The organism is Streptomyces daqingensis, from assembly GCF_014645895.1.
Taxonomy (GTDB): Bacteria; Actinomycetota; Actinomycetes; order Streptomycetales; family Streptomycetaceae; genus Streptomyces; species Streptomyces daqingensis.
Genome location: NZ_BMMP01000004.1, coordinates 1 through 57,671, shown reverse-complemented (window position 1 = coordinate 57,671; position 57,671 = coordinate 1). Strand labels below are relative to the sequence as shown.

Annotated in this window: 45 protein-coding genes and 2 pseudogenes (1 of these 47 running past the window's edge); 22 read left to right on the top strand and 25 right to left on the bottom strand. The window is 71.9% G+C overall.

All coding sequences use genetic code 11. The features are described 5' to 3' along the window. From IEY56_RS07360 to IEY56_RS07345, 4 genes are all read right to left on the bottom strand, one after another. A protein-coding gene (locus IEY56_RS07360) for an effector-associated constant component EACC1 (protein ID WP_229711693.1) crosses the window boundary here: on the bottom strand, positions 1–173 show its beginning. It extends 235 nt beyond the left edge of the window; the window shows 173 of its 408 coding nt (coding positions 1–173); it begins with the start codon at positions 171–173; the stop codon falls past the left edge of the window. 525 nt (positions 174–698) lie between these two features. Next, on the bottom strand, positions 699–902 hold the full coding sequence (locus IEY56_RS07355; protein ID WP_189036301.1) for a DUF397 domain-containing protein: 204 nt from the start codon (positions 900–902) through the stop codon (positions 699–701). Between the two features lie 136 nt (positions 903–1,038). Continuing rightward, complete coding sequence (locus IEY56_RS07350; RefSeq protein ID WP_189036300.1) at positions 1,039–1,899, bottom strand: helix-turn-helix domain-containing protein; 861 nt, start codon at positions 1,897–1,899, stop codon at positions 1,039–1,041. Positions 1,900–2,398: 499 nt separating this feature from the next. Beyond that, positions 2,399–3,193, bottom strand: coding sequence for a GOLPH3/VPS74 family protein (locus IEY56_RS07345; protein ID WP_189036299.1), 795 nt, complete (start codon positions 3,191–3,193; stop codon positions 2,399–2,401). Positions 3,194–3,422: 229 nt separating this feature from the next. Here IEY56_RS07345 and IEY56_RS07340 point away from each other — a divergent pair, with 229 nt between their 5' ends. Beyond that, positions 3,423–6,659, top strand: a complete 3,237-nt coding sequence (locus tag IEY56_RS07340) for a D-alanyl-D-alanine carboxypeptidase (RefSeq protein WP_229711692.1) — start codon at positions 3,423–3,425, stop codon at positions 6,657–6,659. A 107-nt stretch (positions 6,660–6,766) separates the two neighbouring features. Further along, the gene (locus IEY56_RS07335; RefSeq protein WP_373292052.1) at positions 6,767–8,857 is read left to right on the top strand and encodes a DUF8823 domain-containing protein; all 2,091 of its coding nucleotides are present in this window, start codon (positions 6,767–6,769) and stop codon (positions 8,855–8,857) included. 48 nt (positions 8,858–8,905) lie between these two features. Here IEY56_RS07335 and IEY56_RS07330 read toward each other — a convergent pair whose 3' ends face one another. The 5 genes from IEY56_RS07330 to IEY56_RS07310 form a co-directional block, all read right to left on the bottom strand. Continuing rightward, the gene (locus tag IEY56_RS07330; RefSeq protein WP_189036297.1) at positions 8,906–9,292 is read right to left on the bottom strand and encodes a VOC family protein; all 387 of its coding nucleotides are present in this window, start codon (positions 9,290–9,292) and stop codon (positions 8,906–8,908) included. A 67-nt stretch (positions 9,293–9,359) separates the two neighbouring features. Beyond that, positions 9,360–10,520, bottom strand: a complete 1,161-nt coding sequence (locus IEY56_RS07325; RefSeq protein ID WP_229711691.1) for a phosphotransferase family protein — start codon at positions 10,518–10,520, stop codon at positions 9,360–9,362. 318 nt (positions 10,521–10,838) lie between these two features. Next, positions 10,839–11,288 carry an SSI family serine proteinase inhibitor gene (locus IEY56_RS07320; protein WP_189036296.1) on the bottom strand — a complete coding sequence of 150 codons (450 nt, stop codon included), beginning with the start codon at positions 11,286–11,288 and terminating at the stop codon, positions 10,839–10,841. A 313-nt stretch (positions 11,289–11,601) separates the two neighbouring features. After that, positions 11,602–12,039 carry a hypothetical protein gene (locus tag IEY56_RS07315; RefSeq protein WP_189036295.1) on the bottom strand — a complete coding sequence of 146 codons (438 nt, stop codon included), beginning with the start codon at positions 12,037–12,039 and terminating at the stop codon, positions 11,602–11,604. A gap of 183 nt (positions 12,040–12,222) precedes the next feature. Continuing rightward, positions 12,223–12,801, bottom strand: a complete 579-nt coding sequence (locus tag IEY56_RS07310; protein WP_189036294.1) for a TetR/AcrR family transcriptional regulator — start codon at positions 12,799–12,801, stop codon at positions 12,223–12,225. A gap of 195 nt (positions 12,802–12,996) precedes the next feature. Between IEY56_RS07310 and IEY56_RS07305 the strand changes: the two genes are divergently transcribed. Then, positions 12,997–13,578, top strand: coding sequence for a dihydrofolate reductase family protein (locus tag IEY56_RS07305; protein WP_189036293.1), 582 nt, complete (start codon positions 12,997–12,999; stop codon positions 13,576–13,578). 34 nt (positions 13,579–13,612) lie between these two features. Here IEY56_RS07305 and IEY56_RS07300 read toward each other — a convergent pair whose 3' ends face one another. The 4 genes from IEY56_RS07300 to IEY56_RS07285 all read right to left on the bottom strand — a co-directional run bounded on the left by IEY56_RS07300 (position 13,613) and on the right by IEY56_RS07285 (position 20,471). Next, on the bottom strand, positions 13,613–16,795 hold the full coding sequence (locus IEY56_RS07300; RefSeq protein ID WP_229711690.1) for an NHLP bacteriocin export ABC transporter permease/ATPase subunit: 3,183 nt from the start codon (positions 16,793–16,795) through the stop codon (positions 13,613–13,615). 1 nt (position 16,796) lies between these two features. Beyond that, complete coding sequence (locus IEY56_RS07295; RefSeq protein ID WP_229711719.1) at positions 16,797–18,914, bottom strand: NHLP family bacteriocin export ABC transporter peptidase/permease/ATPase subunit; 2,118 nt, start codon at positions 18,912–18,914, stop codon at positions 16,797–16,799. A 179-nt stretch (positions 18,915–19,093) separates the two neighbouring features. After that, a complete protein-coding gene (locus IEY56_RS07290) occupies positions 19,094–19,900 on the bottom strand; it encodes an HlyD family efflux transporter periplasmic adaptor subunit (RefSeq protein ID WP_189036291.1) in 807 nt (268 codons plus the stop codon). 358 nt (positions 19,901–20,258) lie between these two features. Further along, entirely contained in the window at positions 20,259–20,471 is a 213-nt protein-coding gene (locus IEY56_RS07285; protein WP_189036290.1) for a type A2 lantipeptide, read from the bottom strand. A gap of 1,183 nt (positions 20,472–21,654) precedes the next feature. Between IEY56_RS07285 and IEY56_RS07280 the strand changes: the two genes are divergently transcribed. Together IEY56_RS07280 and IEY56_RS07275 are read left to right on the top strand one after the other, a co-directional pair. Next, the gene (locus IEY56_RS07280) at positions 21,655–22,131 is read left to right on the top strand and encodes a phospholipase (RefSeq protein ID WP_189036289.1); all 477 of its coding nucleotides are present in this window, start codon (positions 21,655–21,657) and stop codon (positions 22,129–22,131) included. Positions 22,132–22,555: 424 nt separating this feature from the next. Then, on the top strand, positions 22,556–23,869 hold the full coding sequence (locus tag IEY56_RS07275; RefSeq protein ID WP_189036288.1) for an MFS transporter: 1,314 nt from the start codon (positions 22,556–22,558) through the stop codon (positions 23,867–23,869). A gap of 63 nt (positions 23,870–23,932) precedes the next feature. On the opposite strand, the gene IEY56_RS07270 is transcribed toward IEY56_RS07275, so the two are convergent. From IEY56_RS07270 to IEY56_RS07260, 3 genes are all read right to left on the bottom strand, one after another. Next, positions 23,933–24,166 (bottom strand): metallothionein, encoded by a 234-nt coding sequence (locus IEY56_RS07270; protein WP_189036287.1) that lies wholly within the window; start codon positions 24,164–24,166, stop codon positions 23,933–23,935. A 156-nt stretch (positions 24,167–24,322) separates the two neighbouring features. Continuing rightward, positions 24,323–24,742 (bottom strand): CBS domain-containing protein, encoded by a 420-nt coding sequence (locus IEY56_RS07265; RefSeq protein WP_189036286.1) that lies wholly within the window; start codon positions 24,740–24,742, stop codon positions 24,323–24,325. 290 nt (positions 24,743–25,032) lie between these two features. After that, the gene (locus tag IEY56_RS07260) at positions 25,033–26,835 is read right to left on the bottom strand and encodes a bifunctional metallophosphatase/5'-nucleotidase (protein ID WP_189036285.1); all 1,803 of its coding nucleotides are present in this window, start codon (positions 26,833–26,835) and stop codon (positions 25,033–25,035) included. 268 nt (positions 26,836–27,103) lie between these two features. Here IEY56_RS07260 and IEY56_RS07255 point away from each other — a divergent pair, with 268 nt between their 5' ends. The 5 genes from IEY56_RS07255 (at position 27,104) to IEY56_RS07235 (ending at position 32,880) form a co-directional block, all read left to right on the top strand. Beyond that, the gene (locus tag IEY56_RS07255; protein WP_229711689.1) at positions 27,104–27,934 is read left to right on the top strand and encodes an SAM-dependent methyltransferase; all 831 of its coding nucleotides are present in this window, start codon (positions 27,104–27,106) and stop codon (positions 27,932–27,934) included. Positions 27,935–28,067: 133 nt separating this feature from the next. Beyond that, on the top strand, positions 28,068–28,976 hold the full coding sequence (locus IEY56_RS07250; RefSeq protein WP_189036521.1) for a phosphotransferase family protein: 909 nt from the start codon (positions 28,068–28,070) through the stop codon (positions 28,974–28,976). A gap of 268 nt (positions 28,977–29,244) precedes the next feature. Continuing rightward, positions 29,245–30,546, top strand: a complete 1,302-nt coding sequence (locus tag IEY56_RS07245; protein ID WP_189036283.1) for a CapA family protein — start codon at positions 29,245–29,247, stop codon at positions 30,544–30,546. A gap of 712 nt (positions 30,547–31,258) precedes the next feature. Further along, positions 31,259–31,633 (top strand): cytochrome P450 family protein, encoded by a 375-nt coding sequence (locus IEY56_RS07240; protein ID WP_189036282.1) that lies wholly within the window; start codon positions 31,259–31,261, stop codon positions 31,631–31,633. Next, positions 31,630–32,880, top strand: a complete 1,251-nt coding sequence (locus IEY56_RS07235) for a cytochrome P450 family protein (protein WP_189036281.1) — start codon at positions 31,630–31,632, stop codon at positions 32,878–32,880. Before IEY56_RS07240 ends, IEY56_RS07235 begins: the two co-directional genes overlap by 4 nt. Before the next feature lie 65 nt (positions 32,881–32,945). On the opposite strand, the gene IEY56_RS07230 is transcribed toward IEY56_RS07235, so the two are convergent. Beyond that, positions 32,946–33,344 carry a hypothetical protein gene (locus IEY56_RS07230; RefSeq protein WP_189036280.1) on the bottom strand — a complete coding sequence of 133 codons (399 nt, stop codon included), beginning with the start codon at positions 33,342–33,344 and terminating at the stop codon, positions 32,946–32,948. A gap of 162 nt (positions 33,345–33,506) precedes the next feature. Here IEY56_RS07230 and IEY56_RS07225 point away from each other — a divergent pair, with 162 nt between their 5' ends. Next, the gene (locus IEY56_RS07225) at positions 33,507–35,027 is read left to right on the top strand and encodes a 3' terminal RNA ribose 2'-O-methyltransferase Hen1 (RefSeq protein ID WP_189036279.1); all 1,521 of its coding nucleotides are present in this window, start codon (positions 33,507–33,509) and stop codon (positions 35,025–35,027) included. Beyond that, a complete protein-coding gene (locus IEY56_RS07220) occupies positions 35,024–37,609 on the top strand; it encodes a polynucleotide kinase-phosphatase (protein ID WP_189036278.1) in 2,586 nt (861 codons plus the stop codon). The genes IEY56_RS07225 and IEY56_RS07220 overlap by 4 nt, the downstream gene beginning before the upstream one ends. Positions 37,610–38,004: 395 nt before the next feature. Here the strand turns inward: IEY56_RS07220 and IEY56_RS07215 are convergent, their stop codons facing one another. After that, entirely contained in the window at positions 38,005–38,388 is a 384-nt protein-coding gene (locus IEY56_RS07215; protein WP_189036277.1) for a PadR family transcriptional regulator, read from the bottom strand. Positions 38,389–38,552: 164 nt separating this feature from the next. On the opposite strand from IEY56_RS07215, the gene IEY56_RS07210 reads away from it, so the two are divergent. Together IEY56_RS07210 and IEY56_RS28315 are read left to right on the top strand one after the other, a co-directional pair. Beyond that, positions 38,553–38,924 carry a DUF3140 domain-containing protein gene (locus tag IEY56_RS07210; RefSeq protein WP_189036276.1) on the top strand — a complete coding sequence of 124 codons (372 nt, stop codon included), beginning with the start codon at positions 38,553–38,555 and terminating at the stop codon, positions 38,922–38,924. Between the two features lie 240 nt (positions 38,925–39,164). Continuing rightward, the gene (locus tag IEY56_RS28315) at positions 39,165–39,758 is read left to right on the top strand and encodes a nucleotide disphospho-sugar-binding domain-containing protein (RefSeq protein WP_373292051.1); all 594 of its coding nucleotides are present in this window, start codon (positions 39,165–39,167) and stop codon (positions 39,756–39,758) included. Positions 39,759–40,020: 262 nt separating this feature from the next. Here the strand turns inward: IEY56_RS28315 and IEY56_RS07205 are convergent, their stop codons facing one another. After that, complete coding sequence (locus IEY56_RS07205; protein ID WP_189036275.1) at positions 40,021–40,860, bottom strand: endonuclease/exonuclease/phosphatase family protein; 840 nt, start codon at positions 40,858–40,860, stop codon at positions 40,021–40,023. A 516-nt stretch (positions 40,861–41,376) separates the two neighbouring features. Between IEY56_RS07205 and IEY56_RS07200 the strand changes: the two genes are divergently transcribed. After that, a complete protein-coding gene (locus tag IEY56_RS07200; RefSeq protein WP_189036274.1) occupies positions 41,377–42,546 on the top strand; it encodes a cellulose binding domain-containing protein in 1,170 nt (389 codons plus the stop codon). 24 nt (positions 42,547–42,570) lie between these two features. On the opposite strand, the gene IEY56_RS07195 is transcribed toward IEY56_RS07200, so the two are convergent. Together IEY56_RS07195 and IEY56_RS07190 are read right to left on the bottom strand one after the other, a co-directional pair. Next, a complete protein-coding gene (locus tag IEY56_RS07195; RefSeq protein ID WP_189036273.1) occupies positions 42,571–44,178 on the bottom strand; it encodes a transporter in 1,608 nt (535 codons plus the stop codon). Beyond that, positions 44,175–45,023, bottom strand: coding sequence for an ABC transporter ATP-binding protein (locus IEY56_RS07190; RefSeq protein ID WP_189036272.1), 849 nt, complete (start codon positions 45,021–45,023; stop codon positions 44,175–44,177). Before IEY56_RS07190 ends, IEY56_RS07195 begins: the two co-directional genes overlap by 4 nt. A 454-nt stretch (positions 45,024–45,477) precedes the next feature. Between IEY56_RS07190 and IEY56_RS07185 the strand changes: the two genes are divergently transcribed. After that, complete coding sequence (locus IEY56_RS07185) at positions 45,478–46,593, top strand: hypothetical protein (protein ID WP_189036271.1); 1,116 nt, start codon at positions 45,478–45,480, stop codon at positions 46,591–46,593. Positions 46,594–46,669: 76 nt separating this feature from the next. Here IEY56_RS07185 and IEY56_RS07180 read toward each other — a convergent pair. Then, positions 46,670–47,275 (bottom strand): annotated as a pseudogene (locus IEY56_RS07180) (LURP-one-related/scramblase family protein); the annotation flags it as partial. A 250-nt stretch (positions 47,276–47,525) separates the two neighbouring features. Further along, the gene (locus IEY56_RS07175; protein ID WP_189036269.1) at positions 47,526–48,203 is read right to left on the bottom strand and encodes a DUF899 family protein; all 678 of its coding nucleotides are present in this window, start codon (positions 48,201–48,203) and stop codon (positions 47,526–47,528) included. A 588-nt stretch (positions 48,204–48,791) separates the two neighbouring features. Between IEY56_RS07175 and IEY56_RS07170 the strand changes: the two genes are divergently transcribed. Together IEY56_RS07170 and IEY56_RS07165 are read left to right on the top strand one after the other, a co-directional pair. Further along, on the top strand, positions 48,792–51,275 hold the full coding sequence (locus IEY56_RS07170) for a SpoIIE family protein phosphatase (protein ID WP_189036520.1): 2,484 nt from the start codon (positions 48,792–48,794) through the stop codon (positions 51,273–51,275). 151 nt (positions 51,276–51,426) lie between these two features. Further along, positions 51,427–52,038 carry an HAD family hydrolase gene (locus IEY56_RS07165; protein WP_189036268.1) on the top strand — a complete coding sequence of 204 codons (612 nt, stop codon included), beginning with the start codon at positions 51,427–51,429 and terminating at the stop codon, positions 52,036–52,038. 97 nt (positions 52,039–52,135) lie between these two features. Here the strand turns inward: IEY56_RS07165 and IEY56_RS07160 are convergent, their stop codons facing one another. Then, positions 52,136–53,110, bottom strand: a complete 975-nt coding sequence (locus IEY56_RS07160) for an aldo/keto reductase (RefSeq protein ID WP_189036267.1) — start codon at positions 53,108–53,110, stop codon at positions 52,136–52,138. A 531-nt stretch (positions 53,111–53,641) separates the two neighbouring features. Here IEY56_RS07160 and IEY56_RS07155 point away from each other — a divergent pair. Further along, positions 53,642–54,679: a LacI family DNA-binding transcriptional regulator gene (locus IEY56_RS07155; protein WP_189036266.1), complete on the top strand. Its 1,038-nt coding sequence runs from the start codon at positions 53,642–53,644 to the stop codon at positions 54,677–54,679. Between the two features lie 559 nt (positions 54,680–55,238). Here IEY56_RS07155 and IEY56_RS07150 read toward each other — a convergent pair. Continuing rightward, positions 55,239–55,649, bottom strand: coding sequence for an ATP-binding protein (locus tag IEY56_RS07150; protein ID WP_189036265.1), 411 nt, complete (start codon positions 55,647–55,649; stop codon positions 55,239–55,241). A gap of 185 nt (positions 55,650–55,834) precedes the next feature. On the opposite strand from IEY56_RS07150, the pseudogene IEY56_RS29240 reads away from it, so the two are divergent. The 3 genes and pseudogenes from IEY56_RS29240 to IEY56_RS07140 form a co-directional block, all read left to right on the top strand. After that, positions 55,835–56,209 (top strand): annotated as a pseudogene (locus IEY56_RS29240) (helix-turn-helix transcriptional regulator); the annotation flags it as partial. Between the two features lie 65 nt (positions 56,210–56,274). Next, the gene (locus tag IEY56_RS07145) at positions 56,275–57,102 is read left to right on the top strand and encodes an NsdA family TPR-like regulatory protein (protein WP_308424121.1); all 828 of its coding nucleotides are present in this window, start codon (positions 56,275–56,277) and stop codon (positions 57,100–57,102) included. Further along, positions 57,087–57,626, top strand: a complete 540-nt coding sequence (locus tag IEY56_RS07140; RefSeq protein ID WP_189036264.1) for a GNAT family N-acetyltransferase — start codon at positions 57,087–57,089, stop codon at positions 57,624–57,626. Before IEY56_RS07145 ends, IEY56_RS07140 begins: the two co-directional genes overlap by 16 nt. Positions 57,627–57,671: the final 45 nt, after the last annotated feature.

Here is a 57,671-nt window from a genome sequence, read left to right as displayed (position 1 = left end):
GAGGTGACGGTCATCTCCGTCAGGCCCCGGAGTTCGGCATCCGCAACCAGCCAGCGGTACAGCGAACTCGCATTGCCGGCGTGGTCGAGTTCCGCTCCCTGCTGCTCGTCCTCACCGTCCGCGAACGTTAAGCGAACCTCCACCTGTCCCCCGACCCCACTGATCCACGTCACAAGTAGGGCCATCGTAGCCACTGTTCCATTCGGCACTACGGCAACACAGGAGCCGGGGCTCCGTGACAGTGACTGCCCCCGAGGCGGTCACGCCAGGCGTCGCACAGGCCTGCTGCGGCCGCAACGCTCCTTCGCGGAACCGCTGGTTCGCGGTGACGTGGTGAACGCCGACGTCCGTCAGCGGGGAGTTCAGGGAGTACCGGAGCGGGTAGCGCGGACGGCTGCCGACGTCGGACGTGGACCGGCCGAAAGCGACAGTCCGCGCGGCTGTCGCGGCGGTCGTGCGACCGCACCGCGGGGAGGCGGGAGCGGCATGGGAGAGCCCCCTCGGCAGGGACGGCGGACCGGTCGAGAGGGCTCAGTTCCAGGTGGCGCCGTGTCAGGACGGCGACGAGCCGGCGGCGTTAGCGAGCGGGCGTTCCGGGCGCCTCCCCGCTGGATCGGATCCGGTCCGACGACCGGTTCCGGTGCGTGTGAACCCGGGCCCGCCGGCGGGCCCGCACGCACGGTTCGTGCTCCGGCGGTTCAGCTGGGACGGCCGGAACCGCGTACCTGGGTGACGAATCCGGCCCACGGTCCCGGAGGGAAGCTCAGCGCCGGCCCTTCCGGAGCCTTCGAGTCGCGCACCGCCACCGCGCCCGGCGTCGGCGACTTCACTTCGACGCACGCACCGTTGGCCGAGTAGCTCGATTTGATCCATCGCGTGGTGTTTCCCTGCTGAATTGCCATGTCTGCTCCGGTTGTTCGACTCGTGTCTCGACCGTACGCCTCGATTTCCCGAAGCGAAGAAACCGTTCACTCGACCGGATGGCATATTCCAGACTGGCCTACACGCGTCTATGCCTGACGTGTACTCTCTCCGCGCTCAGCCTCGGGCATAGTCCTTTGCCACATTCTCGATGAACTCGCGTGTCTGGTCCGGGTTGAGGGCCTCGGCGCGCAAATGCTCGTACATGACGCTGTAGCTCTGCACATCGTGCGGCTTCTCCAGATAAAGGTCGCTCGTGACCCCCTCCAGGTAGACGACCGAGGAGTCGGACGCCTCCGGGAACTCGAGGATCGCGTACTGCCCGTTGACGCCCGGATGCGCGCCCATCGAGAACGGCATCACCTGCACGGTGACGTGGGGCAGTTGGGACACCTCGTTCAGCCGCTCCAGCTGCTCCACCATCGTCTGCGCCCCTCCGACGGCCCGGCGCAGTGCCGACTCGTCGAGCACGGCCCACAGGCGCAGCGGATGACGCACGTCGTTGATGCGGTCCTGGCGCCGCATCCGCACCTGCACGCGCTTCTCGATCTCGGCCGGCGTCGCCTCGGGCGAAGCCCCCTCGCAGACGGCCTGCGCGTACGCCTGGGTCTGCAACAGGCCCGGCACGACCTGCGGTTCGTAGACCCGCAAGGACGCGGCGTCCGTCTCCAGGCCGATGTACACGCTGTAGGGGATGTCGCCGAACGCATGCCACCAGCCCTGCTGGCGCGACTCCTTGGCCATCTGCATCAGCGAGTCGACTATGCGGTTGTCCTCCACCTCGTACACCCCGCACAGATCGCGCACGTCGCGCTGGCTGATGCTGCGCCGGCCGTTCTCCAGCCGGCTGATCTTCGACTGGGAGACCAGCAGCCGCTCGGCGACCTCCTCGGCCGTGAGCCCTTTGACTTCGCGGAGGCGACGCAACTCCTGGCCCAGTCGGCGGCGTCGGACGGTGGGATTGACGTTGGACGCCACGGGTACTGCACCTCCGCGTAAAGTACGACTACTTGTCAAGCAGGTTGCCACCACCGTGAGCGATCTCGCTGGAGAATGGCAACAGAGGGTGCAGGGGCGAGCACGGAGGCGGGACGATTACGGCCACGCGCTCGCGCCCGCAACGCAGTTGAGCGCCCCCGGTGGGCGGGGCGCCGCCGCTCAGCCCTCGCCGCCTCTCGCGGCCCCTCCGTGCACCGGCAGGTGGAAGCGGCCGAACTCCCCGGCGCAGTCCCGGGCTTCGGCCGTTCTGACGGCTGCTCGCTCTTCCCTGCTCGCCGCTGGTGCTGCACACCGGCCCTGTCCGCTGGCCCTGCGCGCCCGCTGACCGGTTGCGTGCGGACATGCGCACGGGGTGGTGGTCCGGCCGCGACTCGCCGTCACGGCCGGACCACCACCCCGCACGACCGTGCTTTCCGTGGTGTCTCGTTTGTTCTGTTGTGCCGTTGCTCTTGTGCTGTGCGGTGGCTGCCCTTCTTGCTCAGCCCGCCCGGACCATCCCGCCCACCGTGTGGCGTGCCTGATCCGCCAGCTGCCGCGACGGGCCGCCCGCGGGCACGCTCGCGCGTGCCGCCGCCGGCCGTCCGCCCGCACCGGAAGATGCCGGCTGACCGCTCGGAGCGCCGTTGCCCGCCGCACGCCGGGGCTGCGCCCCCGCGCCGTTCTGCACGTCCATCACGGCGTGCGCCACGAGACCGCCCATCGGGTCGTGCCTGATGAGGTCCCGTAGCCGGGAGCGGCTCGAGCGCCCCTCGTTGCCGGGATAGAGGTGCTTGCCGAGGCCGACCGCGTGGGCCAGCGCGGCGAGCGCCGCTGTCCGGGGGTCCGGCGGCACGCCGGTACGGATCGCCGCGTCCAGCCGGGTTCTGATCTCCCTGCTGATCGCCGTCTCCGTAGCCTGGTACCGCGTCGTCGGCAACACCCCGCACATCTGGCTTGATACGGCATGCACCATGCCGCAGCGCTCCAGGTGCGTGAGATAAGTTTGGCGGAGCCCCAATCGGGGTCCACCGATCCAATGGACAGCACGCACCGGGCTGCCGCGCCTGCGCAGCAACTCGAGTGCGGAGTCCAGTGTCGGATCTCCGGTCGGCCGTGGCAGCACCACGGCGATGCGGTCCCCGTCTGGGGCTATACGTCCTGCGAGAGCCAGCTCGACGAGCTGGGCCCCGGCCAGGCCGAGGTCAAGCGACTGCGGCTGTGCCGTGGTGCCCGTGGCCGGGTCCAAGGCCAGCAGCAGAAGCTCCTCCGGAATAGTTCTGCGGCTCCTGCCCATCCATGCCTCCCCGCGTGGATGTCAGACAGGGTGACTCCTCTCACAATGGTCTGTCGAGAGTGCGTGGGTGTTATGTACGGGAACCAGTAGGTATGTCGTTCTCGTCTCCGCGATGGAAAGACCGATCCAAGCCCCTGTCGGTCCGCCCCAGCGGAATGTGGCGGCGGGGGGCCCAGGACACTGTTAACTGGTACGGCGAGCGGCGAGCACTCAGCATCAGGAGGCATCGGTGGCGGGCGAGTCCCCCGACAAGGTGGAGCGCGGGAAGTCGTCGGGGGAGACGACGGACGAGGGGCGCCCGGTTGCGTCCTCGCGCGGAAAGAAGTCCGGCTCCAAGTCGCCCCGCCAGAGCGGGAACGAGGCCAGGACCGGGACCGCTCCGTCGAAGAGCGCGAAGTCCTCGAAGCCCAGGCCGGCGAAGGGTGGGGCCACCGCGAAGCCGGCGAAGTCCCGGAAGGGCGGCAAGCCCGGCGGCGGCACGAAGTCGGCTGCCGCGCCCAAGAGTTCGAAGCCCGCGAAGAGCACGGACACCGCACCCGGCGAGGGTGCCCCTGACGCCGCTTCGCCGCCCGCCGAGGGCAGTTCCCCAGAGCCGGCGGACGCCTCGTCCGCTGCTCCCGAGGCCGCTCCGGCAGCGGACGGGGCGGCAGTCGCGGCCACGTCTGCGGGGGCGGACGAGCAGGCGTCGTCCGCTGCACCCGCCCCCGGCGACGAGGCGGACGCCGGAGCCTCCGGCGAGGGCGGTGACTCCGCTGGAGCCGGCGACGAGGCAGGTCAGCCCGCGGGTCACGGGCACAACGACGAAAGGCTGAAAGCAGCCGTCGCGGCGTGGGTCGCGGGTTCGGGTGACGAGCCGGACGGACAGTCGCGGCGTGAGCGCGGAGATTCGGCTGCCGGGGAGGGGAAAACAAGCCAATCCGCGGAGGGGGTCGACAACCCGACGGCCATGTTCCGCACCGTGGACGCCGATTCTGTGCGTTCGGAGGAGGAGGACAGCGAGGCGGCCGCCAGGCGCGCGGAGCGCATGACGTCCGCCTTCTTCGGGCCGGGCAGGTCGGCCAAGCAGCAGGGCTCGGGTGACGCGGACGCCGCTGCCGAGCCCTCTTCCGCCCCCGCGACCGCCGATGGCGCCGTGACGGACGGCGAGGCCGCGGACTCCGAGGAGCCGGAGTCCGCGTCGCCCGGCCGCCGGGAACCCGGCGCGGCAGAACCCGTCGCCGAGGAAGCCGAACAGGCCGGCGCCGAGAAAGCCGGAGAGGCCGTAGCCGGAGAGGCCGTCGACGCGGAGTCCGGTGCCGAGACCCCGGACGGGGCTGCACCGGGCGAGGAAGCCTCGAATGTTCGCAGTCGTGAAGACGCCGAGGGGACGGCCGCGCCGGCCGCGGGACCCTCCGGCGGAACGGAGGCGGAGCCGCCTGCCCCCGCCGGGCCCGGAGCTCCCCGCGTGGACGAGCCGACGGCGGTCTTCCGTACGCCGGCGGCGCAGGAGCCCGCCGGTGCGGCGGCGCGCGGGGACCAGCCCACGGCGGTCTTCCGCACCGTCGAGCCCGGCAAGGCGGACGAGGCTCCGGACGCGGAGAAGGCGGACGCGGAGAAGTCTGAAGCGGCGAAGCCCGGAGAGGCCGAGCCCGAGGCGGGGAAGTCCGAAGCAGGGAAGTCCGAAGCAGGGAAGTCCGGAGCGGGGAAGTCCCGCGAGGACGAGCCGGGAAGCGGTGACTCCGGTGCCGGGCTCAAGGGCGACGCGAAGACGGAGACGCTGCCCGAGCCCCGCGACAAGGACGCCACCACGCAGCTCGTGCGGCCCGTCGATCCGCGGCTCGCGGTCGCGGCCGACGCCGGGACCGGCAAGCTCCCCGCGCAGAAGAAGGAGCCGGAGACCGGCGCGGACGGCGAGTCGAAGGGGGCCCCGGCCGGGGAACGAGCCGGCGCCCCGGAGAAGGCCCCGGAGAAGACCTCGGCGAAGGCTCCGGCCAAGAGCTCCGAGGAGGAGTCCGACTCGGAGCGCACGAGCCAGTTCGTCCCCCTCCGGTCCGCGGACGCCCCGCCCCGCCCCACCCGTAAGCCCGACCCGGCCGCGCCGCCGAAGCCGCTGGGCCGGCCCGCCGCCCCGGCGGCGGGCGAGCTCCCGGCCGAGGCGCCGGCGGCCGGCCTGAGCGAGGCCGAGCGGACGCGGCAGGAGGTGCGGCCCGACCAGGCGCCGCTGGACCTGCTGGCGCAGCTCACGAACACCCCGCCGCCGCCCGAGACTCCGCTGCGGACAGCGGTGCGACGGGTCAAGATCTGGACGCCGCTGGTGGTGCTGCTGGTCGTCCTCTTCGCCGTCGCGCAGGCCGTGCGCCCGCTGCCGGAGGCGGAGCTGGCGCTCACCGCGTCGCCGACCCACACCTTCCAGGGGCCGAAGCCGTCCGTGCCGTGGCCCTCCGAGGGCCAGGCCCGGCTCGACGTGCAGGGCCTGGGCTCGTTCGGCTCGTCCGGCAAGCAGAAGCCGGTGCCGATCGCGAGCGTGGCCAAGGTGATGACGGCGTACGTCATCCTCCGCGAACACCCGGTCAAGAAGGGGACGGACGGCGCGTCCATCCCCGTCGACAGGAAGGCCGAGGAAGAGGCGGGGCTCAGCGCGCAGAACGAGTCGACCGTCGAGGTCGAGGAGGGCGACAAGATCTCGCAGCGGGAGGCCGTCCAGGCGCTCATGATTGCTTCCGCGAACAACGTTGCGCGTTTGCTGGCCCGTTGGGACGCCGGCTCGGAGAAGGCGTTCGCGAAGAAGATGAACGCCGCCGCCGACGACCTGGGGATGAAGAACACCCACTACACCGACCCCAGCGGGCTCACCGCCACGACCGTGAGCACCGCCGAGGACCAGGTCAAGCTGGCGAAGAAGGCGATGGGCATCGACCTGTTCCGCGAGATCGTCCGGCTTCCCGGCTACCGCGACGCCAAGGGGGAGGAACACGGCAACTGGAACAAGCTCGTGCCGGTCGACGGCGTCGTCGGCATCAAGACGGGCACCACCACGAAGGCGGGCGGCAACCTGCTCTTCGCCGCGGAGGAGGAGATCGGCGGCACGAAGCAGCTCATCGTCGGCGCCGTGCTCGGCCAGTACCGCCCGTCGATACTCGACACCGTCCTCCAGGAGAGCAAGAAGCTCATCGACACCGCCCAGGACGCGCTGCGCGCCCAGAAGGTGGTCCGCAAGGGCGAGGTCGTCGGCTACGTCGACGACCAGCTCGGCGGCAGGACGCCCGTCGTGGCGACGAGGGACGTGACAGCCGTCGGCTGGTCCGGCCTGAAGGTGAAGCTCGCGATGACGGACGGCGGGAAGCCGCTGCCGCACGAGGGCAGCCGGGGCGACAGGGCCGGCACCCTGACCGTGGGCGACGGGCCCGGCCAGGTGCGGGTGCCGCTGGCCCTCAAGGAGGACATGGCGGAGCCCGGCTTCGGGGCGAAGTTGACCAGGATCCTGTGAAGCGGGTGCCATGAGCCCGGACGCAGGTAGTGCCCGGCCCGCACGTGGCGGAACCGGGGCCGAGCAGCACGGGGGAGAGCGCGGTGGCCGCATCGCGGGAGTCGCAGATGCCGGACGGTGAGGGCGAGACGCCCCCCGGGGACGTGACCGTGCCCAGGGGCGGTGCCGTTGCGCGAACGGCTTCCGGCACCGGCTCCGTCCCCCGCCCCAGGAAGGGCGGCGACACGGCGGGCGGCGGCCGTCCCGGAGGTGGGCGCCCGGGCGGCGCGGGCCCCGGGCACGCGGCCGGCGGCTCCGGCTCCGGTCCGTCGGATCCGGGTTCCTCGGACACCGGCCCGCAGGCGCGGTCTGCCGGTCGCCCCGCGTACCGCCGTCTCGTGGACGCGGCGGCGGGCCTCGTCCGTCACCCGGTGCTCTCGCCCGTGCTGCTCGCCACCGTCCTGCACCTGATATGGCTGTGGCTGCTGGCGAGCGGCGGCGGGGACCTCGCCGCGCAGGACGCCTGGGCCGAGTTCGTGCAGCGGCATCCCGACTCGGCGTACAACCTCGCCTGGTACGGGGGCCTCCACCCCTTCTCGTACAGCGTGCTCTCGCCGTACCTGATGGCGGCGATAGGGGTACGCAGCACCCTGATGCTGGCGGGGATCCTCTCCTCCGGCCTGCTCGCGCTGATACTCCGCCGCGTCCTCGCCAGGCCGCTGGTGCCGGCACTGTGGGGCGCGTTCTCCTTCACCTGCAACGCCGCGTCCGGCCGCGTCACCTTCGGCCTCGGCATCCTCTTCGCGCTGGGCGCGGTGGCCGTCGTGTGGGCGTGGCCGCGCCGCTGGTGGCGGAGCAGGGGCAAGGGGCGGTTCGCCAGGGGGGCCGTGGCGGCGCTGCTGGCCGCGCTGGCGACGACGGGAAGCCCGGTCGCCGGCCTGTTCCTGGAAGTGGTCGCCGCCGCGCTGTTCCTGGACCGCCGCAGGCAGGCCGGGTACGCGATAGCGGTGACGCCGCCCGTCGTGGTCGCCGTCTCGGCGGTCTTCTTCCCCTTCGAGGGCCTGCAGCCCATCCCGTGGTGGTCGGCGCTCTTCCCGCTGTTGGGCGCCGTGCCGGTGCTGCTGCTCGCGCCGCGTACATGGCGCACGGTGCGGCTGGGCGCGCTGGTGTACTCGGTCGGCGTCGTCCTCACCTGGCTGATCCCGTCGCAGGTCGGCTCGAACGTCGAGCGCCTCAGCCTGCTCTTCGGTGTCGTGGTGCTGCTGGCCGCGGCGCCGCTGGTGGTCACCGACTGGCGTTCGCGGCGCGGCGCTGTCATGGCGGTCACGCTGGTCGTGGCTGTGGGCTGGCAGCTGGCGAAACCCGTGTACGACGTGTTCGCGACCACCCCCGACAAGGCGTGGAGCCGCGAACTCACACCGCTGGTACAGCAGTTGAGGCAAGTGGGCGCCGAGCGGGGCAGAGTCGAGGTGGTCCCCGTACGCAGCCACCGGGAGGCGTCCGCCCTCGCCCCGCACGTCAACCTGGCCCGGGGCTGGAACAGGCAGGCGGACACCGACCGCAATCCGCTCTTCTACGAGAACGGCGGTCTGACGCCGGACAGCTACCACGAGTGGCTGCGGCGCTGGGCGGTGCACTTCGTGGTGCTTCCCACCTCGTCGCCTCCGGACGGCGCGGCCATAGAGGAGGCCGAGATCGTCCGTGCGGGGCAGCCCTACCTGCGGGAGGTCTGGAGCGACGAGAACTGGCGGCTGTTCCGCGTCACCGATCCGCTGCCGCTCGCCGAGAAGCCCGCGACGGTCGAGCACGCGGGGGCGGGCCAGGTCGAGGTCCGCGTGCGGGAGAGCGGCGCCGTGCTGGTGCGTATCCCGTGGTCGCCGTGGCTGGGCCTGGTCGACGCGTCGGGCTCCCGCGTCGACGCTCCGGAGGAGGGCGCCCCGAATCGCTACGGCTGCCTGCGCAAGGCCCGGCCGACCGTCGGCGGGGCACCCGCGCCGGGAGACGAGGAGCCCGTCATGGACACCTGGACGCTGCTGGAGGCGCCCCGCCCCGGTACGTACCGCCTGGCGGCCCCCTACCGGCTGCCGCGCGGCACTACGTGCCCGGACAGCCTGCCCCCGGGACCGCGCGTCGGCGGGGAGGACGGCGAGCGCGGAGCCTCGGCGGGGGCGGACGCCCCCGCCGGAGACCGGAGGGGACGGGACTCCGCCCCGGAGTGACGCCTGAAGCGGACGGGTGCGGCGCGCCTCCCGCCACGGTGGGGCTGCTCAGCCGCCGCTGCCGTACGGACGGGTGATGATCTCCATGAAGTGCCCGTCGGGATCGGCCCAGTAGACCCCTCGTCCGCCGTCGTTGCGGTTGATCTCGTTGACGCGCTGTCGCCGGGGGTCCGCGTAGTAGGTGAGTCCGGCCTCCTTGATCCGGCCGAAGATGGCGTCGAACTCCTCCTCCGAGACGAGGAACGCGTAGTGCTGCGGCGTGACGGGCTCGTCGCCGGCGTCCATGTAGTCGAGGGCCACGCCGTTCGCGGTGACGACGGGCAGGAACGGCCCGTACTGCGGCTGCACCTCGAGTCCGAGCAGTGAGGCGGTGAAGTCCGCCGAGGCCCTCTTGTCGGTGGCGGCGACGATGGTGTGGTTGAGCTGTACGGCCATTGCTGTCTCCTCCGGGCGGGCCGCGGCCGCTGCCCGGGCGGCAGCGGTGCGGTGCCCCTCGCGCACGTCAACGGGCCCGATGCGGGCCCGGATTCCCCGGCTGCCCCCCGTATTCGGGCGTAGGTCCGGGGGCGGAGGAGGGGTATGGGACCGCAGGCTGAGGCCCCGGCGTGCCGGTGGCGGGACCGGTGCCGGGACGGAGCGCGTCGAGGGCTTCCAGCAGCGCCGGCCCGGCGTGTGCGTGGGTCCGCCGCACGGCCTCCTCCCCGGGGGCGCGCGGCACCGTCTCCACGAGCATGATCAGGTAGAGGTAGCAGCGGTAGAGGGCGAGCCGGGTGCGTACGGCCTCGTCGCCGAGGTCGGGTCCGCCGCCGGGAGAGCCGGCACGGTAGCCGGCCATCAGGTCCGGGTCGTCCTCCGCCCGGCCGAAGAGCTGGAGGGACGGGAAGTCGGCCAGCGGATCTCCCCAGAACATCCGCTCGCCGTCGACTATCCCGCTCACGTACCGGCTGCCGGGTGGGCCGTCGAGCAGGACGTTGCCCTCCCACAGGTCGAAGTGCACCGGCACCGGGCGGTGCACGTGGTCGAGCGCGGGCAGGGCCCGGGCGAGGCGCGTGTGCAGTGCCGGGACGGGCAGGGGGAGCGGGGCCGCGTACCGTTCGGCGTCCTCCAGCAGCGCCCGGAGCATCGCCGCGAACACCTCCCGCCAGCCGGCCGGGGGGACGCCCGCCGACGGCGGCTGCGCCGGATATCCGAACCGCGGCCCCTGGACGGTGTGGACGCGGGCGATCATCCCACCGAGGGACCGGCGCAGCGCCGAGCGTTCCCCGCCGGTCAGACCGCTGGAGACGTCGCTCCACGCGGTTCCCGGGCACCGCGTCATCAGCAGGGCCGCGTGGGCCGTTCCGTCCGGGCCCGTCGGGTGCGTCCCGGCGTGCACGACACGGGGCACGGGCACGCCGCCGCAGCGGGCGGCGGCCCGGTAATAGGCGGCTTCACCGTCCAGCAGCCGCTGCTCGTACTGCAGGCGCGGGCCGCACTCCGGCGGCGCCGTCTTGAGTACGAGGCAGGTGCCGTCCGCGGTGCGCACCCGGTGGAGGGTGTTGTAGGAGCCCCCGGTCATCGGCTCCAGGGAGACGACGCCGTCCGGGTCGACGCCCGCGCCGCGCAGGAAGCGCGCGGCCTCTTCGAGAGCAGGGCGGTCCGCTGCCCCGGGTACCAGTGCCACTGCCTGCTCCCCCCTGTGTGCCCGCTCGCCCCGTGTGCCGCTCGGCGCCCCGGCGTTCGGCCCCGGGGCGCGGGCCGCCTCGCGGAGCGGCAGGAGCGACAGGCTAGCGCCTTGCCGGGGCCGGAGGTCCGGGCTCGCACTGCGGCTCGCGCGGAGCGCGCACAGGGAGGAGCCGGGCGGGCGGCTGCGAGCCGCACGCCCGGCTCCGGGGGAGGGGCTGAGGGGGCGACGGGACGGGCCGGCCGGGGGGCGGAGGGCTCAACTCCCGTACCGGAGAGCCCGGTTCACGGGACCCGGTTCACGCGCGGGCCGGCCCGTTCACATCTGCTGCGACTGGATGCTCGTGCGGGGCAGCAGCGGTACGAGCGAGTCCCAGCGCTTCATCTCGCAGCCGTTCTCCCGGTTGAAGTGGGCGTTCACGCGCTTCCCGGCCCACCATCCGCGGACGTGCGCGCTGACCGGGCCGCCGTACTGCATGGTGCAGCGCGTGCCGCTGCCGATCGGGGCGAACGGGTCCTTGCCCCAGGTCGTCCGCTCGTCCAGCCCGTCGCACGCGGCTTCTGCGCGCGGGTGGTCGCCGGACGTGGGGTGGCAGGAGAGCTCGAAGGTGCCGTCGGTGGCGGCGCGGCCGGAGTCGGCGACGGTGACGGTGAGGTGGTCGGCGGGGCGGTGCTCCGCGGCGCCCGGGACTGCCTGGGCGAGTGTCTGCGGGGCGACGGTCAGAGCGGCGGCAGCGGTCGCGGTGACGGCGAGGCGGCGGAGGTGCATGGAGACTCCCTGGACGCGGTTTACGGGCGGGACGGGCGGTGACTGGTTGCGAGCGGGGCCTTACGGCAGTCTTTTGGCCCGCCAACGCGGGACAGGGGGGACGCGTCGCGCACCGGACGGCACATTGACTCGAACGAGCTATGCCGGACCGCAGACGGAGGGACCGCCTCTCCGGCGGCCCACCGGTGGTACGTCCGCCCGCGGGCGGACCCGCATGCGCGCCCGGGGCCGTCCTGCGGGTCCGCACGCTCGCCCGTACGCGAGCCCGCGTGTGCACCGCGCCGCCCGTGCGCGGGCACACCGGGGCGGTGGTTCACGCGGATCCGCTGCCGCTGCCGTCGTCCTCCGGGTCCGTGCGCGGCCGTCCGGGCTCGCGGACGCCGTCCGCGCCGTGCCCGTCCCGGCCGCTCCGCGAGGCGCGACCCGGCAGCACGGTGACTCCCGCGAGCGGGGCCGGTTCGAGCGTCAGGTTCCTCGGCTGCGGACGCCGTCCGGGTTCGCCCGCCGTCTCCCCGGACGCCCGTTCCGCTTCGTCGGGCGGCACCGGCTCGGCTGCCCCGTCGGTCAGCAGCCGCAGCCGTCCCGACTGCGCGCCGGGGACGGTCCTGCCCTGGCGGCTCCACTCGTTCGCGAGCCGGGCGTAGATCGGCTCCAACCAGTAGGCGCCCGTCAGCTCCGCGAACTGGGTGGAGGGACCGGTGAGTTCGTCGCGCTGCGCGTCGCGGACGAGGATGAATGACGTGTTTCCCATGCCGGGGCAACAGCGGCCGGCGACGGCGGGACACCGTCTGGGCGGCCTCTTCACCGCGACGAGGGCCCGCGTTCGATCACGCGCGGGTCACACCCCGCCCGGCACCGGCCCGCTGTTCGATCCGGCCCCTCGCGGGCGCCCGGCGGTGCGGCCGCCACCGGGCTTCTGCGGGCGCCTGCGGAGTCAGCGCCGGGGAAGGACCCTGTCGACGACTGTCTCCACCAGCTCGTCCACCTCGCCGTCGGAGAGCATCCCGGGCAGCGTGAGCTGCTCCAGCAGCAGCCCCGTCATCGCCAGGTAGAGGACGAGCACGGTGTCCGCGTCGCCGGGGAGCCCGGCATCGAGGTGGACGCGCACGTTCTCGTCGAGGTCGGCGCGGACGGTGCGGGTGAGTTCGCTCCGCAGCGCGGGTCTGCGCGTCGCCTCCAGGCGCAGTTCGAGCATCGCCAGATAGCCGGTGCGCTCCTCGGCCATGCGGCGCACCAGCCACCGCATCAGCTCCGCGACGAGCTCGCGGCGCGGCGGCGCCGAGCCCAGGGCGCGGGCGACCTCGGCCGGGTCCGGGGTCATCCGCACCCGGATGCGGCCGCCTGCCTGGGTGAGCAGGTCGTCCCTGGAGGTGAAGTAGTTGGACGCGGTGCCGGCGGGGACGCCCGCCTCGGAGTCGACGGCCCGGAAGGTCAGACCGCGGGCACCCTCGCGTGCCAGGACCTCGATCGCGGCGTCGACGAGTGCCGTCCTGCGCCGCGGGTTGCTGACCACGCGCGTTCTCCTCCCTCGGGTGTGCGTCCACGACGCGTCGCGCCGGACGCCTGGCGCCCTCGATGCCCTGCGCCCGGAACGCCCCGCGCCGAAAACGCCTTGCGGGAACCACTACAGGCGAAGCACTCTAACCGTAGTGGTTCTACCGACGCAGCCCGCGCGGCGAACCCCACGCCCACGACCGAGGGAGTCGCCTTGCGGAAACTGACCTACTTCGCCGCCGTGTCCATCGACGGCTTCATCGGCGCCCCCGGAGGGGAGGCGGGCTTCTTCACCGACTACGTGGACGAGGAGTACTTCGAGTTCCTCAAGGCGGAGTTCCCGGAGACGCTGCCCACCGCCGGCCGCCGCGCGCTCGGCCTGGACGACCTGGAGAACAAGGAGTTCGACACGGTGATCCAGGGCCGCGCGAGCTACGACCTGGCGCTGGCGGAGGGCGTCACGAGCCCGTACGCGCACATGCGCCAGCTCGTCGCCTCGCGCAGCATCGGGACGTCGCCCGACCCCTCGGTGGAGATCGTCTCCGGCGACCTGGCGGAGAGGATCCGCGCACTCAAGCGGGAGGACGGGATGGGCGTCTACCTGTGCGGGGGCTCCGACGTCGCGGGCCAGCTGCTCGACGAGATCGACGAACTCGTGCTGAAGACCTACCCGGTGGTGCTCGGCTCCGGAATGCCCATGTTCGGCTCGGAGTTCCGGCTCACGGAGTTCGTGCCCGATTCGGTGCGCGCGTTCGGCAACGGAGTGCTCGTCCGCAGGTACAGCCGGAAGCGGTGAGCGTCCGCGGGCGGGCGGCGCGGCGGCACCCCGCTCAGTGGATCTGGCGCCGCACCAGGGCGTGGAACTGGCCCGCGGTGTCGGCCAGCAGCTCGGCGGGTGTGCCCTGCTGCACGACGCGTCCCGCCGACATGACCAGCACCCTGTCCGCGTCCATGACCGTCGACAGGCGGTGGGCGATGACGATGCGCGTCGCCCGCAGCTTGCGCGTGCTCTCGCTGACGATGCGCTGCGTCTCGTTGTCGAGCGCGCTGGTGGCCTCGTCGAAGTAGAGGATGCGCGGCCGCCGGATGAGGGCCTGGGCGATCATCAGACGCTGCCGCTGCCCGCCGGAGACGGCGGCCCCGCCGTCGGAGAGGACGGTGTGCATGCCCATCGGCATGCGTTTGATGTCCTCGGCCAGCCCCGCCATCTCGGCGGCCTCCCACGCCTCCTCGTGGGAGTAGATCTCCGCTCCGCAGATGGAGTCGAGGATCGAGCCGACGAACGGCTGCGCGTTCTGCAGCACCACACCGCACTGCCGCCGGACCGCGGACTGGTCGAGGGCGGCGAGGTCCTGCCCGTCGTACAGGACGCTGCCGGACACGGGCTTCTCGAAGCCGATGAGGAGCCGCAGCAGCGTCGACTTGCCGCAGCCGCTCGCGCCGACGACCGCGACGAACTCGCCCGGCTCCACGCGGAACGAGACGTCGTCGAGCGTCAGCGGCCCGTCGTCGCTGTAGCGGAAGGAGAGCTGCCTGGCCTCGACGGCGCCGGACAGCGCGCCGGGCTGGGAGCTGCCGCCGCGCACCTCGGTGGGTTCGTGCAGCACCGGCTTGACCTTCTCGAACATCGGCAGCGCCGAGGCGGCGGAGATCAGCGAGTTGGTCAGCTGCGTCACCGACGTCAGCATCATCGTCACGGCGGTGTTGAACGTGAGGAAGCCCGCGGCGGAGAGGCTGCCCCGGGCCGGGCCCGCCAGCAGCATGAACATGATGAGCGAACAGAGCGGCAGGTAGACCGAGTTGAGCACCGTCGTCCAGTTCTTGATCCGGCCGACGCGCTGCTGCAGCTCCCTGCTGCGGGCGAACTCCCGTGCCCAGGCCGCGTAGGCGAAGCTCTCCGCTGCCGCGACGCGCAGTTTCGGCAGACCGCGCAGCGTCTGGAACGCCTGGTTGTTGAGCTTGTTGTTGAGGTCGACGAGCCGGCTCTGCCAGCGCAGCTGCCACACGCCCATGCCGAAGAACGCGCCCGCGATGACGATCAGCAGGCCCACCGCCATCAGCGCGAGCGGCACGCTGTAGAAGAGCAGCAGCACCAGGTTCATCGTGCCGACGGTGCACGCCTGCACGGCGATCGGCCCGACACCGGACATCACACGCCGCATGGTGCTGATGCCCATGGCGGCGCTCGCCAGTTCACCGGTGGAGCGTTCGGCGAAGAACTTGGTCGGCAGCCGGAGCAGCCGGTCCCACACGGCGGGCTGCAGGGCTGCCTCGACGCGGCCCTCCATGCGCAGGATCGAGATGTTCTGCAGCAGCATGAACGCGGCGGACACGAGGCTGCTGAGCACGATCGCCAGCGAGACCTGGGTGATGAGGGACGTCTCCGCGTTGGGCACGTACTCGCCCAGCACCTGGCCCGTCGCGATGGGCACCAGCGCGCCCAGGCCGACGGCGACCAGGCCGCCCAGTGCCAGGTTCCGTACGTCCATGCGGGTGCCCCGGAGCGTGAAGCGGAGCAACTGCCAGGCGTTGAGGGGCTCTTCGGGCAGCGGCCGGTAGAACATCACGGCACGCGGCTCGAACCGGCCCGCCGCGGACCGGCCGATCCGGACGCGCTCGCCCGAGGCGTCCACCGCCTCGTACCGGCCGCGGCGCCACAGCAGCGCCACCGGAGCGCCGCTTCCCGAACGGTGCCCCACCAGCGGGCCCGCGTTCCGCCGCCACCAGCGGCCGTCCAGTTTGACGACGCGGGTACGGACCCGTGAGGCGAGCGCGATGCGCTCCACGGGGTTGGTGCGGTCGCCCGTCGAGCTGCTCTCCTCCGGGGCGGAGAGCTTGATCCCGGCGGCACCGGCGGCGAGCCGGGCGACGGTGAGCGTGTCGTCGTCCGTGGCGCGGGCGGCTTCGGCAGCGCCCTTCCCCGTGGTGCCGATGGAGGCCAGCAGCGCCTGGTCGGCCTGGGCCCGTACCGTCTCGCCGGCCTCGATGCCGGCGGCCGTACGGTCCTCGTGGGCGCGCTCCAGCCGCTCGATCCAGCGGTCCAGGGCGGAGAGCAGCCGGAACTGCTGGTCCACCATGCGCTGCCAGGCCCGGCCGTCGACCAGGAGCTGCGACGCGGCCTCCTGGCTGAAGAAGGCGCCGTACTGGACGCTCCCGGGCTCCAGGCGCATCCACTGGATCTCGTCGTCGTCCGTGCCCCCGGTGATGCCGGGGTGCCCGGCCTCAGGCGTCACCTCGCCGTCCAGGGGCGCCTCGTGGAGTACGCGGAGGCCGCGTCCGACGCCAAGTGCGAAGGCCGTGTCGAGCGCGGACGGGGTCGCGGCGCCCCCGCCGTGTCCGGCGGCGCCGTAGGGGGTTCCGTACGGGGACGTCGCGCCGTACGCGTCGTGCTCGGGCGTGAACAGCTCCCGCAACTCGATGCGGCGCAGGCCGCATTCGCGCAGGGGCCTGCCGACGAGGGTGTGCTCCGGGCCCTCGACGGGTCCGAGCAGGAGGGTGCCCGCCTCCAGCCGGCCGAGGAAGTGCCAGTGCCCCTGCGCGGCGGCGTCGACGGCGAACAGGTCCATCGCCCCGGCCGTCACCAGCCACAGCACGTGCGGACCTTCGAGGGGCATGCTGCGCCGGCCGTCGCTGTCCGCCGGTTCGCCGAGGGAGCCGAACGCGTCGACGACGGGATCGGACGCGGCGGTGCCGTACGGCGTGGCCGCGGGCTCCGCGGTGGCGGACGCGGCGGTGCCGTACGCCGCTGACGGCGCGGCGGCGGACGGCGTGACCTCGCCGCCCGCGTGCGGCACTTCGGCGCCGGCCGCCGTCTCCGGCGTGCTGTTCCCGTACGTCCCGGCGCCGTGCTCGTAGGGTGCGGCGCCGTTCCCGTGCTCGTACGTCCCGTTCCCGTGCTCGTACGTCCCGTTCCCGTGCTCGTACGTCGCGACGCCGTCGTGCGGCGCCTCCTCGTACGCACCGGGTCCGTAGCCGGCGGTGCTCTGCTCTCCCGGGCCGTGCGCGGATGCCACCTCAGTGCTCCTTGACCAGCTCGGCGTACTGGCCGCCGGCCGCGACCAGCTCCTCGTGGCGGCCGCGTTCGACGACCGTCCCGTGGTCGAGCACGACGATCTCGTCGCTGTCGCGGACGGTGCTCAGCCGGTGCGCGATGACGACGCAGGCGCAGCCGCGGCGTCGGAGGTTGTCGATGATGACCTGCTCGGTCCGGGCGTCGAGCGCGCTGGTCACCTCGTCGAGGACGAGGATGCTGGGCCTGCGCACCAGCGCCCGCGCGATCTCCAGACGCTGGCGCTGCCCCCCGGAGAGGTTGCGCCCGTCCTGCTCGACGCGGCAGCGGATGCCGCCGGGCCGCCGGGCGAAGTCCTCGTACACGGCGGCGTCCTGCAGGGCGGCGGTGACGGCCTCGTCGGGGATCGACGGGTCCCACAGCGCGACGTTGTCGCGGACGGTGCCCTCGAAGAGGAAGACGTCCTGGTCGACGAAGGAGACGGAGGCGGCCAGCGAGCTGCGGGGTATGTCCTCCAGCCGCTGCCCGTCGATGCGTATGACGCCTTCCCACGGGCTGTAGAGGCCCGAGATGAGCCGCGAGACGGTGGACTTGCCGCTCCCCGAGCCGCCGACGAGCGCGACCTGGCGGCCCGGCCCGACGGAGAGCGAGAACTCCGTCAGCAGCGGCTTGTCGAGGGGGCTGTAGCCGAACGTGATGTTCTCCAGCGACACATGGCCCTTGAGGCGGCGGGTGCTCGCTGCCGGGGCGCGGCGCGAATAGAGCGAGTCCACCGGGAAGTTCTCCACGTCCTTCAGCCTCGCCACGTCGGCGGCGAAGTCCTGGATGCGGCCCGCGACGCCGTTGAGGCGCGTGATGGGTGCGGTGAAGCGCGTCACCAGCGCCTGGAACGCCACGAGCAGCCCGATCGAGATGTGGCCCTCGACCGCCCGCATACCGCCGATCAGCAGGATCATCGCGCTGTTCAGCGTGGCCAGCGTGGGAGCGACGACGGCGAGGGCCGCGCTCGGCACGCCCAGCTTCTGCTGCTCCTCCAGCGTAGTGGCGTGCTGCCCGGCCCAGCGGCGGAAGTAGCCGTTCTCACCGCCCGTGGCCTTCATGGTCTCGATCAGCTGGAGGCCGGTGTAGGAGGTGTTGGTCAGGCGGGCGGTGTCGGCCCGCAGCTTCTGCGTGCCGGTGGCCCGCAGGCGTATCACCACGCGCATCGCGACGAGGTTCAGCAGGGCGATGAGCACGCCGATCAGGGTCAGTTGCGGGTCGTACGTCCACAGCAGCACCGCGTAGAGCACCACGACGACGGCGTCCACGCCCGCGGCGGCCAGGTCCCGCGCCAAGGTCTCCGCGACGGTGTCGTTGGACTGCAGCCGCTGCACGAGGTCCGCGGGGCTGCGCTGGGCGAAGAACGTGACCGGGAGTCTCAGCAGGTGACGGAAGAAGCGGGCGCTGCTGAGCGTGGAGGAGATGATGCGGCCGCGCAGCAGGTTCGCCTGCTGCAGGCCCGTCAGTACCGCCGTCAGCAGCACCATGGCGCCCATCGAGGCGAACAGCACGCTCAGCAGCGACGTCTCGTTCCCGATCAGGAACATGTCGATGTACGTGCGGCTCAGCGCGGGCACCGCCGCGCCCACGGCGACGAGCAGCAGCGACGCGAGCAGCGCGGCCAGCATCGTGCCAGTCGTGCCGCGCAACCGGGCCGGCATGGCGCTCAGGAAGCCCGGCCGCCTGCCGCCGGGGTGGAAGTCGTCACCCGGTTCGAAGGTCAGCACGACGCCCGTGAAGCTGGTGTCGAACTCCTCCAGCGGCACGAACCGGCGCCCCTTGTCGGGGTCGTTGATGAACACGCCTCGCCGGCCGAAGCGCCGTCCCATGCCGTCGTAGACGACGTAGTGGTTGAACTCCCAGAAGAGCACCGCGGGTGCCGCGACCGCAGCGAGCGCGGCGGGCTCCATCTGCATGCCCTTGGCCTGCAGTCCGTAACTGCGGGCCGCCTTCAGCAGGTTGCTGGCCCGTGAACCGTCGCGGGAGACGCCGCAGGCGATGCGCAGCTCCTCCAGGGGCACGTGGCGTCCGTAGTGCCCGAGCACCATCGACAGCGCCGCGGCGCCGCACTCCACCGCCTCCATCTGCAGCACGGTGGGGCTGCGGATGGCCTTGAACTCGGGTTTCGGGACGGGTGCGGGGCCCGCGGGCGCACCTTTGCCCGTACGGTGCCTGCCGCCGCCCTTTCCTTCGGGGCGGTGCTTGCCGCGGCCCGGCGGCGGGAGCCCGGGCTGCCCGTCCTCCGCGGTCTTCTCCGGGGCGCTCACGGGAGGAGCCAGTCGACGGGACGCTGGGCCGGCTGGTGCACGGCGGCGTCGGCCATGGTCATGGAGTCCAGCGCGTAGGGCGGGCCCTCGTCGGAGGACCACCTGTAACCCGACTCGGTGCCGCTCGCGCGCTCCAGCTGCACCATCACCGCCACCGGCTGACCCTCCTTCGAGAACTCCTCGGCGAGCTGCGCGTTCCCGAGGAACCCGGTCAGCTGCTGCCGTGTCTGCGGGGCCCTGCCGACGGCCTTCACCCTGCCGCGCAGCACGCCGTACTTCTCGGTGGGCGCGGACTGCACGGTCAGGTCGACCTGCGAATTGACGCGTACGCTCGCGCCGTTGTGCCCGGGGACGTAGACCATCGCCACGAGGGGCTCGTCGGTGGACTCGATCCGCTCGACAGTGGCGACGTCCTTGCCGGTGGTGACGACGGTGCCGATCTTCGCCGTCAGCGTCGTCATCTTCCCGGCCGCGACGGTGCGCACGGCGCGGTAGCCGCGCTCCGTACGGACCTTCAGCACGGGAGCGCCGGCGCGCAGCATCGTGCCCTCCTCGGCGAGGACCTGCGTGACCTGGCCGGAGACCGGGCTCTGGAGGACGTAACTGCCCTGTGGGTGGGTGAGGATGCCGGGCGCGTGCAGCTTGCCGGACACCTTGCCCGTGACGGCCCAGTAACCCGCTCCGGCCATGACGAGCACGGTCACGAGCAGCACGAGCCACCCCTGCGGCCGCGCGAAGCGCACGGGCAGGTCGAGTTCCTCGGGGGACTGCAGCTTGGAAAACGCCTTCTGCCGGAACTGCACGGGGCTATTCCCTCAACTGCGTTCGTTGCTTTCGGGCACGACGCTTCCTTCGGTGGCGTCTCCATATCGACGCCGGGACGAATGACAGGGCGGCCGGACGGGCGCCGGTGAGACGAGTGGAGAGAGAGGTGATACCACTCGCGGCAGTGGCTGACAGAAGAATTGACAGCGACTGCCGAAGGCGCGGCAATACGCGGGGTATTGCCGGGGCGCGGCCGGTCCGGGACGCATCCGTGAGCCCCGGAACGGAATGGTTCCGGGGCTCACGGTCACCCCACTGGGATTCCGATTCGCCGGGTGCGCAGGGTTCCGCGCCGATCAGCACGGCCTGCTCCGGCGCTCGGTGGCAGGGTTCGCCTCAGAGGCCGGCGAGACCCGTGACCTGGGAGGTGTCGATGCCGACGGCGCCGGAGACGGTGCCGTTGACGGTGGCGACGGTCTCCGAAACCGGGGCGACGGAGTCGGCGGTGCTGACGGCGGTGCCGACGACCGCGCCGAGAACGCCACCGGAAACGTTGTCCAGGTCGTTGTCGGAAATCTCGCGGGTCTCAACCTGGGGCGTGAAGTCCATGAGGAGCTTCCCTTCGCTTGCTCTGGATGTTCTCTCAATAGCATCGGCCGGCTCGGGGAAAGCCGTCCGGCCGTACGAGCGGTCGTCTGATGCCCGACAACGGGAACCATTCGTTCAACTTCCGCGTCTGGGCCGATCAAAGCACGCGCCAGCGCTGCCGGGCCACTCGTTCGTGCGCCGGTTCGGCGCAGATCCGGGCACGTTGTTTCTTCCAAGTGCAGTACCGTCCACGAATTCGTGGCGAACTCTTCACTTGCCGCTCCTCGCGTGCCGGAGGCGGAAGTCCTTACGTGCGCTGCCAATTGGACATTCCCGCACCAAGTCGGCCGGGTTCCGGGTGTACACGGACGGGCTCGCGGGGTCATGTGCCTCCCGTACGGACCAGTTGTGCAGGTTCGCTGAAATCGGCTCCGCTGTACGGCACTTCCCGCCGTCACCACGCTCCGACCTGCTGATTCGCCGCGTGCAGACGGCAGTTCGGTCGCGGTGACAGGAGGTGACCGGGGGAGTCCGTACCGGAGTCCGCGTTTCCATAAGGACGCCTAAGGGCCGCTAAGGGCGAAATGGCTTGTTCAAATGGTGAGACGAGGCGGATGAATTCGCGCGCGCATTCGCACGCCGCTTTACACGGCGCCCGCGATACGTCAACTCGCGGAGCGGGAGGGTGTGCTCGCTCCGGGTCCGGCCGGCGGGTGGGAGTCGGACGGGCCGAACTCGCGGAGCGGGGAGCAGGGGTGACGGCCCGTCGGGCGGTGTGTGAGGCGACGGGGCGGGCCGGTGGGACGCGCGGAGGTCCTGGGTGTGCGCCGGGGGGTGTGTGCTCGTGCGCGCCGGAGTGCGCCCTGCTCGTTCCCGGGGTGAAGGAGGAGAGATGCGCGGGTTGTCTGCTTTTCGGTCAAACGTCGCGGATATCGAGAAACCGTGACGATGCGTCATCCGTTTCGTTATTGGAGTGCCAGGCTGGTCGTGGGCTTCTTCCCCCACGTTGGCAACCGAGGCCCCGGGATCCGTTCCCGGGGCCTCGGGCCGTATCGGGGTCGGCCGGGGCCGCGCAGCCCCCGGTGCGGTCGGGTTTCGGCTCGAAATCGTCGGCGCACGCGCCTACTTGGAAAGCGATTGTTCTGTCATGCTCATGCATTGCCCGGTCCGACCGCCGGACCGGCGTCCCCCACGGAGGTATGAAATGCGTCGAAGACTCACTTCGGGTCTGGTCGTTTCATCCGCGGCGCTGCTCGCCGTCATGGGCTCCGCGACGACCGCCGTCGCCGACCCCGCGGACAAGCCTCAGGTCCTCTCCAGCTGGACGCAGACCAGCGCCTCGAGCCAGAACGCATTCCTCGCCGCCCGGTCGAACCAGGGGAACTGGGCCGCCTACAACTTCGACTGGTCGACGGACGTCTGCTCCTCGTCACCGGACAACCCGTTCGGCTTCCCCTTCGAGAACGGCTGCATCCGGCACGACTTCGGCTACCGCAACTACAAGGCGCAGGGCACCTTCGAGGCCAACAAGGCCCGCGTCGACAGCGCCTTCTACGAGGACCTCAAGCGCGTCTGCAACGGCTACAGCGGCGCCACGAAGGCCTCCTGCGACGCACTCGCGTGGACCTACTACCAGGCAGTGAAGGTGCTGGGCTTCGAGAAGGCCAGCCCGGTCGGCTGATCCCACGCCGGACCCGTTCCCCGGGTACGACCACGCCCGCAGCGCGTGCATGACAGCGCGGGGCGCCCTCGACGGGCGCCCCGCGCTGTCGTGCGCCCGCACCTTCGCACGACCGGCCCCCGCATGAGCGTGTCCTCGCCCGGCGGCCGGAGCACGGAGGACCGCCGCGCAAGCAGCGCGCAAGGGCGGGGCAGCACGCTGTCCCCGCCCCAGGGCCTGTCTGACAAATGGCGCCTGGCTCGCGCCGCCTGGCACGCACGTCTGCTGCGTTGTCGGACCGACCGAGTAGCCCACTACGAGGACGGACCTCCGCCTTGCATCCGCACGCACCAGACGACGCGAGCCCCGCCCTCCGGGCGAACGGCGCCATTTGTCAGACAGCCCCTAGCCCTTGCCCTGCCGGACGTGCACCGCGGAGAGCGACATGCCCCAGAAGACGACGAGCCCGTACGACCCAGGTGTCCGGCGAGCCGTCGTCGAGGCGCCCGGCGCACCGGTCACCAAGGGCTGGACCGCGCGCTACGCGCTCGCCAGCACCGGCATGTGGCTCGCCTTCCTCACTCCGGCGCAGGTGCAGATCGCCCGTCAGGCCGAGGTGTTCTCGCCTGACGGCAAGGAGGCCCTGCTGGGGCTGGCCACCGGAGTGGGTGCGGCGGTCACGGCGGTGGCGGTCCCCGCGTTCGGAGCCGTCAGCGACAGGACCCGCTCCCGTTTCGGGCGCCGCAGGCCGTGGGTGGCGCTGGGGAGCCTGCTGGCGGCGGTGGGGATCCTGCTGCTGGCCACCGCGACCGGGGCGGTGGCGATGGTCTTCGGATGGGCGGTGGCCCAACTCGGGCTGTCCGCCGTGCAGGCGGGGCTGGTCGCCGCCATTCCGGACCGGGTGCCGAAGCCGCAGCTGGGCACGGTCGCGGGATGGGCCGGGATGACGCAGATGCTGGGGGCCCTGCTGGGGACGGTGCTCGTCAACCAGCTCGTCACCGGCCTCGTCGCCGGGTACGCGGCCTGCGCCGTGGTCGCCGTCGTCTCCGTCGTGCCGTTCCTCGCCGGGCACCGCGAGCAGGACACCCGCGGAGCGGAGCCCGGTCCGGTCAGCCCCGCCACGTCCGCCCCGCCCGCCGGCGGTCCGGTGAGCGGGCCGCGGAAGTCCGGACGGCCGCTGCTCTCCCGGCTGGCCTCCGTGCCGCGCGACCTGCTGTGGACGTGGGTGAGCAGGTTCCTCGTCGTCCTGGCCTTCGCGCTGATCACGCAGTACCTCCTGTACTACCTGACGGACGCGTTGCGGGTCGACGAGCCCCAGGAGGCGGTACTCACGGTCACCGCCGCGACGGTGCTGTGCGCCATGGCGGCGGCGCTGATCGCGGGCCGCTGGTCCGACAGGACCGGCCGCAGGCGCGTGTTCGTCGCCGCGGGCGGCGCCGCGATGGGCCTGGGCGCCCTCGGGCTGGCGCTGCTGCCGAGCTGGCCCGTCACCGTCGGTGCGGCGGTCGCCGTAGGCACGGGCTTCGGCACGTTCCTCGCCGTCGACCTGGCCGTCATCGCGTCCGTGCTGCCCTCGGCGGCCGACACGGGCCGCGACCTGGGCATCTTCGCCATCGCCACGGCGACGCCGCAGGTCCTGGCGCCCGTCCTGGCGGTGCCCGTGCTCGCCGTCGCCGGCTACGGCGGCCTGTACGTGCTGACGGCCGTCGTCAGCGTCGCGGGAGGCGCGGCCGTGCTGCTGGTGCGCTCCGTCCGGTAGAGCCGGCATACCGGGGAGAGACCTCCGTGGGCCGCCGCACGTTCGCGGCGGCCCACGAGGTCCTCAGACGCTGTCGGCCAGCTCCATCCGGCCCTGCATGCGGGCACAGCTGGCGCAGCAGTAGTAGCGCCCCTCGGCCTGCAGTCCGTGCCCCAGGATGCGGCACCCGCAGTTCTCGCAGATGGGCGCCATCTTCTGCGCGGCGCATTCGATGCTGTCGAAGACGTGCACGGCGCCGGCCGCGCGCACTTCGAACGTCTCGGCGTAGTCGTTTCCGCAGACTTCACATACGGCCATCTCGGCTCCTCGGTGGTGTGAAGGAAAGGAAGTGACGTGGTGACGTGGAACGGACTGACTCTTCTTCAGGGCGCTCTCGCGGTGCGCCGGTGGGGGTGCTGCCGGTGGACCGCACCTGACGGCCCCGGGGGCGGGACGCCGCCCGGGGCCGCGCCGTCAGTAGTCCGCCGACAGCGCCTCGACGAGTTCGCCGGTGGTGGCGTTCGGCAGCGTGCGGGCCACGTCCGCGACGGCCACCATGCCGACGAGCCGGTTCCCGTCGATCACGGGCAGACGGCGCACCTTGTGGCGGCTCATGGTGGCGAGAACCTCGTCGGTGGTGTCGTCGGCGCCGATCGTGACGGCCTCCCGCTGGTTGAGGTCGCCGGCGGGGAAGGCGCCGGGGTCGCGGCCCTGGCCGAGCACCTTCACGACGATGTCCCGGTCCGTGACCACGCCCTTGAGCTTGTCGTCCTTGCCGCAGATCGGCAGGGCGCCCAGGCCGGTCCTCGTCATTATTCGGGCGGCGTCGGCGGCGGTCTGATCCGTCTTCACATACTCGGCGCCGGGGCTCATCACATCGCGTGCGGTAGTCATGGATCGCTCCTGACGGCATACGTTCGCGGCATTGCTGTGTCCGCTCCCGCTCCGTGGAGGAGCGCGAACGGCCCGGAGCCGGGTAGCACGCGGCGGTCGCGTTCAAACCTGACCACCCCGCGCACGGCCCCTGACCCCGCGCACGGCCCCTGACCCCCCGCGCGACGGGAGCCGCACCGTCCCGCACACGCGACGGTGCCCTGTTCCGTGGTCTTCCACGGAGCAGGGCACCGTCATACGCGGCCGGGCCGGAGGGACGCGCTCGCGCCCCTCCGGTCAGGGGCCGATCGTCACTCGACGATCTTGATGCGGTCCGCCTTCGGCGGGGCCAGCGGGCCGGACTCCGAGGAGTGCTCCGCGAAGTAGCCCTCCAGCGCCTCCAGGTCGGAGGCGCCGACGAGCTTGTCCTTGGCCTCCTTGAAGACCGGGAAGCCGTCGCCGCCGCCCGCGAGGAACTCGTTCATCGCGACGTGGTACGTCTCGCCCGCCTCGATGGCCTTGCCGTCCAGCTTCACCGAGTCCGTGACGATGCGGTCCTTGCCGGACTTCGTCATGTCGAGGGTGTAGGTGAAGCCCTCGGACGGCTGGAGGATCTTGGGCTCCGCCTCGTTGTCCCCGCTGACCTGCTGCTGGAGAGCAGTGATCAGCTGCTCGCCGGTGAGGTCGATCGTCGTCATCATGTTGGTGAAGGGCTGCACGGTGAAGCCCTCGCCGTACGTCACGACGCCGTCGCCCTCCTTGCCGGAGGCGGCGTGGGTCAGGTCGGAGCGGATGCCGCCGGGGTTCATCAGCGCGAGCTGCGCGCCGCCGTTCTCCTCCGTCGCCATGGCCTCGAGCTGCGCGTCCGCCACGAGGTCGCCCAGCGGCGTCTCGGGCGTCGTGGCGCCGCGTCCCGGGATGTCGTCGGAGATGTAGCCGATGGGCCTGTTCGCCACGGGCTCCGCGAGCTTGCTCCACTTCTTGATGAGGGCCGTCATGTCCTTGGCCTTCGCCTGCTCACGGCTCACGACGTGGTTGGCGGACTTCACGCCCGTCCGCACGATGTCGCCGGTCTTCCGGTCGTAGGTGAGCGTGGTGTCCGTGTAGAGCTTGCCGAACGACGAGGCCGAGGTGACCGTGCGCGGGTTGCCCGCCGGGTCGGGGACGGTGCAGGCGTACGCCTGGTGCGTGTGGCCCGTGACGAGCGCGTCGACCTTCGGGGTGATGCCCTTGGCGATGTCGGTGATGGGGCCGGAGATGCCGTCGCCGGGACCGGGGCTGTCGCAGTCGTAGTTGTACTCGGGCTTCTTCGGGTTGCCGCCCTCGTGGATGAGCGCGACGACCGACTTGACGCCCTTCTTCTCCAACTCCTTGGCGTACTTGTTGACCGTCTTGATCTCGTCGTGGAACTTCAGGCCCTTGACGCCCTCTTCGGTGACGATGTCGGGGGTGCCCTCCAGCGTGACCCCGATGAAGCCGATCTTGACGCCCTTCTTCTTCCACACCGTGTACGGCTTGAGGATGGGGCGCTTCGTCTTCTCGTCCGTCACGTTCGCCGCGAGGTACGGGAAGTCGGAACCCTCGAACTTCTTGCCCTCCTCGGAGCAGCCGTCCTCCGGGTGGCAGCCGCCGTCCTGCATGCGCTTGAGCTCTTTGCGGCCCTCGTCGAACTCGTGGTTGCCGACGCCCGCGACGTCCAGCTTCGCCTTGTTCAGCGCGTCGATGGTGGGCTCGTCGTGGAAGAGGCCCGACACGAGCGGGCTGGCGCCGATCATGTCGCCGGCGGCCGCGGTGACGCTGTAGTCCTGGCCCTTGCGCGCCTTGCGCAGCGACGTCGCCAGGTACTCGGCACCGCCTGCCGGGATCTTCTCGACCGTGCCGTCCTCCTTCTCGCGCGTCACCTCGCCCGAGGAGCCGGCCGGGGGTTCGAGGTTGCCGTGCAGGTCGTTGAAGGAGAGCAGCTGCACGTCGACGGTGCGGCCCTTGCCCTGTGCGGCGTCGCCGCTCTCCGCGCCGGCCGGAAGTGCCGCCACGAGGACGCCGGCGGCGGCCACGGCGGCCACGCCTGCCGTCAACAGATTCCGGCGTCTGCTGCGTTGAGGTTTCGCTGACATCGAGGTTCTCCTTCTAGGACTGAGCGGGCCGACGGCAGCCTATTGTCAACGCGCGTAGTCACGCAGGGGTCTTGCGGTAACGACAATGTTGCGGCACGGGAGACGGTGGAGGGCGGGCGAGGGACGGGGAACGCGGCGGCGGCCGCCCCGTATGTCCGCGGCTTACGGAACGCCGGGTGCCGGACGGTGCCAAGATGGTTGTGCCGACGGCCAGTTGGCAGTTCGAGCCGGGAGCCAGGGGCTCGGCAGCAGCTCTGGGGAGGGCACAGTGAGCGGTGGCAGAGGGGACCAGGACGTGTACGGAACGGCCGAAGACGTCCATCTCAGGATCGATACCAGCAAACCCCACACGGCGCGCGTGTGGAACTACTGGCTGGGCGGCAGGGACAACTACGAAGTCGACCGCGAGACGGGCGACCAGATCCGCGCGCTCCACCCGGGCATCGGCGAATACGCCCGCGCGGACCGCCGCTTCCTCCGCGAGGCCGTCACCTACCTGGCCCGCGAGGCGGGCATCCGGCAGTTCCTCGACATCGGCACGGGCCTGCCCACGGCCGACAACACGCACGAGGTCGCCCAGCGCGTCGCACCGGAGAGCCGGGTCGTCTACGTCGACAACGACCCGATCGTCCTCGTCCACGCCCAGGCGCTGCTCACCGGGACGGGGAAGGGCAGCACCCACTACCTCGACTGCGACCTGCGCGACGTCGGCGCCATCCTCGAACGGGCGGCTGAGACGCTGGACTTCGGCGAACCCGTCGGGCTGATCCTGCTGGGCGTGGTCATCTTCATCGAGGACGACGAGGAGGCGCACGGCATCGTGCGGCAGCTGCTCGACGCCCTGCCCTCCGGCAGCCATCTCGTCCTCTCCCACACCATCTCGTCCCCCGGGATGCCCGACGTCGACGACGCCGTCGCCTTCTGGAACGCCAACGGCACGCCGAAGCTCACGCAGCGCACGCCCGAGCAGATCGAGCGCTACTTCGACGGGCTCGAACTCCTGGAACCCGGAGTCGTTTCCTGCTCGCGCTGGCAGCCGGGCAGCAGCCTCGGCGTCCCGGACGTGGCGATGTTCGGCGGCGTCGGCAGGAAGCCGTAAGCGCGGGCCGGGAGGGCGGCCGGACCGAGGGGGAGCGCGCGTGGACGGGGACGGGGCCGTGGAGGGGGACGTGGACGGGGACGGCGGCAGCGCCGGCCGGGGCGGGCCGGGCACCCGTGCCTGGGTCGACGGGATGCTGCCGCCGGGTGCACGTGTCACCGCCGTCGAACGGCTCAAGGGCGGCTGGACGTCCGAGATGCGGCGGCTGCGCGTCGAGGGCGGGCCCGGCACGGACGGAGGCGTCACCCGGCTCGTACTGCGGTCGTTCCACAAGCCCTTCTTCGTGCGGCACGCCGAAGGGCTGCTGAACCGGGAAGCGGACGTGCTGCGGCTGCTGCGGGACACGGACGTGCCGGCCGCCTCACTCGTCGCCGTCGACGCCACCGCGGCGGAGTGCGACCACCCGTCGCTGCTGATGTCCTGCCTGCCCGGGCGGATCCGGCTGGACGGGCGGGACGCCGGGCGGCGGTCGCGGCTCCTGGCCCGCCAACTGGCCGCCGTCCACGCGCTGTCCGTGCCGGATCACGCCCGTCCCCGCACCTACCAGCCCTGGACCTCGCCCGAGAGCGTGCGTCCGCCCGGCGGCACGAGCCGCCCCGAACTGTGGCGGCGGGCGGTGCGGATCATCGGCGGCGACGCCCCGGAGTACCGGGGCCGCTTCCTGCACCGCGACTTCCACCCGGGCAACGTCCTCTTCGAAGGCGACGGCCCGGCACTCCGCGTCAGCGGCGTCGTGGACTGGGTGGAGACCTCCTACGGCCCCGCGGACCTGGACGTGGCGCACTGCTCGACGGCGCTCGCGCTGCTGCACGGCCCGGAGGCCGGAATGCGCTTCGCCGGCCACTACCTCGACGAAGGGGGCACGCTCGCACCGTCCGCGGGGCATCTGTACTGGCGGCTGCTCGACGCCCTCGCCTTCGCCCCGGACGCGGAGAAGGTCGCGGGCCCGTGGCGCGAGTCGGGGCGCGGGGACCTGACCCCGGGCGTGCTCGCGCGGAGGCTGGACGACTACGTCGGGGCGCTCTTCGCCGCCTACGGCTGAGGCGGCGTGCGCTGCTACGGCTGAGGCGGGGTGCACGGCGGAGTGCGAGCGGCAGCCCGTGCGGCCGCGTCCGCGCACGGCGTGCGCCGGGGATGACGGTGCAGCCGCTACGGCGCCCCCGAGGCCATGCCCTTCGCTTCACGCACCGTCAGCCGTGAGACACGGGCGGGTGGCGGACTGGGCCGTTCGGCTCTGAGCCGCGGCGGCGCACACCGGCGCGCCATATACGTGGGTTTGTCGACTTTCTCCGGTAGAGAGCGAGACCCCCATGACCGCGCACATACGCAAGGCCGCACTGCTCGCCGCCGCGACGACCCTCCTCGGGACCCTCGCGGGCTGCGGCAGTCCCGGCCGGAGCCCCCACCCGCAGGACCAGCGCCGCACGGAGCGCGGCAGTCAGGACGCGGCCGCGCGGAGCACGCCGTCCCGCGGAGCGCAGAAGCCCTTCACTCTCCTCGCCACCGGCGACATCCTGTCCCACGACTCGGTCATACGGCAGGCCCGCGTGGACGCCGGCGGCTCCGGCTACGACTTCCGCGAGATGCTGTCGGGCGCCAAGCCCCTCGCGTCCAAGGCCGACCTCGCGATATGCCACATGGAGACCGTGTACGGCGCCTCCGGCGGGCCGTTCACCGGCTACCCCGCCTTCAGGACGCCGCCGGAAGTGGCGGGGGCGATCAAGGACACCGGCTACGACAGCTGCTCGTCGGCGTCGAACCACACCATGGACGACGGTTTCGGGGGAGTGAAGCGCACCATCGAGGCCATGGACGAGGCGGGCCTGAAGCACGCCGGTTCCGCCCGGTCCAAGCGGCAGCGTCACCGTCCGACCCTCATGAAGGCGGGCGGCGCGACCGTCGCCCAACTCGCCTACACCTACGGCACGAACGGGCTGCCCGTGCCGAAGAAGAAGCCCTGGGCGGTCAACCTGATCGACCCGGCGCGCATCATCGCCGACGCCCGCGCCGCACGCCGGGCCGGTGCGGACGTCGTGGTGGCGAGCCTGCACTGGGGGACCGAGTGGCAGGAGGCGCCCGACCGGCAGCAGAAGACGCTCGCCAAGCAGCTGACGGCCTCCCGTCACAACGGACGCAAGGACATCGACCTCATCATCGGCACGCACGCGCACGTGCCGCAGGCGTACGAGAAGGTCAACGGCACCTGGGTCGTGTACGGGATGGGCGACCAGCTCGCCGGGAAGATGAACGACCCGCGCGGGGCGATGAGTTCGGCGGCGCGCTTCACCTTCGTACCGCCGAAGGGCGGGGGTACCCGCGCGTCCGGCGGGACGGGGGAGGCGCTGGAGGGGAAGGTGCCTCTCGAAGCGAAACCCGGCAAGGGGAGGCGCGACGCCGAGGACGGGCGGCCCGGCCGCGGCGGCGAATGGACGGTGAGGAAGGCCGAGTTCGTGCCTCTCTTCGTGCAGACGTCCCCGCGGATCAGCGTGGTCGATCTGAGCTCTGCTGCCGCGCGAGCGGGCGGCGCGGGACGGGCCGAGGCGTACCAGAAGATCAGGAAGGCCGTGCTGAGCCGGGGCGCGGCGAAGCAGGGCCTGCGCATGGGGCGCTGAGCGGCGCGGCACCGCCGGACGCACGGACGCGGGTTCCGGCCGCCGCCTCACCTCTCCGGGGGCGGCGGCCGCCCCGTGCCTCCGGCCCGCGCTGCCGCGGCGCAGGGGGCGGCGGGTTCCGCACTACCGGCCGGTGCGCGGCGACGCCGAGTCCGGCGCTCGCTGAACACCACCGGGACGGATTTCGCCTACGGCTGTTCCGGCGGTCGAATACTCCTCTCTCGTCTGCACCCTGCTGTGCCTCTTCCTGCTCGTTCGCGACCGGGAGTGGAGTGCCTGCCCGCCTCATCCGGGAACACCTACGGAGAGCGGGAAAAGAAAAAACCGGCCCGGTGGTCTTTGAATTCGGGGCGGGTGCGCGCCATTCGGTGATCCCAGGTGCCGTGCCGCGGTTCGCCTTCCCGTGAATTCCGCCGACGGCCGTGCGGCCCGCCGTCCAGCCGGATTGCGGCCATGATCCGACCTGCGGCACCGGGGCGGGAGCGGGTACTTGAACCGTTCTCCCATATCTGCGATGCCCGTGCTGCTCGGTGATTCCAGACTTGGTGGACATCGTCGGAACACCGCCTTCCGCGACTTCGCCGTACGGGACGAGTGGAAGCGCGTACGGGAAAACCTTTGTGCGCTGGAAACTCCTGGGGGGACCTTCAACTTCCTTTTTCTGGCGCAGAGTTGCCGTTATGATCCCACCGACGACCTCACCACCGCCCTGATGAACCAACCCGACCTGCAGGAAGACCCGGAGGTCCTGCAGTCGATGGTGGTGATGGTCTCCGCGGCCGACTCGGACCACACGCTGGCCCCGCCCGGCAGGAAGCAGCCCGACAACCGAGCCCACATGGCATGTACGGCCGGACCGCACATGTGCCCCGCCCAGGACACGGCCCGCGTCATCACCCGGACCGCCGTGGACACGGCGCCGCATCTGCTGCCCGGCCTGCGGCTGACCATCAGCCCCGACGAGGTCGCCTGGAACCCCTCGCCGTGGACCCGCTGCCCGACGCAGCTGCCCGTCTCGTCCGCCGTCGTCCCGCACTTCGGCAGCCCCGCGTCCGACCGCCCTCGACCCGTTGGAGACCACGCATGACCGCCGACCAGGCACACACGTCCGGTGTCCCGCACATCGTCCTCGACCCGTACGGGCGGGACCACCACGGAGAAGCGGCACAGCTGCGGGAGCGCGGGCCGGTCGTCCGCGTCGGGCTGCCGGGAGACGTCACGGCGTGGAGCGTCGCGCGCCACGACCTGCTCACGCAGCTCGCGATGGACCCCCGCATCTCCAAGGACTGGCACAACTGGGGTGCCATGCAGCGCGGCGAGATCCCCGACGACTGGCCGCTCATCGGCATGGTCAAGGTCACCAACATGGTGACCGCCGACGGGGCGGAGCACCGGCGGCTGCGCAAGCTCGTCAGCCAGACCTTCACGGCGCGCCGCGTCGAGGAACTGCGCCCGCGAACCACCGCGATCGTCGACCGCCTGCTGGACGAACTGCCCTCCTGCGCCGAGCCCGACGGGACGGTGGACCTGCGCAGGCACTTCGCGTACCCCGTGCCGATGCAGGTCATCAGCGACCTCTTCGGCATCCCCGAGTACGAGCGACCGGAACTGCGCGAAGCGGTCGACAAGATCTTCCGCTCGGACCTCGACCCCGAAGAAGTCGCCGCCAACCAGATCGCCGTCTACCGGCTCCTCGCCCGCGTCGTCGAACTGCGCGGCGGGGAGCGGGGCGACGACCTCACCAGCGCGCTCATCACCGCGCGGGAGGCCGAGCCGGACGCCCTCACCCAGGAGGAGCTCGTCGGCACCCTCCTCGTGATGCTCTCCGCCGGGCACGAGACGACCCTCAGCCTCATCGTCAACGCCGTCCGCGCCCTGCTCACCCACCCCGGCCAACTCGACCTCGTGCAGAGCCGGGACGACCTGTGGCCCGCCGTCGTCGAGGAGACGCTGCGCTGGGACGCCCCCATCGGCAACTTCCCCTTCCGCTACCCGACGGAGGACATCGAGATCGGCGGCGTCGTCATCCCGGCGGGCGACCCGATCATGGCTCCCTACAGCGCCGTCGGCAGGGACACCGCGCAGCACGGGCCCGACGCGGGCGACTTCGACGTCACCCGCGAGCAGGAGCGGCATCTCGCCTTCGGGCACGGTGCGCACACCTGCCTCGGCGCGCCCCTCGCCCGTCTGGAAGCGGGCATCGCGCTGCCGAAGCTGTTCGCCCGCTACCCCGGACTGTCCCTCGCCGCCGGCCCGGAGACGCTCGCCCCGGTGCCGTCGATGTTCTCCAACAGCGTCACTACCCTCCCCGTGAGGCTCGGCACGGAGGCGTGACGCCCGCCCCGCGCCGCCGGCCGGCCGTGCCGGCCCGGCCAGGCGCCGTAGGCAGGCGGCGCGGGTCAGGCCACCCTGCACGCCACCAGCGTGCCGGGCTGTGCCGCCCGCTCCGCCATGACCGTCTGGTTGTAGTCGCCCCAGACCGTGAGAGCGCCGCCCAGCAGGGCGACGCCCGCGAGCAGCACCGTCACCAGCCCGGCCCGGCCGGGGGACTCGGCGGTTCCGCCTCCCGCTGCCGCACGCCTGCGGAGGAAGAAGTACAGAACCACCGCGAGCACCGCGGCGATCAGCCCGGGGACGCTGAGGACGTAGAGGTTCTCGGGCTGTGCGCGGCCCTCGCAGACCGCGAGCACCTGCTCCCCTCCCTGCGTGAACTCCACGGTCAAGCACACCGCCGAGACCGCGGTCAGGCCGACGAGTCCGGCGAGCCCTCCCCGCATGTTCCGCAGAGCCGCCGTCATCCCGTCCCCCGTTCGACTTCCGCCGGTCTCCCGTGACGTGTGACCGGCCGGGCCGGCAGGTATATCAGTAGCCCCCAGGGGCAAGGCGGCCCGGCCCGGCGGACGCCGCGCGGACGCGAAAAGCGGTGGGCGAGCGACCGCCCGGCGGCGATACTCGCTCAGGTGTTCCTGACGATCAGCACCACGGGCGACGACGCCGTTCCGGCCACCGACTTGGGCTTCCTGCTGCACAAGCACCCCGAGCGGGCGCAGCGGTTCTCCACGGCCTACGGCGACGCGCACGTCTTCTACCCCGAGGCGTCCGCCGAGCGCTGCACGGCGGCGCTCCTCCTCGACGTCGACCCGGTCGCACTCGTGCGGCGCGGCAAGGGCAAGGGCCGCGGCGGCGCGCCCTACTCCGCACTCGCGCAGTACGTCAACGACCGCCCCTACGCGGCCTCTTCGCTGCTCGCCGTGGCTGTCCGCACCGTCTTCTCGAGCGCGTTGAAGGGCCGCTGCGACGCCCAACCCGAACTGCCCGGACAGCAGCTCGCCCTGCGGGTCGAGGTGCCCGCGCTGCCCGCCCGCGGCGGTGCCGGCCTGGTGCGCAGGCTGCTGGAGCCGCTCGGTTGGACGGTGGACGCCGAAGTCCTGCCGCTGGACGAGCAGTTCCCCGGCTGGGGTGACTCGCGGTACGTCAACCTCGTCCTGCGGGGGCGGCTGCGGCTCTCCGAGGCGCTGCGCCATCTGTACGTCCTGCTCCCCGTCCTGGACGACGCGAAGCACTACTGGGTCTCGGCGGACGAGGTGGACAAGCTGCTGCGGGCGGGCGAGGGCTGGCTCGCCGGCCACCCCGAGCAGGAACTGATCACGCGCCGCTACCTCGCCCGGCGCGGAGCGCTCACCCGGGACGCCCTGGCGCGGCTGGAACTGGCGAGGCTCGCGGAGGCAGACGACACCGCCCCCGAGGAGCTGGACAACGCCGTCGACGAGGACGCCGACACCGAGGAGCGTCCCGTGCCCCTCGCGGTGCGGCGCAGGGAGGCGGTGCTGCGCGTCCTCCGGGAGGCGGGCGCGCAGCGGGTGCTGGACCTCGGCTGCGGGCAGGGCCAGCTCGTCCGGGAGCTGCTGAAGAAGCGCGCGTTCACCGAGGTGGTGGGCGTGGACGTCTCCGTGCGTGCGCTAGAGGAGGCGGCGAGGCGCCTGCGCCTGGACCGGATGCCCGAGCGCCTGGCGGCCCGGGTGAAGCTGCTGCAGGGGTCGCTGGCGTACACCGACAGGCGGCTGGAGGGGTACGACGCGGCGGTGCTGAGCGAGGTGGTCGAGCACGTCGACCCGCCGAGGCTCCCCGCCCTGGAGCACGCGGTGTTCGGTGCGGCCAGGCCCTCGACGGTCGTCGTGACGACGCCCAACGCCGAGTACAACGTGCGCTGGGAGTCGCTGCCCGCGGGGAGGATGCGCCACCCGGACCACCGATTCGAGTGGGACAGGCGGCAGTTCCGCGCCTGGGCGGACGCCTCGGCGCAGCGCCACGGCTACGCGGTCGAGTACAGGCCGGTGGGCGACGAGGACCCCGAAGTGGGCCCGCCGACCCAGATGGCGGTCTTCCGCGCGGAGGAGCAGGGCGGCGTGCCCGTAGAGGCAGCGGAAGACGGACGTGCAGCGGGACGGGACGGACGGAAGGCCAGGAGGGAAGCACGATGACGGACGCACGGAAGCTCCTCGGTGTACCCGACCTGTCCCTGGTCGTCCTCGTCGGCGCCACGGGTTCGGGCAAGTCCACCTTCGCCCGGCGGCACTTCGCCCCGACGCAGGTGGTCTCCTCCGACGTGTGCAGGGGCCTCGTCGCCGACGACGAGAACGACCAGGCGGCCACGCCGGACGCCTTCGACCTGCTGCACTACATCGCGGGCAAGCGGCTCGCCTCGGGGCGGCTGACCGTCGTCGACGCGACCAACGTGCAGGCGGAGGCGCGCCGGCAGCTCGTGGCACTGGCCCGCGAGCACGACGTGCTGCCGGTCGCGATCGTCCTCGACGTGCCCGAGGACGTGTGCGCCGAGCGCAACTCGCGGCGCCCCGACCGCGCGCACCTGCCCGGGCGCGTACTGGCGCGGCAGCGGCGCGAGTTGCGCCGCTCGGTCCGCGGGCTGCAGCGCGAGGGGTTCCGCAAGGTCCACGTACTGAACGGCGCCGCCGAAGTCGACGCCGCCGCCGTCGAGTTGGAGAAGCGCTACAACGACCTGCGGCATCTGACAGGCCCGTTCGACATCGTCGGCGACATCCACGGCTGCCGCAGCGAACTGGAGAGCCTGCTCGCACGGCTCGGCTACGAGGCCGTACGCGACGGGCAGGGCCGCACCGTCGACGCACGGCACCCTGAGGGGCGTACGGCCGTCTTCGTCGGCGACCTCGTCGACCGCGGCCCGGACAGCCCCGGCGTGCTCCGCCTCGTGATGGGCATGGTCGCCGCCGGAAACGCCCTGTGCGTGCCGGGCAACCACGAGAACAAGTTCGGCCGCTTCCTGAAGGGCCGCAAGGTGCAGCACACCCACGGCCTCGCCGAGACGGTCGCGCAGATGGAGGGCGAGAGCGAGGAGTTCAAGGAGCGCGTCGCCGCGTTCGTCGACTCGCTCGTCAGCCACTACGTCCTCGACGGGGGCGCCCTCGTGGTCTGCCACGCGGGACTCATCGAGAAGTACCACGGCCGCACGTCCGGCCGGGTGCGGTCGTTCGCGCTTTACGGCGACACCACGGGAGAGACGGACGAGTACGGCCTGCCCGTGCGCTACCCGTGGGCCGAGGAGTACCGGGGCCGCGCCGCGGTGGTCTACGGGCACACGCCGGTGCCGTCGCCGTCGTGGGTCAACAACACCCTCTGCCTCGACACGGGCTGCGTCTTCGGCGGCCGGCTGACCGCGCTGCGCTGGCCGGAGCGCGAACTCGTCGACGTACCGGCGGAGAAGGTCTGGTACGAGCCGGCGCGGCCGCTGGAGCGGGAGGCGCCCGACCACGCCGAACGTCCGCTGGAGCTGACCGACGTCGCGGGCCGGCGCATCGTGGAGACGGCGCACCACGGCCGCGTCTCGGTGCGGGAGCAGAACGCGGCGGCGGCTCTCGAGGTGATGAGCAGGTTCTCCGTCGACCCGCGCTGGCTGGTGTACCTGCCGCCGACGATGGCGCCGTGTGCGACGTCGCAGGAGGACGGCTTCCTCGAACACCCCAAGGAGGCTTTCGCCGCCTACCGTTCAGCGGGGGTCGCCCGGCTCGTGTGCGAGGAGAAGCACATGGGCTCCCGGGCCGTCGCCGTGGTGTGCCGCGACGAGGAGGCCGCCCGCCGGCGCTTCGGAGCGGCCGACCGCACCACGGGCACCGTCCACACCAGGACGGGACGCCCCTTCTTCGACGACCCCGCCACCACGGAGCAGGTCCTCGCGAGGCTGCGCGAGGCCGTCGGAGGGGCGGGCCTGTGGGACGAACTCGGCACCGACTGGCTGCTGTTCGACGCCGAACTGCTTCCGTGGTCGCTGAAGGCGTCCGGTCTGCTGCGCCACCAGTACGCGTCGGTCGGTGCGGCCGCGCGCGCCGCCCTCCCCGGTGCCGTCGCGGCGCTGGAGAGCGCCGCGGGCCGGGGCGTCGACGTCCGGGAGCTGCTGGAGCGCCAGCGTCAACGGGACGCGTCGGCACGGGCGTTCACCGACGCCTACCGGCGCTACTGCTGGACGGTCGACGGTCTCGACGGCGTACGCCTGGCCCCGTTCCAGATCCTGGCGGCGGAAGGACGCAGCCTCGCGGGAGTGGGGCACCTGGACCAACTCGGCTGGCTGGACCGGCTGGTGGCGGCCGACGAGGCCGCGGCGGAGACGGCCGGACGGCCCGTGCTGCTGCAGGGCACCGCCCGCACCGTCGTGGACACGGAGGACCCGCAGAGCGAGGCAGCTGCCGTGGAGTGGTGGCTGCGGGCGACGGCGTCCGGCGGCGAGGGCATGGTCGTCAAGCCGGAGCAGGCGCTCGTCCGCGGCGGGAAGGGCCTGGTGCAGCCGGGCGTGAAGTGCCGCGGGAAGGAGTACCTGCGGATCGTCTACGGGCCGGACTACACCGCGCCGGAGCATCTGACGCGGCTGCGCTCGCGCCACCTCGGGCACAAGCGCTCACTGGCGCTGCGCGAGTACGCGCTGGGGCTGGAGGCCGTCGACAGGCTGGCGGCGGGGGAGCCGCTGTGGCGCGTCCACGAGGCGGTCTTCGCCGTGCTCGCGCTGGAGTCGGAGCCCGTCGACCCCCGGCTGTGAGCGGGAGGGCCCGCCGTCAGACGCTCGGCGTCGTCCGGGCGGCGTTGCGGCGGCGGGCCGCCCGGAACAGGTGCACGCTGCCCAGCACGGGAGCGGAAAGGGCGAGCACGAGCACGGGGGACGACGGGGGGCCCAGGCCGAAGGGCAGCGAGCTGCCGACATCTCCAGGCCGATCCAGATGAGCGGGGACGAGACAGGGATGAGGGTGCCCAAGACGCGGTCACGGAGCTTCCACCCTTTCGAGCCCCACAGCAGTGCGACGCCGACGGCCCCCGCGATGAGGCAGAGCGTCGGGACCACAAGCCCGGATCGGTGAGCCGTTCCTCGCGGCGTAGGCGGAAAGGACACTGCCCTCCTGCTCGACGGCCGTCAGGTAGTCGCGTATCAGGGCGTGTTCACGAATTCTCTTTGCTGCTCTCCAGCGGTTCGGCGAGGAAGTGGTCGACGGTGTCGCGGAAGTCCGGCCAGTACGCGGCGAATGCTTCGAGCGCGACGTGGCCGCTGTCGGTCAGGGAGTAGTAGCGGCGCGGGGGCCCGGCCGGCGACTCCCGCAGCTGCGAGTCGACCAGAGCGTCCCGGCGCAGCCGCGACAGCAGGGGGTAGATGGTGCCCTGCGTGGTCGCCATGACGTGGCCCGCGGAGAGCTGCTCCATCAACTCCACGCCGCACAGGGGCCGTTGACGCAGCAGTGCGAGTACGCAGTACTCCAGAACCCCCTTACGGAGCTGGCTCGCGACTCTTCCGCCGCCACCCCCATTGCTTGCATTGCCAGGTGCCATGCATTGCATGGTAGTGGCCACGGGGCGGCCGGGCATCCGTCCTGACCCCGGTGAGAGCGCGCGGGGACCGGTCCGGCTGGATCTCCCTCCGGCCGCTGTTTCCGCTCCGGTGCGCGGGCTACCCGGTCCGGGCCCCGGCCGGGGGAGGCTGGAAGGAGACGCTCATGGCACGCACCGACGGACACGAGCGGGACGAGCTCTGGGAGGAGTTCCACGCCGTCGTCAACATGTCGTCCCGGGAGCTGGAGGAGTGGCTGCGGACCCGGTCGGCCGGCCAGGACAGCGAGGAGCTTCCCGACCAGGCGGGAACCGAGAACGGGCGGCACGTGCTGAGGATCCTCGGCAAGCGCCGCGGCGACCTCAACGACGACGACGTCCGCGTCATGCGCAAGGTGGTCGACACCGTCACCGCCGAGCGGGGAGCCGACATGGAGCCCACCACGGGCCAGCCGAACTGGCGGCACCGCCTCATGACGCTAGGGCACGATCCGATGAAGCCCGTGCGTGCGGACGCCGGTACACGGGGCCGCCAGTGACGCACTGGCGGAGCGTGTCACCGGCGTACGCCGGGCGGAGACGGGCAGGGGCCGAGTAGGAGAAGGGGCCTCCCCGGCGGGCATCCGCGTCGCGTGCGGCGGCCCGCCGGTCGGGCAGGCGCCACTGACGCGGATCTCCTCGACGTCCGTGCTGGTACGGAGGAACGCGAGGCCCGCGGCTACCGCGGCCAGCTCCAGGACGAGCGTGCCGCATCCGTACAACGCCAGTTCACCCAGGGGATGTCGGGCGTCGCGGCGCAGTTCGCCGCGCTCCGCACAGCGGCCGGAGCCCCACCTGTTCACCGGGCGGCCGTGGCTCGCCGCCGACCCCGTCCTGTCGCCCTGGCCCGGCCCGGCAGACTCCGGCGTCCGGCAGACCGGCGCCTGGCTCCTCCCCGACGAACGTCCGCTCCCCTCCGAGCTGCCAGAGCTTCCTCGACGCGGGTGAACCGCCCGTCCACTTCGGCTTCGGCAGCATCAGCGCGCCGGAGGGAGCCGCCCGGAGCATGGTGGACGCGGCCCGCGCCGTCGGTCGGCGCACGATCCTCTCTCGCAGGTGGGCCGGGATCTCGCACCGGACGACGGGAAGGACTGCCTGTCCGTCGGAGAGGTGAACAGCAGGCGCTGTTCACGCGGGTCGCGGCGGTCGTCCACCACGGCGGTGCGGGGACGACGACTGCCGCCGCCCGCGCGGGAGCACCCCAGGTGGTGCTGCCGCAGCTCTACGACCAGCCGCACTGGGCCGACGCGTACAGGACCTCGGGAGCGGAACCGCGGTCGGACCCGGGACGGAAGCGGACCGTCCGTCCGCCGGACCGGCGGCCGGTTTCCTGACGACCGCGCTGGAGCAGGCGCTGCGGCCGGACGTGGCGCAAGGGGCCGTGCGGTGGCAGCCGGAATACGCCCCGACGGAGCCTCCGACGCGGCACGGAGCCTGCCGGCGCAGGTCTCCTGAAGCGAACTCCCCGCGGGGCACACCACTCCGCTCGCGGCCCCAGCCCCGGTCCCGGTTCCCCGCGGTCCCGATTCTTTCCGATCCGCCCTGCCCGGTTCGCCGGGCGGGGCCGGGGGTCCCACAACCTCGCTGTCCCGCCCGCTACTTCGCCTTGGAGACCACGGTCATGCGCACGGGCCGGTGGTCGGAGTGGAGCCGCTTCATGCAGCCCTGACTCCGCAGCGCCGTACGGGACTTGTCGAAGGCGAAACCGTCGATCCGTCCGCCCCGGGCACTGGTGCCGCTCGAGCACGGCGTGCCTTGCAGCCAGTTGGTCGTCATCCCCAGGGCGCGGTTGACCGGGACCGGACTCCACGGCTCGCGGCGCACGTCCAGGGGGTGGTTCCAGTCGCCGCCCGCGATCGGGTGCCTCCCCTTGCCGCGCAACTCCTTGACGAGCTTGCGGTAGTTGCCGTTCATGGTGATGTAGAGGTCCCGCATGGCGGGGTCGTTGCTCGCGTCCGGCGGGTAGTGCAACCCGACAGCCGTGTACACGCGTTCCGTCCGGACGTCCTTCAGCGCCGCCCACAGCAGGTGCCGGTCATACGCCTTGCCGCGGAACGCGACGCGCGCCCCCTGACCGAGAGGCTTGAACCTCTCCTTCTTCCAGACGACGGCGGAGGCGCCCTTCGCACCTTCGGGCTGCAGTACCTTCCAAGTGCCCTTGCCGCTCACCTTGTCGACGATCGCCTTCACGTCGCGGTGGCGTACCTCCTGGAGCACCAGGACGTCCGGATCGGCCGACAGCACGTGCTTCACCTGCGCGCGTGCCTTCTTCGCGGAGAGAGTGAACGGCACGTTCGCCGTGACGAACTCGACCGGAGCGACCGCTGCCTTCTCGTCTGCGGCGGGAGGCGTCGCGACGCCCGTGCCGGCCAGCAGCGCACCTCCCAGCGCGGCGAGAGCGACGGCCGGCAACGCGATCCTGCGAACCGACGCCATGTCTTCTCCCTCGATGCCGATGCCGATGCCGATTTCGATGCCCGAAGCAACCTAGCAACGGCCCACACGCCGCACTGCCGCAACGGTCAACTGCGCGCGGCCAGAGCCCTCTTGGGCGTGCGCAGTGGCGCTCTCCGGTGGATCGCGGGCTGAACGGCCGTGAGCGCTCGCCCCGCGGGGACACGGATCACGCCGTGCGGCGGCGGAATTCCAGGTCGGCGGACACTCGCGAGTAGCTAGGTTCTGTCTGACAAATAGCGTCGTACGTCCGTCAGGACGTGGTTGGCGGTGTCCGGTGCGTGTGATCGCAAGGCGGAGGGAGGAGAGCGCAGCGGGCTGCGCCGACGATCGACAACGCAGTGAGGACGCGTGCCGGACACCGCCAACCAGGCGGGATTTGTCAGACAGAGCCTAGCCAACCGTCCGGTGCCCGAAGGTAGCCTGCCCTATCCCCGGTGGGCCCGCTCCGCATCCGGTCCGCGCCGGTTCCTCCGAACGTCGCCAGAGGGAGTTCCGTTGAGCACCGAAGACTCCGCGTCACACGGCGCCGCCCGGCAGCCCGAGGAGGCGGACGCCGCATCCGCGGAAGGCATACCCGAGCCCGGAACCGCACCCGGAGCCGAAGCCGCACCTGAGGCGGAACCCAGACCTGGGGCGGAGGCCGCACCCGAAGCCGAATCCGCACCCGGAGCCGGAGTCGGAGCCGGAGTTACGCCTGAAGTCGCCGCTGCCGCCCCGGAGGACGCCCCGGAAGCCACGGAGTCCGGCGCTCCGGACGTCCCGGAGAACGCCTCGCCGTCCGCCCCCAGTGCCCCGGAGAAGCCCGGCCCGTCAGCCGCGCCGGACCAGGGGGAGGCCGAGGCAGACGGCGCCTCCGTGGACGCTGCCGCCCCGTCGCTCGTCCGCCCGTACGCCGACCTTCCGGCGCAGACGGTCGAGCCGCCCGCCGTCCCGAACACCTCCGCTTTCGACGCCCTCGACGAGGCAGACGCCGGGGACGAGGCCGGGGGAGGCGGCGCCGGCCGCCGCCCGGCGATGGGGCGGCGGCCGGTACTGACGGGCGCCGTCCTCACCGGCGTACTGCTGCTCGTCCTGGCGGCCGTGCTGCACCAGGCGGGCGGCTGGCCCTTCGGGCAGAGCGGCGATCCGGCACCGCGGGCGGGCGCGCGGCTCCCCGCGGCCCCGGAGAGCCGGGCCCCCGAGACGGACGCACCGTCGGGGAAGAAGGAGAAGAAGGACGAGAAGCCCGGCCCCGCCCCCTCCTCTCCGGAGGCGCCGGACCCCGCGGAGAGCGAGTCCGGGGACGGCGCGAAGGACGAGGGACACGGCGCGGACGGGAACAGGCCCCCCTCCGGCCCGCAGACCCCGGCCCCGGGCGGAGGCGGCGACAGCGGCTGCGAGGCGTCCTGGCACGTGGAGAGCCAGTGGGAGGACTTCACCGCCACGGTCCGGGTCACGAACACCACGAGCCGCCCCGCCGACGACTGGGTGGTCTCCTGGACCTGGCCGGACGGCAAGCGGTTCAGGAAGACCTGGAACGCCGACATCGAGCAGTCCGGCAACGCGGTCACCGCACGCAAGATCAGCACGAACCAGCCGATCGCTCCGTCCGGCGAGGTCACCTTCGGCCTCGAAGCCACCGGCAGCGGAAGCCCGGCACCGAGCCTGACCTGCCGCGTCCTGTGACCCGGGCCGCGTCCGTCCCCGCCGTCAGCCCCGGCTGACCGCCGTCAGGATCTCCGGGAGCCGGGCCGCCACTCGCGGCGACGCCCCGCGCAGGGCGAGGGACGGTACGGCGAGCCCGTAGAGGAGCCCGGCGGGCAGCACCGTCCACAGCCATGTGTGGCCGCCGGAGACATGCAGCCAGACCGTCAGCGCGACGAGCGGAGCGCACAGCAGCACGCCCGCTGCCATGCCGCCGAAGATGCTGAGGTAGGCGAGGGAGCCCTGGCCCGGGGCCACGTTCTTGTGGCCGCTGTCCTGCGGGATGGAGTAGGGGAAGCGGTACGAGGTGAAGACGCCCGTGGCCAGCAGCGCACCGAGCAACCCCAGGGCCAGGCCGAGGACTTCGGGAATTTTGTCCCACTGCCCCAGGAAGCCGGAGTAGGCCACCACGACCACGGTGACGTACGGCACCGCCACCAGCGTGATCGCCAGCATCCGTCCCCGCAGTTCGGCGTAGGCGTCCCGCGCGGAGGAGATCGTCGAGGCGACCAGCCAGAAGCCCGAGTAGTCCTGCCCGAACTGGTTGTACATCTGGATGCCGAGCAGCCCGGCGACCCAGCAGGCGTTGTACGCGCTTCCGTTGCCCTGCGCCGCGAACACCACCGGGAGCATGAGCCCGACGCCCAGCGAAGAGGCCCAGCCCACCCTCGTCTTCGGGTCCCGCCAGGCGTAGCGCAGGACGCGCAGCATCACCGCGCCCGTGCGGTCCTGCGGCAGAAACCGGGCGAGCCCCGTGCCGTCGGCTCGCCGGCGCGCCTTCTCCGGCGCGGCAGCGGACTGGACGGTCGAGGCGTCCGGAGAGGTCATCAGCCGTTCCAGGCTGCCGTGCCACCACCGCAGCAGCGCCGTCAGCGCCGCACCGGACAGGGCGAGTTGAGCGGCGGCGAGGCCGTACGCGCCGTCGCTCGCCGACTGCACCGACGCGACGGCCGAGGCGGGCGGCAGCCACGCCAGCACCCCGGCGACGGGCTCCAGGGCCGACAGCCCGCCCTCGTCGCCCAGGCGCTGGACACCGAGGTTGAGGACCTGGATGCCGACCGCGATGACCAGACCGCTGAGCAGCGCGAGGTCCCGGCCGCGGCGGCTCGTGAGCAGCCGGACGTTGGCGGTCGCCGTGGCACGGGCCAGCGCTATGCACACGAGGACGAGCAGCGGCATGGCGACCACCGCGACCGCCGTCCCCACCGCCCCGTGGGCGACGGCCAGGACCGCGCCGAAGGCGATCAGCACGGTGAACAGCGGCCCGATGCCGATGAGCGACGCGGTCAGCAGCGCCGGCATCAGCCGCCGCGCCCGCAACGGGAGCATGACCAGACGGGTCGGGTCGAGCGTCTCGTCACCCCCGGGGAAGAACAGCGGCATCACCGCCCAGCCGAGCGCGAGCAGCGCCGCCAGCGGAACGACGACGGCCCCGGCGTGCTCGCTGCCCCGCAGCACGATCAGCCCCAGAAGCTGGGCCGTGCCGAACAGCAGCACCAGCACGATCGAGGTGATGAAGGCGGCGGTGCGTCCGGAGGACTGGCGCAGACCGTTCCGCAGCAGCGACAGCTTGATCCGTGTGAACGTCCACGTGACGGACGGTGCCGCGCTCACTCGGCACCGTCCGGCCGTCCGGCACTGCCGCCCAGCCAGTCCAGGCCGTCCCCGGCGGCCGCCCGCTCCCGCGCCCCGACGAGCTGCAGGAACGCCTCGTGGAGCGAGTCCGCGGGGCCTTTCACCTCGGCGAGGGGGCCGTGCGCGCGGATGCTGCCGGACGCCATGACGGCGACCCAGTCGCACAGCGACTCGACCAGCTCCATCACGTGGCTGGAGAAGACGACCGTCGCCCCGGAGCCCGTGTAGCGCTCCAGGACGGTGCGGATCGTCTGCGCGGAGACGGGGTCGACGCCTTCGAACGGCTCGTCCAGGAACAGCACTTCGGGATTGTGGAGCAGCGCGGCGGCGAGGCCGATCTTCTTGCGCATGCCCGTGGAGTAGTCGACGACCAGCTTGTTCTGCGAGCCGGCGAGGTCGAGTGTCTCCAGCAGCTGCGTCGCGCGCCGTTCGGCCTCCTCGCGGGGGAAGCCGCGCAACGCGCCGAGGTGGGTGAGCAGTTCGCGTCCGGAGAGCCTCTCGAACAGCCGCAGCCCCTCCGGCAGCACACCGATCCGGGACTTGACGTCCACGGGGTCGCGCCACACGTCACGGCCGGCCACCTCGACGGTTCCGGAGTCCGGGCGGAGCAAGCCGGTGATCATGGAGAGCGTGGTGGTCTTGCCCGCGCCGTTCGGGCCGACCAGCCCCACGAACTGCCCAGCGGGTATGTCGAGGTCGATGCCGCCGACGGCGACCTGCTCGCCGAACTGCTTGCGCAGCCCGCGCACGCGGACCGCCGCGTCGAAGCCCCCGCGTCCGGCGCCGTCGAGTTGCTGCCGAGGTTCCGGCACTGTCACACCCATGCCTTCCTTCGCTCTCCGCGGACCCGTACCCGGGTGACGTGGCCCGGCCGCCCTTCGAGGGGCCGGCCGGCCCGGCATCACGGGCGAGAGCCCGGGTCCTTCCCGTCTCCCGGTCACGCGTGCACCCGTCCGTCCGGACTCACACCGCACCGGCTTCCCGGCCGGGCGCGGACGCCCTGGCCTCCGGTGCCCGGGTGGCACCAGTATTCACAGACGTCCACGGGGGCGGGTGCCGGGTGGTGGATCGATACCGGGCCGACACCGGGGGCTTGCGCGGCGCGTGCTCGGAGCTTTCCGGTCGCGCTCTCAGCGCGCGGGTGCCGGGCGGCAGGGGCGGCGCACGATGTTGTGACCGCCCGCTTCGTGCGCGGAAGGAGGCCGAAACCCGCCGCGTCGACCGCCTCCCCCATGGGGAGCCTCCCTCGTCAGCGCGACGATAGGAGGAGACCCGAACGTGGCCTTCGGCATCGAACGCTTGAAGACGGCAGTCGACAACCTCGCCGAACAAGTCCAGGCGCTCAGCGCGCGAGTCGAGACTCTCGATAACGCCAACCGCGACGAATTCCGGGACACCCGCAAGAGCCTCAACGGATCCGTCAACAAGATCCACACGCTCCTCGACAACGCTATCCACGCGACTCGCCAGGACTTCGCCTCGCGTATCGAAGTCGTCCGCGCTGATGTCGGCCGGCTGCAACGACCCGAACCGCCGCAACCGGCATCGCCGCCGGCCGAACCGCAGCCAGGACCGGACGCCGTGGGCGGACCCGGACCCGGACCGGAACCGGAAACGGCGTCGAAGTCCGAAGCGGAAGCGGCGTCGAAGCCCGTAACGGGAACCTCTGGACGCGGCCCGCAGCCGGAGCCGGCGCAGGAACCGGAACTCGTCCGAACGACAGCACCCGCTCCGACGACAGCACCCGCTCCTGCGGCGGAGCCCGCTTCTGCGGCGGAGCCCGCGACGGCGCCGACCGGCCACGAGGACGAAGGCGGAAACGAGCCGGAGGCACGCGACGTGCCGGAAAATCGCGACGAGCCGGAGGCGCGCGACGAGCAGGAGTCCTGTCACGACAGGGACCACCTCGCGGCCTTACTGGCAGCCGCGAGGATCACCACTGTCCGGCTCGACTGCCACCGAGACCTCTGGGCGTTCCTCGTCGGCAAGGCGGCCGGCGCTCCGCACTTCCGCCTCCCCGGGAAGGCAAAGGACATCGGCAACGGCCGCTGCCAGGTCGCACTGTCCGGCCCTTCGCTGATCGCAGTCCTCACGGTCCTCCGGGAAGGGCGCCGCTGCCCGGCACCAGGCGAGGATCCGGGCGACTGGGCCCAGGCCAACGTCCTGTACGACTCGATCAGCAAGGCCTTGAGGAAACTCGAGGACGGAGCGCGGGCTCCGAGCGACGACCACGTCGACATCACCATCGACCTCCGCAAAGCCGCGCCCGGGCCCGCGGACCCACCCACCGACGACGACCGGCCCGCGGGGGACGGCGAAGAGCCACCGGACGACGACCCCCAGGACCGGGATCGGGACGGGGACCGGGACCGGGAGAATCCCGGCTCCGACTGAAGCCGGTCGCGACAGCCCCGCCGCCGGGTGGCGGTGGGGCACCACCGGCCCCGTCACATGGAGCGCAGGGCCCGGGTCAGCCGATGGCGCCGCCGGCGTCCTGTTTGAGTGCGGTGTCCACGGCGAGCGCCGTCGAGACGACCAGGCTGCGCAGCGGCTCCTCCAGCGGGCGGTGGACTTCCAGGACGTAGTTGTCCGCAGAGGTGAACGCCGCCTTGGCGAGTCCCGCCCACTTCTTGGTGATGCGGGCGACCTCCTTGCCGTCCTTGTCGGTGATGCAGAAGTTCCAGGCCCGCCAGTTCTCCGCCTTGAGGGTGCCGACCTGCCGGCCGCCCGCCTCCATCGAGAACCCGATCTTTCCGAAGACGTTCTGCTGCACGATCTCCCCGACATGTGATCCGTCGGGACGTTCGACGACCAGCCGCGACTTCACGACCTTCCTCGGCCTCGTCAGGACGAGCTGCAGCGCGCCGGACGCGTCCCGTACCTCGAGGCGGTGCGTGAGGAACTGGTCGACGTCGGTGAGGAACCGCAGCACCTTCCTCGCCTTGCCCTGGCCGGTCTGCACCACCGACCCCAGGCTCCTGCCGTCCTCGTCGAACACCCGGTACTCGTTGGTGAGTTCGACCAGCTTGCCCTTCTGATTCACCACGAGGACCGGAGAGTCGAAGAGTGTGCGGTCACTCGGTGTCACTTGCTCTGCCGTCATGCTCGGGACCCTAGCCGCCCGGCGCACGCGGTCCCCTGAGCAGCCGTTGTTCATGACGGGCGACACTCCGCTTCCCGGTCGCCGAACCGTCTCCGGGCCCCTGACGGACACCCGCGTCGGCACATGCGAAGCCGCGGCGCCTCAGCAGCGCCCTGCCAGCGGCGCCGCCTCAGCAGCGCCCCGCCGGCGGCGCCGCGACTCACCAGTGCCGTAGTGCCGCGCCTCAGTAGTCGAGGGAGGCGGCCCAGTCGCCCCGGCCCCGGCGGGTGAGGTCCAGGAGGTGCCACACGGGGCTGTACAGGTCGATGCCGCGCTGGTCGATGTCCTCGGACATCCGCGGGTGCACCGAGTAGAAGTGGCGCACGGCCCCGTCCTCGTCGCGCGTGAACACCGACACCGTCGAGTCCTGGGCGCCGTCCGCGTCCTCGCTCCCCAGGTCGTACTTGAACGACCCGGACCCGGCGCTGAGCAGCCGCAGGTTCCCCCACCCGCGTGCCCGGGCGTGGGCGCGCAGCTCGGGCAGCCCTGCCGCGGCGACGACCGCGAGGTCCGCGTTCTGCGTGACGTGGCGGACGACCCCGTTCAGCCCGTCGAGCCACATCGTGCACATCGGGCACGGCTCGGTCTGCTGCTTGCCGTACATGAGGTGGTAGACGATCAGGTCGCGTCCGGGCTCGCTGAACAGCTCGCTCAGGCGTACGGACCGTGCGGGCGCGTCACCTTCCGACAGGTCGGCGGGGCCCTCGTCGAACGCGTAGTCGTCGACGACGGGACCCAGCGGCATCCGCCGCCGCAGTTCGGCGACCCGCTCCCGCTGCCGCATCAGCTCGATCTCCGCACGCTGCAGCTCCTCGCGGGCGCTGACGTACTCGGCCTGTTCCTTCAGGTTGGTCTGGCGCATCGCTACCCCCGTGGGTGGGCTGCTGTCGTCTGTCGCCTGTCATCTCTTACCTGGCGGGCGTTGGTCGTCTGTCATCTGTCAGCCGAAATTGGCTGTCTGCCATCTGTCATCTGTCATCCGACATCGGCTGTCTGTCATCCGTTGCCCGTTGTCCGTCATCCACCGACCGCCAGCCGTCACCTGTTGTCCGCCATCCGTCATCTGCTAGTCGTGAGCCCTTAGCCGTCAGTCGTCATCTGCCGCCCGCCGTGCGCGCCGTCCGAACGGCAACGCTATGACCGGCAACGCTCTAAGGGTCCGGGTGTCCGCAGGCGGGGAAACGACGCCGCCCCGCCCGGGCCCCCACCCCACCGGACCACGCGATCCGTGCCGACGCCCGGACGACGCACGCCGGCACCGCGTGGCGACGGTCTGTATGCACCTATACGAAAACCACGGAAACGCGAGGATCGTCCCGGGGGCCGATACTGGGACAGGTACCGCGGGTGCCGCCGTCGGACCCGGTGGGAGTCGCCGCCGGGTGGCGCCCCGGGGCCGTCCCGAGCGGCGCCGCCCGTGGTTCCGCCCGGAAGGCACGAGGTGGTGGTGATGGAGGCGTCGCTGTTCAGCGAGGGGCCGGAGGATCCGTTCGCGGTCGGTCCCGCGGCCTCGGCCGTCATCGACGTGCACGGGACGGTCGTGGGGTGGAGCGAGCGGGCCGAGGAGCTGCTCGGCCACGCTCCCGCGGACGTGCTGGGCCGCCCCGCGCACGACGTCCTCATGGACCCCGCCGATCGTGACACGGTCATGGCGGCCGTCGCGCAGTGCACGCGCGACCGGAGGTGGTTCGGCATCCTGCCCGTACGGACCAGCGACGGCCGCCGGGTGGAGATGGGGTGCCGTGTCAGGGCCGTTCTGCGCCCCGACGCCACCCACGAGTGGTTCCTCGTCGGCTCGCCCGCCGAGGAGGTGCTCCAGTGGGAGACGGAGCGGTCGCTCCTGTTCGGACTGTTCCGCAAGTGCCCGATCGGCCTGGCGGTCTTCGCCCCGGACCTGAGCATCCTGCGGGTGAACCGGGCCATCGCGAAGTTCAGCGAGGTCTCGGCCGCGGAGCACCGGGGGCGGCGCGTCGGCGACTTCCTGCTCCAGCCCGATGCGGACGCGGTCGACGCGCAACTGCGGGAGGTGCTGGACTCGGGACAGTCCTCGCTCTTCGCCGAGCAGCTCTGCCGGACCACTTCCGACCCGGCGAGGGAGATGCTCGTTTCGGTGTCGGCGTTCCGCATGCAGGACCCGGCCGGCCGGGTCTTCGGCGTCGCCCAGACGGTCGAGGACGTCACCGAGCGCTACCGGGCCCGGCAGCGGCTGGCGCTGCTCAACGAGGCCAGCGGCCGCATCGGCACCACTCTGGACGTGGCCAGGACGGCCCAGGAACTCGCCGAAGCGGTCGTGCCCGAGCTGGCCGACTGCGTCTCCGTCGATCTGCTGGAGCCGGTGGTCCGCGGGGACGAGCCCGTCCGGGGGGCGTACGGGCCGGCGCGCCGCATGGCCGTCCACTGCGACCGGCCGGAGATGCTGCAGGTCATGGCCCCGGTCGGCGACACGATCTCCTTCCCGCCGCGCTCGCCCCACATCCAGTGCGTGTTCGAGCGGCGTCCCGTTCTGGAATCGCGTCTGCACGACGGGTTGCCGTGGCTCGCCGCCCGCCCCGAGCTGGCCGCGCGGGCGCTGGGCCTGGGCGTCCACTCGCTCATGGTGGTGCCGCTCGCCGCCCGCGGGATCGTGCTCGGCACCCTCGGCCTCTGGCGGTCCCGGCGGCCCGTGCCGTACGAGGAGGACGATCTCACTCTCGCGGAGGAGATCGCCTCCCGCGCGGCACTGTGCATCGACAACGCCCGCCGCTACACCCAGCAGCAGAAGGCGGCGCTCACCCTCCAGCACAGCCTGCTGCCGCACGACGTCCCCGGGCATCCGGCGGCCGAGATCGCCCACCGCTACCGTCCGGCCGACCCCGCCTCCGGCGTCGGCGGCGACTGGTTCGACGCCATCCCGCTCTCCGGGCTCCGCATCGCCCTCGTCGTCGGCGACGTCGTCGGCCACGGCACCCACGCCGCGGCCACCATGGGACGGCTGCGCACCGCCGTGCACACCCTGGCCAACCTCGACCTCACGCCGGACGAGGTGCTCGCCCACCTCGACGACCTCGTCGACCGGCTCGCAGCCGAGCGGGAGACGACCGACGCGCACTCCCCGCAGCTCATCGGCGCGACCTGCCTCTACGCCGTCTACGACCCGGTCTCCCGGATCTGCACCCTGGCCCGGGCGGGCCATCTGCCGCCCGCCGTCGTCACCCCGGGCGGCGAGGTGAGCGTCCCCGACGTCGCCGCGGGCCCGCCGCTCGGGCTGGGCGGACTGCCGTACGAGGCCTCCGAGTTGGAGCTGGAGGAGGGGAGCGTGCTGGCCCTCTTCACCGACGGCCTGGTCGGGGCCCGGCGGCGCGACCTCGACGACGGGATGGCCCGGCTGCGGGGCGCGCTCGCCGGCACCGGCCGCACGCTGGAGGACGTCTGCACCGCGGTGGAGGAGACGCTGCTGCCCGAGGGCCCCACCGACGACGTGGCGCTCCTCCTCGCCCGCACCCGCGCGCTGACGGAGGAGAAGGTCGCCACCTGGGAGCTGTCCGCGCACTCCACCGCCGCCGCCCGTGCGCGGGCCCTGGCGGCACGCCAGCTGGCCGAGTGGGGGCTGGAGGAGATGTCCTTCACGACGGAGCTCATCGTCAGCGAACTGGTCACCAACGCCTACCGCTACGCGGACGGGCCGATGACGCTGCGTCTCATCCGCGACCGGGATCTGATCTGCGAGGTCTCCGACACCAGCAGCACCTCGCCCCGGATGCGCCGCGCCCGCAGCACGGACGAAGGCGGCCGCGGCCTCTTCCTGATCGCCCAGCTCGCCCAGCGCTGGGGGACGCGCTACGTACGCGACGGCAAGACGATCTGGGCCGAACAGCCGCTCACTCTCTCCACCCCCGAGCTGCCGCCCGACCTCGCCGAAACGCTCTTCGACGAGACGGAGCAGCTCCCGGGCTGAACCCGCCCCCGAGCCCAACTCATCGCCACCGCTCACGAGTTGACGTTCAGCCCGGTCGCTTGACCTTGCCCCTGGGGGAGGTCGCAGTGTCACCCTGTCGGGATTCACCGGGGCGGGCAGGGCTCGCCTCCGCACGGAGAAGTGGGCCTGTATGAGCGCGCGTTGCGTCATCTTCGACATCGGCGGGGTGCTGGAGATCACCCCGGTCACCGGGTGGAGGGCGAAGTGGGAAGGGCGTCTGGAACTCCCGCCCGGAGCGATCGACGACCGTCTGGGCGAGGTGTGGTCTGCGGGCGAGACGGGGGCGGTCACCGAACTCGAGGTACGCGCCCGCGTCTCCGGCACCCTCGGGCTCGACGCGGCGCAGACGGACGCCTTCATGTCGCACCTGTGGGACGAGTATCTGGGCACGGCCAACGCCGAACTGATCTCCTACGTCCGCGCATTGAGGTCCAGGTGCACGCTGGGCATCCTGAGCAACAGCTTCGTCGGAGCGCGTGAACTCGAGGAGGAGCGCTACCACTTCGGCGAACTGGTCGAGGAGGTCGTCTACTCCCATGAGACCGGCGTCCGCAAGCCGGAGGCTCGCGCCTACACGCTGACGTGCTCCCGGCTGGCGGTCGCCCCCGGGGACTGCCTCTTCGTCGACGACCTCGCCGCGAACGTCGCCGCCGCCCAATCCCTCGGCATGCGGGGCCACTTGTTCACGCACAACGCGGCGGCGATCGCGGCCGTCGAGAACCACCTGGCGGACGCGGCATGACCGGCTGCTCCCCGGCCGGGCGCCCCGCCGAACGGCCCGGCACGACCCGGCAAGGCCCGGTCCGGGACAACTCAGCCCTCCGGCGCCCGGCCGGCGCTCACCTGCCGAGGAGCCCGTCGATCTCGTCGAGCTGCGACTGGGTGAGCGGCCCGTACTCGACCGCCGCGACGTTCTCGCGCACCTGCTCCTGCGTACGGAACCCGGGGATCGGGACGGTGACTTCGCTGCGCGCCCACACCCAGGCCAGCGCGCCCTGCACGAGCGAGCGGCCCTCGCTGGTGAGGACCTCGCGGACGCGCGCGACGCGGTCCAGCCAGTCGTCCATCGCGCCGGCCTGGAAGTAGGTCCAGTGCGGGGTCACCCTGCGCACGTCGCCCTCCGGCAGATCCCCGGGCGCGCTGTACTTCCCGCTCAACAGCCCCATGGCCAGGGGGCTTCGGCCGAGGCTCGTCACGCCGGACGCCGCGCACACGTCCAGGAGCCGGCCGTCCACCCCGAAGACGTTGCACTGGTGCTGCACGGTGGCGCAGTGCTCTCCCGCGGCGAACACCTCGACGATCGCGGGGTCGTCGATGCTCGTTCCGTAGGCCCGGATCAGGCCCTCGGCGACCAGTTCCTCGAAGACGGCGACGACGTCCTCGGCCTGCTGCGCCGTCTCCGCACCCGCGTGCAGCTGGTAGACGTCCACCCGGTCGGTGCCCAGCCGCCGGAGGCTGCCGCGCACCGCCTCGCGCAGATACCGGGGGCCGGCGTCGGCGCCGCTGCCCGAGCGGGACTCCTCGTCGAACAGCAACCCGCCCTTGGTGGCGATGCGCACCTCGTCCCGTACGGAGGCGAGCGCCCTGCCGAGAACACGCTCGCTGTGCCCGCAGCCGTAGACGTCCGCCGTGTCGAAGAGGGTCACGCCCGCCTCGACGGCGGCGTGGACGGCGCGGACGGACACCTCGTCGTCCACCTCTCCCCAGCCCGCGGCGGCCCCGTCGAAGGTCCAAGGGCCGCCGATAGCCCAGCAGCCCATGCCGACGGGCGGCAACTCGCTGTCGAGACGGCCGAGTTCTCGCGTCCACGTCATCGGTACGTTCCCCCTTCGCTGCCGCAGCAGGTGAATGTGAGTGAATCGATCTACTAGATTGATATAGAAGCCGCCCTGAAGGCGTCAAGAGGGTTCGCGGAACCGGTACCGCTGTACCCATGAAAGACCCTTCCAACTGCTCTTTTGTCGCATCGACGGCAGGTGCGGAGAGCTCTGTGACCCAGGGATGGTTGACACGGGTCACCGGCGCCCAGGACTATATCGATCTAGTAGAGCGATTGATTGAACTCGCCAGAGGGGGATCGCTATGTTCGAAAGCATGGCTGGCTCATTAGCGCGGAGCGCGGTGGAAGGCGTCGCGAACTCGGCGCTGCCGCACGCCCCGACGCAGGACGACTCAGCTCCCGACCGCGGCGCGCCCGTCGCCGGTCGGGAACAACGGACCATGCGGTTCCGGCTCGCCAGGGTTCTGCGCTCACTGGCGGACCGGCTCGCTCCCACCTCGTAGTAAGCACGGATGGCATGCACGCAAGAGGAGCCGGCGCCGGCTCACGAGTGACACTGCAGACGGTGGCGGACGTCGTCGGGGTCTCCCGGGCCACGGTCTCCAACGCCTACAACCGGCCCGAGAGGCTCGGGGCCGAACTGCGGGAGCAGATCCTCGACGCGGCCCGCCAGCTCGGCTACCCGGGCCCCAACCCGGCGGCCCGGCAGCTCCGGCTCGGCCGCTCCGGCATGGTCGGCCTGCTGTTCACCGAGCCGCTGTCCTACGCCTTCTCCGACCCGGCCGCGGTGCTCTTCCTGGGTGCCGTGGCCCGCGAGTGCGAGACGGCCAACGCCGGCCTGCTGCTGCTGCCTTCACCACCGAACTCCGACATGGCCCGCACGCTGCGGGGGGCGGTCGTCGACTCCATGTGCATCTACTCGATGCCGGAGGACCACGAAGCGGTGCAGGCCGTGATGGAACGGCAGTTGCCGACCGTCTTCGTCGACCAGCCGCGCATCCGCGGAACGGCCTTCGTGGGCGTCGACGACCGGCACGGCGGACGTCTCGTCGGCGAGCACGTCACCGCGCTCGGACACCACAATGTGGGCATCCTGACCCCGCGGCTCCTCGCCGACGACTACGTGGGACCCGTCGGCGACGACCGGCTCGCCGCCAGCACGTTCCGCATCTTCAAGGAACGCTTCAGCGGCATCCGCGACGCGCTCCGCCACGGCCCCCTGCCCGACGTCCGCATCACCACCCAGGAACGCAACAACACCCCGGAAGACGGGGAAGCCGGCGCACACGTCCTCCTCGACAGCGAACCCCGGCCCACCGCCATCCTCGGCCTCACCGACCAGCTCGCGCTCGGCGCCCTGCGTGCCGCCCGCGCAAGGGGGCTCTCCGTACCCGGCGACCTGACGCTGACCGGCTTCGACGACATCCCCGAAGCGGCCACCTCCGACCCGCCCCTCACGACGATCCAGCAGCCCCTGGTCGAGAAGGGCACAGCCGCCGGCCGCCTCCTCCTCGACCTCCTCCAAGGCGGCCCCGCCAAGGAGGAGATGCTCAACATCCGCCTCCTGGTGAGGGAATCAAGCGGGCCGGCGCGGGAGGGGTGAGGGACGCAGGGGCGGGGCATGCGAAGCAGGACGGCATATAAGGGCGTTGGCGGATGGAGTGGCATAGGCGGCGCGGGGTTGGTGAGGCAGCCGGCCCTTCTCGCACCCCGGGTCCCGGCCTTTACCGTGCGGACGACCTCACCACCGGCCCAGAGTAGGACCCCCGCCCTGCGCGGCGGGGCGTTGGGGCGGCTGGGCGGCGCCCGCGTATGAGGCCGTCGAACCGCCGGACCCAATCGGGGACATCGCGGCCGTGCTCGGCAGCGAGCCGTGCATGCGGACGCAGGAGGTCTCGCAGCGCCTCGCGCAGCACGAGCCGGGCAGTACCGGGGGCACAGCAGGCAGTCACCACAGGAAGACTGCAAGGTGCTGTCTCATTGCTCGACCCCGGCCTCCGAGGCGAGCCACGGCCAAGAGCCGGGCAGGGCGGCGATCTCGCGTGCGTGTGGGCGGCAGGCGTATACGTTGCCAGTGCGGGGCCCTGCGTTCGGCCCCTGCATGTTCCCGGCGTCGACCTGATGCACGAGCACAACGCCCCGGGCGTCACAGCGAATGCACTTCACGACGCCACCAGCTCCGCCCAGACGCGCTTCCCCCACGGCAATAAATCGATGCCCCAGCGGGCGGCCATCAGCTCGACCAGGGCCAGCCCGCGCCCGCTTTCGTCGTCCTCGTCGGCCTCGTAACGGACGGGCTGCCCACCGGACTTATCGACCACGGCGATTTGGACGGTGGCGGGCTCGGGCCGGGTGACGACGACGCGGATGGCGCTGCTCTGGGCGTGCTGCACGGCGTTCGTAGTCAGCTCCGAGATGATCAGCGTGGCGGCGTCGGCCAGCTGCTCCAAGCGCCACGTGGCCAGGGCTGTGCGCACGAGCCGCCGCGCTGTGGCCGCGCTCTCCGGGGAGCGCGGCAACGTCTCGCTGTATCCAGGGATTCCGGTCGGGCGTGCTGTGGCGGTCACGGTCATCACAGACCCTCGTCGGTGGTGTGAGCGGTACCGGCCACCACGCTGGTCCGCGACGGCCTGTGCACCACTCAACGACGGGTTGTGACGGACCGTGAGGAAAAGCCCGGCCCGTGTGCATCGCCAATGACCGGAAATTTCGAGGCTTTTGACGCGTCGGGAGGGCGCTGCCTAGCTACCTTGACGGTGTGGAGGTAAACGAGGCACTGGCGAGCGCGCTGCGCGAAGCCGGGTTGACTCAGGCGGAGTTGGCCGAGGCCGTGAACACCTATCTGCGCTGCTCCCTCGGTCGAGAGGGCACGGTCAGTGACCGCACGGTGCGGCACTGGCTGACCGGAAACACCCGTTGGCCTCACCCACGTCAGCGAGAGGCGCTGGGGGCAGTATTCGGGTGTGCCGCCGAGGAACTGGGGTTCGCCCCTCCGGCGGGACGACGCATCGCCCCCAGCAGTCCGGAGGATGATCCCGTGCGGCGACGCAACTTCATCACCGCCACCACCGGCGTAACGGCCGCCACGTCGCTCGTTGCGGCCCGCCCGAATTCCGTCGGCACGACCGATGTGATCCGGCTGCGCTCAGGGCTGGACGCCCTGACTGCGCTTGACGCCACGAGAGGGGGCATGAGGCCTTGGAGCGGGCAGCCCTGGCAGGAGCCGCTGACGCCCTGGAGAAGCAGAAGCAGGCGGCTTCCCAGCGCATTCGCCAGCGCCTGTTCGCCGTGGCTGCCGAGTACACGTCCACGGCAGCGTGGTCGGCGGTCGACGCGCACCAGTCCGAGCGCGCACGAGGCCACTTGAACCGCGCGCTGTACCTGGCCGGCATGGCAAAGGACTCCACAGCGGAGATGCGTGTCTGGAACGCACACGCGATGCTGGCCCGTCAGCAACTGCGCCACACGGAAGCCGTGGACTCCGGCCAGGCCGCGCAGGCGACGGCCATCACCCGCCGGGACCCCCTGTTCGCTTCCCTCGCGCAGGCACGGACAGCCGTGGGACACGCCAACTGCGGGGACCGGCAGGCCGCTCTGCGCTCCCTGGGACATGCCCAGGAGGCACTGGCCAAGGTCAAGCTGGATGAGCCCCGCCCGAGCTGGATCGCCTTCTACGGCCCGGCCGAACTGCTGGCCATCACCGCTATCGTGCGAGGGCGTATCGGAGACGCCGCCGAGGCGGAAGCCGCTTCACACCGGGCGCTCTCCGCGATCCCCGAGCGCTTCCGAAGGAACCGCGCCCTGGCAACGGCCCAACTCGCCCTCGCCCAACTTCACCAGCACGACATCGAGCAGGCTTGTGCATCTGCCGACACCGCGTTCTCCCTGATGGACGGCGACCCCATCCCTGGCCGGATGCGATCTCGCCTCGGGGACTTCTACCGTGATCTGCTCACTCTTGGGCCGGACGCTTCGGCCGCACGGGAGTGGGGCGACCGATACCGAACCGAATGGAGCCGAGCTTGAAGACCGCCGATGCTCTGGAGCTGCGCCGCTTCAGCCACGACGATCTGCCGGACATTCGGCAGACGTTGATCGATGTGCACGCGAACGTGCACGCCGACCGGATGGGCGACGACGAGTTTCGGCAGAAGTTCCCCTGGTTCGTGGACCACTGGGGCGGTCACCCCCGCTTCTCTTGCGTGATCGCGTACGACGGTAGCGAGCCAGTGGGTTTCGCCTACGGCGCCCCGGCGAAGGACGGCCGAGAGTGGTGGCGGGAGCATCTGAACCCGGCCCCGGAGCGGACAGCCACGTTTTCCTTCTCGGAGCTGATGGTCCGCGAGAAGTGGCGGAAAACGGGAGCAGCGGAGCGGTTGACCCGCGCCCTGCTCGATGGCCGGGACGAAGCCCTCACCGTCCTCCTGGTGGACACCACCCACCCCAGGGTCCAGGCCCTGTACGAGCGCTGGAACTTCCGAAAGGTCGGGGAGCGTCAGCCGTTCCCCGACTCCCCTAAGAGCTCGTCTCATTTGGCGAGTCTGCGGTAGCAGATGAGGGTGCAGGCGATGCTGGTGAAGGCGAGGAAGTGCTCA

What these genes read in the sequence shown, in the direction of transcription:
- IEY56_RS07355 (WP_189036301.1), bottom strand. Translation starts at nt 902, where the DNA reads ATGGCAATTCAGCAGGGAAACACCACGCGATGGATCAAATCGAGCTAC.
- IEY56_RS07345 (WP_189036299.1), bottom strand. Translation starts at nt 3,193, where the DNA reads ATGGGCAGGAGCCGCAGAACTATTCCGGAGGAGCTTCTGCTGCTGGCC.
- IEY56_RS07335 (WP_373292052.1), top strand. Translation starts at nt 6,767, where the DNA reads ATGCCGGACGGTGAGGGCGAGACGCCCCCCGGGGACGTGACCGTGCCC.
- IEY56_RS07330 (WP_189036297.1), bottom strand. Translation starts at nt 9,292, where the DNA reads ATGGCCGTACAGCTCAACCACACCATCGTCGCCGCCACCGACAAGAGG.
- IEY56_RS07320 (WP_189036296.1), bottom strand. Translation starts at nt 11,288, where the DNA reads ATGCACCTCCGCCGCCTCGCCGTCACCGCGACCGCTGCCGCCGCTCTG.
- IEY56_RS07315 (WP_189036295.1), bottom strand. Translation starts at nt 12,039, where the DNA reads ATGGGAAACACGTCATTCATCCTCGTCCGCGACGCGCAGCGCGACGAA.
- IEY56_RS07295 (WP_229711719.1), bottom strand. Translation starts at nt 18,914, where the DNA reads ATGGAGGCGGTGGAGTGCGGCGCCGCGGCGCTGTCGATGGTGCTCGGG.
- IEY56_RS07285 (WP_189036290.1), bottom strand. Translation starts at nt 20,471, where the DNA reads ATGGACTTCACGCCCCAGGTTGAGACCCGCGAGATTTCCGACAACGAC.
- IEY56_RS07280 (WP_189036289.1), top strand. Translation starts at nt 21,655, where the DNA reads ATGCGTCGAAGACTCACTTCGGGTCTGGTCGTTTCATCCGCGGCGCTG.
- IEY56_RS07275 (WP_189036288.1), top strand. Translation starts at nt 22,556, where the DNA reads ATGCCCCAGAAGACGACGAGCCCGTACGACCCAGGTGTCCGGCGAGCC.
- IEY56_RS07270 (WP_189036287.1), bottom strand. Translation starts at nt 24,166, where the DNA reads ATGGCCGTATGTGAAGTCTGCGGAAACGACTACGCCGAGACGTTCGAA.
- IEY56_RS07265 (WP_189036286.1), bottom strand. Translation starts at nt 24,742, where the DNA reads ATGACTACCGCACGCGATGTGATGAGCCCCGGCGCCGAGTATGTGAAG.
- IEY56_RS07260 (WP_189036285.1), bottom strand. Translation starts at nt 26,835, where the DNA reads ATGTCAGCGAAACCTCAACGCAGCAGACGCCGGAATCTGTTGACGGCA.
- IEY56_RS07250 (WP_189036521.1), top strand. Translation starts at nt 28,068, where the DNA reads ATGCTGCCGCCGGGTGCACGTGTCACCGCCGTCGAACGGCTCAAGGGC.
- IEY56_RS07245 (WP_189036283.1), top strand. Translation starts at nt 29,245, where the DNA reads ATGACCGCGCACATACGCAAGGCCGCACTGCTCGCCGCCGCGACGACC.
- IEY56_RS07240 (WP_189036282.1), top strand. Translation starts at nt 31,259, where the DNA reads ATGAACCAACCCGACCTGCAGGAAGACCCGGAGGTCCTGCAGTCGATG.
- IEY56_RS07235 (WP_189036281.1), top strand. Translation starts at nt 31,630, where the DNA reads ATGACCGCCGACCAGGCACACACGTCCGGTGTCCCGCACATCGTCCTC.
- IEY56_RS07230 (WP_189036280.1), bottom strand. Translation starts at nt 33,344, where the DNA reads ATGACGGCGGCTCTGCGGAACATGCGGGGAGGGCTCGCCGGACTCGTC.
- IEY56_RS07220 (WP_189036278.1), top strand. Translation starts at nt 35,024, where the DNA reads ATGACGGACGCACGGAAGCTCCTCGGTGTACCCGACCTGTCCCTGGTC.
- IEY56_RS07215 (WP_189036277.1), bottom strand. Translation starts at nt 38,388, where the DNA reads ATGGCACCTGGCAATGCAAGCAATGGGGGTGGCGGCGGAAGAGTCGCG.
- IEY56_RS07210 (WP_189036276.1), top strand. Translation starts at nt 38,553, where the DNA reads ATGGCACGCACCGACGGACACGAGCGGGACGAGCTCTGGGAGGAGTTC.
- IEY56_RS28315 (WP_373292051.1), top strand. Translation starts at nt 39,165, where the DNA reads ATGTCGGGCGTCGCGGCGCAGTTCGCCGCGCTCCGCACAGCGGCCGGA.
- IEY56_RS07205 (WP_189036275.1), bottom strand. Translation starts at nt 40,860, where the DNA reads ATGGCGTCGGTTCGCAGGATCGCGTTGCCGGCCGTCGCTCTCGCCGCG.
- IEY56_RS07190 (WP_189036272.1), bottom strand. Translation starts at nt 45,023, where the DNA reads ATGGGTGTGACAGTGCCGGAACCTCGGCAGCAACTCGACGGCGCCGGA.
- IEY56_RS07175 (WP_189036269.1), bottom strand. Translation starts at nt 48,203, where the DNA reads ATGCGCCAGACCAACCTGAAGGAACAGGCCGAGTACGTCAGCGCCCGC.
- IEY56_RS07170 (WP_189036520.1), top strand. Translation starts at nt 48,792, where the DNA reads ATGGAGGCGTCGCTGTTCAGCGAGGGGCCGGAGGATCCGTTCGCGGTC.
- IEY56_RS07165 (WP_189036268.1), top strand. Translation starts at nt 51,427, where the DNA reads ATGAGCGCGCGTTGCGTCATCTTCGACATCGGCGGGGTGCTGGAGATC.
- IEY56_RS07160 (WP_189036267.1), bottom strand. Translation starts at nt 53,110, where the DNA reads ATGACGTGGACGCGAGAACTCGGCCGTCTCGACAGCGAGTTGCCGCCC.
- IEY56_RS07150 (WP_189036265.1), bottom strand. Translation starts at nt 55,649, where the DNA reads ATGACCGTGACCGCCACAGCACGCCCGACCGGAATCCCTGGATACAGC.
- IEY56_RS07140 (WP_189036264.1), top strand. Translation starts at nt 57,087, where the DNA reads ATGGAGCCGAGCTTGAAGACCGCCGATGCTCTGGAGCTGCGCCGCTTC.